Here is a 57076-nt window from a genome sequence, read left to right as displayed (position 1 = left end):
AAAAAAGAACATAAATATAGCAACGGCCAATAGAAAAAGGCTTAGGTATGCACGACTTCTATCGATACTCCATGTTTTAAAAACATCGTAAATTAAGAAAATAGCAAATGCTAAATATAAAAATTTTGAAAATTTTAAATAGTTCATTGGTTGATTTTTATTCTAGGGCAAAGATAATTAAAATATTAGCAGTACGATTTTATTTATAATACTGTTTTAATTTGAATTATATTTTAGGGAAAATATATTTAGGAATAGGGGAAAGAGTTAGGGAACTAATCTTCCATAGTGATAATACCAGTAACTTCAAGCACTTCGGCATTCTGGAATTTAGTATCAGAATCAAATCCGTTACCATTAATGATATCGGTTTTAGTTTTAAAAGTAACAGGGTTGTTGGTAAAGAGCCATTCCTTTTTTTGATCGTAAAATAGCTGATCGGACTGTAAAACATTTCCATCTTGGGTTGTTATTACAACATGACCTTGTAAGTCTATTAAATCGGTGTCGGAATAAACAATGGCATAATCTGCTACAATAGTACTTTTTTTGTTGTTGTTGTCGTACAAATACAATGTAAGCCCATCAACAAATTCATTATATGGAAAATCTCGATTAGAGTAATCGAGCATTTTTGTACTAATTAAATTAGCAGTAACACGACCAGAATCGGTGTGTTTTAAATTAATATTTTCGGCAACACCAATGGGTTCGTTTTCCGAAACTCCAATTTTTTGAACCTCTTTTAAACTGTTGTTACATGAAAAAAACATAGCCATGCAACTAAGCATGACTATGTTTAAAATATTATATGTTTTTTTCTTATTCATTAAATATTTGGTACGGTAACCGAAGCTCCAATCCAACATCCAATTTTAATGCTTTGTCCAGAACAAGAACAGTTAAAGATTTCAGCTTTTTGCGGTGCTTTTGCAGAATAGTTTGCAACAGATGCAGCAGCAGCTTTTCTTAAAGTTGGATCTACACGCGCAGCTTTTCTAGCTTCGTCTGCAGCTAACCAATATACAGCTCTTTTGTTAAAGTTTGTATCTCCACAGCTGTTTGCACTTGAAGCATACATAGCAGCAATAGATAAGTGTGGACGTCCGTTAGATGGGTTTAATTGTAAAGATTGTCTAAAATAACTTCTAGCTTGGCCATAACTTCCTCTAGCTTTTAATTTAATTCCAATTTGGTTATTCAATTTAGCTTTCTTGAAATTATCTGTTTCTAAATCAACAGCTTGTTTGTAGAATGCAATAGCTTCACTGTTTTTACCTTCTTTATCTTTTAAGATCCCTAAGTAGTATGCTGAGTTAGCCGAAGGAGAAATTTCATGATAAGCATTTACTAATTTGAAGAATAATGGATCGTCTGTACAATCTTTCTCAGACATTTTTCCTGCAGCTCTTTGTAACCAAACCGCATTGTTTTTGTTTTCTTCGAAATCTTTTTGGTATAAAGGGATTAAGTTTTCACAGTTTGCACGTGTACCTAATTTTTCATCAATACCTGAAGAAATTTGGTCGTAAGCTTTTAAGTAACTTTCGTAGTATCTTTTGTAAGATCCTTCTTTTTTAGTTAAAGCTGTTCCAGCATCTTCTTTTGTAATTAACTCGTTAAGCTTTGCAGAATAGTTTCCTACTTCATCTTCAACCTTTTCAACAACATCATCATATTTGTTAAATAAATCGGCAGCAGGTTTTTTACCAGCATCATATAAACCAACCATTAAGGAAAAATAAGTGTATAAACTTTTTGGGTTCTTAAAAGTTTCTTTGTCTGCTTTATAAGCATCATCAAAACAAATGTATAGTTCTTCGTCGGTTAAATTCAATAACTTTTTGTTATCATATTTTAACTGACAAGCTTGGGCACCGTATTCTCCAACTGGAGTTTTACTTGCAAAGTGCTCAGCACGTTGTTCCCAAAGTTTTAGTAAATCGTTAATGAAAGGTAACTTTGCAGCACCTTCCGCTTTGTCAATTTTAGCTTCTAGAATCTTTTCTCCATCAATATAAATGGCGTTATTAAATTTAGGGCATTTGTTTCTTACTGCCATCCAAGGTTCGTAAGCAGCGTCAAAATTCTTAGATTTAACATACTCATGGAAAATTGAGAGTTTAGACATGCACTCTTCATCTTGTTGTGCGAAGCCAATATTTGCCCCAACAAATAAAAGCGTTAATAATAATGTAATTTTAGTTTTCATGATATAAATTTTATGTTGTTAGTCAAATTTTCTTTTACTAAACCATCTATCGTTCAAAGATAAACTTAATTGGAAATTAACAAAATTCTCTTGTATTAAATTACTGTTAGTGGTACCGCGTTTACCAACTTCTACACCTAAATTAGCATTAGAGAAAAAACTTCCTACTGGTAATCCTAGACCAAAAGACATGCCAAACTCGTTTATCGATTCGTTTTCTATATTCAAACCTGTGTTTTCGAAGTGTAAACCTGCTCTGTAAACAACTCGGCTTAAGTAACTTGAGAACGAATTGTATTTCGGGATATAAAATCCACCAAGTTTAATTGCAGATTGATCTTCGTAGGTTGCACCATTACTATATAGTGGGTTATCGAAGTCACTTGTTTTTAAATATTCAGACTCTATACCTACAAACCACTTTCTTGGTTGGCCAATACCAACACCAAAAGTAATTTTAGATGGTAATACTAATTCTGTATCTTTTAAATCTCCTAAATCACTAGTTATTGTATTTAACGCAAACTCAGCGCCACTTGTATTTGTTGTAATTGTTGAGAAAGCACGTTGGTTTTGAGATGATAAGTTGCTTTCTGGAGTATAAGTAAGTCCAGATATAAGTTCTAACTTCTCGTTTAACATAATTCTGTAAGATGCTCCTAAATTGATGTTTAATCCGCTTAAATCTGATCTGTTGTTTTCTCTAGCTTGGTATTGTACAGGGTTTCCCTCGCTATCGTAAACGTACTCAATAGTACTGTTTTGAATATTTCCAAAGTTATATTGAAAATCGATACCAATACTTAAGCCTTCGGTAACTTGATAACCAAAACCTAAAAAAGCTTTGTTTAAACCACCCTCACCTCTAAATCGGTTCGATATTAAGTCATCATTATAAGCTTCTAATTTATACCCAACAGATGTATATGGTTGAAGTCCAAAACCAAAACCAAAATCGCCCATAGGAATAGAAATAGCTAAATAATCGAAGGTAGACGATGATGCATTGTCTTTACTCGATTCACTTTTTAATGTCGTGCTGTTGTACGTGCCACCTACAGTGAATTTTACTGGTCGGCTTTCGTTGTTTAAAATATCTAAGTTTTTGCCTGCATATGATGCCGGGTTTCTAAGGTTTACGTGTATACTGTCGTTATAGATGCTTATGCCACCCATACTTCGGTTTTCAACTGTTCCTTTAAATTTAAGGCTTCCAATACCATAAAAAGAATACGGAGATGCCGTTCCTTCTTGTCCGTAACTTTGCATTGCAGTTATTGCAATAAAAACGAGTACAAGTTTTTTTATCATTAATTTGAGTTAAATTTTAAAATATAGTAAAGTCCTTCTAAAAGGAAATTAGAGTTGGCAAATATGCTACTTTTTAATTGTTTAGACAAGAAATTAGTATCGCCACCTGTTAAAATAATTGTTAAATCTAAATATTTTTCTTTATAAGAAGCAATATTTCCGTCAATTTCATTTAAAACGCCATGAACAACACCTGAGTGTATTGATGATTTAGTTGAATCTCCAATAATAGATTCAGGCATTTCTGTATCTAGTAACGGTAAATTTGCTGTTAAATTATTCAGAGAGGCATAGCGCATGCGTAAACCAGGTGAAATAGCGCCTCCTAAATACTCATTATCTGCTGTTACAAAATCGTAAGTGATACAAGTGCCTGCGTCTATAATTAGGGTGTTTTGATTTGGAAATTGTTTGGCCGCAGCACAAACTAAAGCTATTCTGTCTACTCCTAAGGTTTTGGGTGTTTGGTATAGGTTGGTAAAAGGAAGTTCTGTTTCGCTGTTTAAAATAGTGAGGTCAACGAGTGATTTTAAAACTGTTATATCGCTTTCGGTTAGGTTGCCAACCGATGATATTATAGCTTTTTTAATATTTAAATACTTGTTTTTAAGTGTTTTAGTTTCTTTTAGAAGGTTTTCTAATTTCACAACTTGTTTACTTTTAAGGGTGTTATCCTCAAAAATAGCAAGCTTTACAAAGGAATTGCCAACATCTATTATTAAATACATAATTATAAAAAACGTAAAATTACAAAAGGAACATTAAAGAGATTCTTAATTATTCTATAATATTTAAAATTATTTTTATGTGTAAAATGAAGAACATCAGGTGAGTATAAAATATTTTAATTTTTTATCAAAATTCTTTTGGCAGAAACGAAAATAGAGTATATATTTGCAACCGCTTAACAAAGCAATGGTGCCTTAGCTCAGTTGGTAGAGCAAAGGACTGAAAATCCTTGTGTCCCTGGTTCGATTCCTGGAGGCACCACCATAAAAAAACCGATTCATTTTTGAATCGGTTTTTTTGGTTTAATAAAGTTTTGTTTTTGTTACTTAGTAAATGGTACCGCAATACGAGCAGTTCCCCAACCTAAGTGCATATGTATCGCGCCATCAACTTCTTCAAAAGCAATTGAAAAAGCATCTAATTCTTCTCCAGAAGTTACAGGTACAGATAATCTTGCTACATCATTAGCTTCGTTGTAAAAATAAGAACCCCAAACATTTAAGTCTGTACTAATTATTGCAATCCATTCTTTTTCATTAGGAATTACATAAAACGTATATGTTCCTGCTTTTATGGTAGAATCTCCTAATTTCATGTCTGTAAAAAGTGTTAATTCTGCAGCTTCATTCGCTCCAGTTCTCCATACTTTACCATTAGGTGCTAAAGTTGCTAAGTCTCTTCCTTTAAGTTGTGGACGGCTATAAATTATTTTTATTAATTTATTAGCGTCTTTATAACTTGTAGGGAATGCTGCTGCATCCATTGGACTAGCATCTAGTTTCGCAAATTTTTGGGCGTTTACACTTGTTGATACTAAAATTGCAAATACAAAGGCTAGACTTGTTAATAAGGTTGTTTTTTTCATGATTTTAATTTTAAATGTTTTTTTGTTGAACTTGATGTTCGCTTTAGATTGTAAACAGTCGTTTTAGTTTGCTAAAGTTAACAATACTATTTCAAACCTTTTTTAATTTGAATTGTAAAATAATGTATAAATGCTATTTTAATGAAAAATATGTATTTTTATATAAAATTTACAAAAATGAAACTTTTAAGTTTTGGTCGCGATTTTAAACCGGATCAACAAGTTATTCTTAGGGATTACCTAGCTATAGAACGCACACGTTTAGCTAACGAGCGTACGCTATTGTCTTACATACGATCATCTCTTTATTTACTTTTAGGGAGTCTTGCGCTATACCAAGTAAAAGAATTTCCAAACTTTAAGTATCTTACTATTATTGGCCTTATTTTTAGTGGCTTGTTTTTTATAATTGGTATTTATAGGTTTTCAATGCTTAAAAGAAGTTTAAAACGTCTGTATTATATGGCGGAAGAGAAGTAAAGCGGTCTTTAGTCTTTATAGCTTTTGGTTGTTAGTAGGTTGAACTGGGTTGTAACCTTTGTTCCTCTATTTTTTATTTTTTCAATTATTTGTAATTCTGCATCTTGGTTCTTTACTCTTAATTTCAACAAAAAAAAGCCCCAGAATAAACTGAAGCTTTTAATTTTTTATTTGAATAAGGTTTAAAGTTCTACTTACGCATCACTTTAACATTCATTTCTTCTATTTTTCTATCAGATAACAATGAAGGTGCTCCAAAAAGTAAATCTTCACTAGTTCCTGTTTTTGGAAATGCCATAACCTCTCTAATAGATGCTTTTTTCTCTAAAATCATCATTAATCGGTCTACACCCCAAGCGATTCCGCCGTGAGGTGGTGCACCATAATGAAAGGCTTTATACATGGTGCCAACGCTTTTAAGCATTTCCTCCTTGTTGTAACCCATATTTTTGTATGTAGCTTCTAATATTTCTGGTTTGTGTGCACGCACAGAGCCTCCACCAATTTCGTAACCATTCAGGATTAAATCATATTGCTGTGCAATAATACTTCCAATTTCATCTTCGTTACCATTCATGTGCTTATCGATATCGTAAATTGCAGGCATCGAGAATGGGTTGTGTGTAAAGGTCCAACGACCTTCGTCTGTTTTTTCAAACATCGGGAAATCGATAACCCAAGCAGGTCTCAATTCCTTCGGGTTGATTAAACGTAACATGCTTCCAAGTTCTTGACGTACTGCGTCTAAAGCTTTGTTGGCTGTAGCGTAATCGGCGGCAGAGAAAAATACAATATCTCCAACTTCCGCTTGTGTAGCGCTAATTATTCCGGTGGCAATATCTTCACCTAAAAACTTAATAATTGGCGATTGTAAATCGTTTTCATTTACAATAATATAGGCTAAACCACCTAAACCATGTTGTTGAGCTATACCTGTTAATTTTTCAATCTGCCCTTTAGATAAGCGTTTTTTACCTTGTTCTTCAGCAGAAACTTTAATACATTTTACAATACCACCCTCCTCAATAGGTTTGCTAAATACTTGAAAGCTGGTTTCTTTTACAATTTCCGTAATGTCTTGCAATTTTAAACCGAAACGTAAATCTGGACGGTCGCAACCGTAATAATCCATGGCTTCCTTATATGTAATTACTTCAAACGGATGTAAAATCCATTTTTTGCCATATATTTTCTTTACGATAGCATTAAACATATTGGTGTTTAAATCAATAATTTGCTGCATGCTAGCATATGCCATTTCTATATCGAGCTGTGTAAATTCTGGTTGGCGATCACCACGAGAATCTTCATCTCTAAAACAACGTGCAATTTGGAAATATTTCTCGTAACCACTAACCATCAACATTTGTTTAAACTGTTGTGGTGCTTGTGGTAATGTGTAAAATGCTCCGGCTTGTTTACGGGTTGGCACAATAAACTCACGGGCGCCTTCATCGGTACCAGCACTTAAAATTGGCGTTTCAATTTCTAGGAAATCGTCTTCGTCCAAAATATCACGCATCATTTTAATCACCTTATGGCGATTCACAATTACACGACGTACATCATCATTTCTGTGATCTAAATATTTATATTGAAAACGAACATTCTCATTTGTTTTTGTAGCGCGTTTAATTTCAAAAGGAAGCGTTTTAGATAGGTTTAAAATATCTAAATCAGTTGCTTCTAATTCTATAGTTCCTGTTTTTAAAGCCGCATTATAATCGTCTTCTTTACGTTGAACAATAGCTCCAGTTACTGTAATAACAGATTCTGGTTTAAGTTTTACAAGCTCGTCTAAATTCGCGAAAGATTCTCGGCTTAAACGGACTTGGAAAATTTGAGTACTCGAATCGCGTAAATCAATAAACATTAATTCACCGTGATCTCGCACAGAAGAAACCCATCCAGAAAAAGTAACCGTTTCTGCTATGTTTTCTTCAGATACATCTGAGATTAAATGCGTTCTGTATTCATCTTTTATAACTAAGGGGATTTCAGGGAGAATTTCCTCTTCTTTTTGTTTTACAGTTTGAACTTTGTTGGTTTCTGGTTGTTGACTCGTTGTAGCTTGTTCTGCACTAGCTCCGGAAGTTTGAACTTGTTTCAAAATTCCTTCACGAATTACTTTCCCAGAAGCACCTTTGCCAATTATAGCAATTACCTTTCCTACTAAAATACCAGCTTTACCTTGGTTTCCAGCTTTAATGTCATTGGCAACAGCTTCATTTTCTGAAATAACTTTTGCAATGGCATTTTTTATTTTTTCTTCGGAAATAGTATTGGCTTCAAAATATGTTTTGTAGTCGAATTTTGAGTCTTCTAACAAGGACTTAATAGCGTTTTGAGCTAAAACCGGTGTTACTTTTTCATTTTTAAATAAGCTAAATATTTCTATGAAATCAGCAATGTTTTCAATGCTTGTATAGTCTTCTGCTTTAATGTTGTTGGTTAATGTTTTCGCAACAAACGATGGTTCTTTGATAACGTTGTTGATAGCAACAAAGGTTTCCGAACGTAACGAATCGGCTGTGAAAAACTTAGCATCTTGAGGTAAAACACCACCTTTTATTAAAATAGATTCTACAGCAAAAGGGAGTGTGCTTAAATCAACATCAATCGATTCGACTACATTTTTGATGCTTACAAAAGGTAAATCTGGTTCCGAGATAAAACGGTAGTCTGCCTCGAATTCCTTCTTACGCATGGTTTTAGTTTGCTTTAAATCGGCATCCCACAGCACCGTAGTTTGGTCTGGTCTAAAAGCTTTATTCTCGATGTAGTAATTAAGTTGTTTTTCTACTTCTTCTTTTAAAGCATCAATCATAAACTTAAACGAGTTTAAGTTTTTAATTTCTGTTCTCGGGTTTAAGTTGTAACTCTGTTTTTTACGTAATGAAACAGAAACATCCGATTTAAACTCGCCTTTTTCAAGATTAGCTTCAGATATTTTTAAATTTTGAACAATACGCTGAATGTATTGCGCATAGGTTGAAGCATCTTCAATATGGCGAATACAAGGCTCTGTAACAATCTCAATAAGAGGAACACCTGCTTTGTTAAAATCGACTAACGAGATTTTTTTCTCATGCATCAATTTTGCTGCATCTTCCTCGATGTGAACTTGTGTTAAATTAACAGTAAACTGCGACCCGTCGTTTCTGAAACAAGACACTTGTCCGTCAGGAATAACTGGATTATGAAACTGTGTAATTTGTATGTTTTTCGGGTTATCCGGGTATTCGTAATGTTTTCTATCCCAAGAAATAACTTCGTTTTCAAATGTAGATTTTACCGCTTTACCAAAGTAAATAGCCTTTGTAATGGCTTCTTTATTAATGGATGGTAAAACACCCATTTGGCCAGTACAAACCGAACAAATATTTTGGTTAGGTGTATCTATTTCTTCGTTTGGACAAGAACAAAATAATTTTGATTTTGTGTTTAATCGTACGTGTGTTTCCAGACCGATTACTAACTCTAGTTCGTGCTTTTTAAGTAGCTCGTTTAATTGCTCTAATTCCATTATATCGTGTCTTTTAAGAAGTTAGCAAACTTCAAAACGAGTTCGTCATTATGTTTTGCTGCCGTAATTTGTAAACCTGTTGTTGTACCTTGTGGAACAGTTAGAGTAGGTAATTGCCCTAAGCTGAAACCAACTGTATAGGCATCGGATAAATACATGGCGTGCGGATCTTTTAAACTGTCGCCAATTTTAGGTGGCGTGTTTGGTGTTACTGGAGAAAGGATGATATCTACATTTTGAAAATCATCCTCAAAATTAGCCGAAATGGTATCGCGAAGTGCTAAACCTTTCAAATAAATTTCATCGGAAAACCCTTGAGATAATACTTGATTTCCACCTACAATACGACGTTTTGTTTCTTCAGAGAAGTTTTCAGAACGTGTTACCGAATAGGTTTCTTTTAGATTATCACCTTCAATTCTGTTACCATAATTTGTGCCGTCTAAACGTGATAGGTTTGAAGCGGTTTCGGCCATAGCCAAAGTATAATATGTAGATACTAAAGTTTCGGATTCAAAGAAATCCAATGCTTTAACTTCAATACCTTTTGCTTTAATTTTTTCTATCGATTGTAAAAAATCTGCTTTTACCTTCGGATCGATAGCCTTATTCTCTACAAAGTTTTTAAAGTAACCAACGGTTTTAATGCCTTCGGAATTTAAAATTTGCGCCTGAGATATTTCCGCGGAAGCGTAAGAGGTTTGATCTTTAATATCTTTACCACTCATTACGTTTAGTACAATACGAATATCTTCGATAGATTGTGCAATAGGTCCAACGCAGTCTGTAGACGATGCGTAAGCCATTAAACCATAACGAGAAATACGACCGTAACTTGGTTTTAAACCATAAACATTATTGTAACCAGCAGGTTGGCGAACCGAACCTCCTGTATCGCCACCAATAGAAAAGACGGTGTAATTTTTTGCAACATTTACTGCAGAGCCACCACTAGAACCACCACCAACTAAATCGGGATTTATAGCGTTTTTTACCGCGCCAAAAATGGTATTTTCTGAAGATGAACCATGACCAAAACTATCGCAATTTTCTTTTACCAAAGGAATAGCGCCTGCATTCAATAAATTTTGAATGGCCGTTGCCGTATATGCAGCTTTGTAGTTTTTTAACAGGTTAGAACTCGCCGTTGTTAGCGTGCCCTGAACCATATAAACATCTTTAATTCCAAAAGGAATGCCTTCTAGCAAACCAATAGTTTCACCGTTAGCAATTTTAGCATCTACTTTGGCTGCTAAATCTAGCGCCAAAGTATCTAACATGGCGTTAACCGTGTTGTGCGTATTTTGTTTTAATTGGGCTAATTTGTCTTGCACTAATGCTGTGCAAGTTATTTTTTTATCCACCAATTGCTGATGGATTTTGAGTATTTGAGAATCCATATTTATTCTTCTATCACTTTAGAGACTACTAAATATCCGTTTTTTTCCTTCGGAAAGTTTTCGATGATTATCTGTTTTTCAATTGCAGAACTTTCAATAACAACATCGTCTCTTAAATCGTTTATTGAGACCGAATTATTATGATTATTATTAAAGGTATTATTATTTGTTGGCTGTGCATTTTTAATCACATCAAATAATTTGTTGACAGCCTCGGAGGGTTGTGCACCTTTAATACTCGACAAGATGTCGACGGTCATAATTTTACTCATGTCTTAATTTTTATATTACTAAGTGAAACTTATAAGCTAGCAAAATTACGAAAGTTTTTATTGGTGCGGAAGCTTATGCATTGTAAAGTTAGAATGCCATTTTATTGGTGAAATGCCCTATGAAAATGTAGGTTATTCTCCGAATTGATGACAAATTTATATTTAAAAATGGTATTATTTAAAAATATGAAAGTGTTAATGCTTTGGAGTAAATGTTAAACCCTATAATTTATGTGATTTTACGACCCAAAAAAGATGTGTTTTATGCTGCTGCTAAACGTATTTTTCTTTTCAAAACAACAAAAACAAGAATAGATAAAATACCAAAAAGTGAAAACCCAATAAACAATGGTAAAACCGATGTTTTTACAAAAGTGCCAATATAATGTGCAATAGGTACCGCTAAAACAGTTGATAAAAAACCGTTTATTGCTGCTCCAATTCCTGCAATATGCCCAATAGGTTGCATGGCTAATGCTCTTAAATTTCCGAATAAAAAACCAACAGCAAAAAACTGTAAAGCTAAAAATGAGATGAGGGTATAAATACTTGGGTTTTGCCCCGATGAAAATAAAACCACATACAATACCGAAATAAAAGCATAAGCTAGAGTAGAGTAATATGCAATTTTCATCATGCCAAATCGCTCAACAAGTTGGCTATTTAAAAAGGTAGCAAAACCAATAGAGATCGCAAGACTGGCAAAAATATATGGAAACATTTCAGCTAAATCATATTGCTCCTGAAAAATTTGTTGTGAGGTACTTAAATACACCATAAACGAACCCGTAATAAAACCTGAAACTAGCGTAAATGCTACAGATTCTTTATATTTAAAAAACTCTTTAGCGCCATTTACAAATAGATGCGAAGAGAATTTTATACGTTTCTCTTTTGGTAAAGTTTCGGGTTGTCTCAGCCAAAACCAAATCATGATCATTAAACCAAAAATTAGGTTGAAGTAAAATATAGCTTGCCAATTAAAAAGATTTATTAAAAATTGCCCAAACATAGGAGCTATAACCGGGACTAAAATGAAAAACATCACCACAAAAGATAAAATTTTAGCCATGTAATCGCCACTAAATTCATCACGTACCATAGACGTACTTAAACTTCTTGGTGAAGACAAACCAATACCTTGCAGAATACGTCCAAAAAGCATCATTTCGTAACTTTCTGTTGTTACACAAATAATACTGGCAATAATAAAAACAATAAACCCAACGTAAACAATGGGTTTACGACCAAAACTATCTGAAATAGGTCCAAAAATAAGTTGACCAAAACCGATGCCTAAAAAAATCATGGTGATTAAAAGCTGGTTTTGGCTTGGGCTTGTAGCGCCTAGCGAAGCTCCAATCTGGGGTAAAGCCGGCAAAAGTGCATCAATCGTTAAAGCAACAATAGACATTAAGGATGCCATTAAAGCCACGAATTCAAACTTTACTTTTTTGATTTTTTCCATCGGGCAAAGGTAAAATATTATAAATCTACAGGTATTCAATTAACATTTATTAACGTTATTTTATTATCACTAAATTTGATTCGAATAATTACATATTTATGAATATAAAACCACTTTTAGATTACATAAAAAACTACGTAGATTTAACGCATAAAGAGGAAGCTTTCTTGCGGTCTAAAGTGGTTTATAGACAATATTTAAAAGGGCAATATGTAATACAGCAAGGCGATGTATGCAAACATGTTTGTTTTGTTATTTCTGGTTGTACCAAAACCTTTTATTTAGATAGAGAAGGGCAGGAGCATGTATTATCTTTTGCTATTGAAAATTGGTGGACTTCTGATATGGGAAGTTTTATTTCGCAAACACCTGCCGATTATAATACGCAATGCTTGGAGAATACTGAGGTGGTTATGTTTGTTTACGATAATTCGGAAATATTATATACAGAAATACCTAAACTAGAACGCTTTTTTAGACAAATAGTGGAGCGTGCATATACAGCTTCGCAAAAGCGAATTGTGCGCAGTTTTAGTCTTACTGCTAAAGAACGTTATGTAATCTTTAAAAAAGAATATCCTAAAATTGAAAAACGTATTCCGCAATATTTAGTAGCATCATACCTTGGTATTACTAAAGAGTTTCTTAGTAAAATTAAAAGTCAGCTTGCTCAAAAAGGCTAATAATTCTTCATTTCAAAAATTTTATAACTGCAGTACAGAAGTAAATGTTAAACTAGATTAACATCATTTAATAATCTACTTCAATGTATAGTTTTTAAAAGCTTCGCACCTTTGTGATATAATATATAAACAAGTAAATAAATTTATATCACAATGAAAAATTCAATTAAAAATATAGCACTTGTTGCTTTTGTAGCGCTTTTTACATTTTCTTTTACAACTACTGAAAAGGATAAAAAAGAGATTAAAACCGAAAGTAGTAAAGTGGTTTGGAAAGGTTATAAAGTTACAGGTTCTCACGAAGGGACTATAGATATTCAGTCTGGTGCTTTAGATTTTGATGGCGATAAATTAATTGGCGGAAACATAACTATCGATATGACAACTTTAGTGTCTACCGATTTAGAAGGCGAGTATAAAGGAAAACTTGAAGGTCATTTAAAATCTGATGATTTCTTTGGTGTTGAAATTCATAATATATCAACTATAGAATTTACAGATGTTAAAGCTTCTGGTAAAAACGCGTATGATGTTACTGGAAAATTAACCATTAAAGGAAAAACAAATTCAGTAAAATTTACAATTTCTATTTATGGAAATAAAGCAACCGCAAACTTAAAAGTAGATAGAACGAAATACGATGTAAAGTATGGTTCTGCAAGCTTTTTTGATGGTTTGAAAGATAAGGCTATTTACGATGAATTCGATTTAGTTGCCGATTTAGAGTTTTAATAGCAACCTAATTTTTAGGTAAAAGAGAAAGGCGTTCAGTAATGAACGTCTTTTTTTGTTTTTCAGCTTTCTCTTTTAGATTATGAAAAGCCTATCTTTGAAAATCTATTAAAAGAAACTTCATTTTATGTCATTTAAAAAACTAATTGAGCCATTAAAAGATACGCTTAAAACCAAAGGCATTGAAACGCCATTGCCTCTTCAAAAGAAAATTTTGTCTAGAATTAAAGGTGGTTCGAGCATGTATGTTTATGCGCCAAAAGGTTCAGGGAAAACATCGAGTATGATTATAAGTGTTATTCAGAAACTGAAAAACGCTCATGAAGATGCACCACGAGCTCTTATTTTTGTAAAAGACAAGCAAACAGCATTAGATTTAGAGCTAGAATTTAATAGTTATAAGCGAGGTACCGATTTACGTGTTTATTGTGCTTACGATGAAAAAAATATTGATGACCAACGTGATGAAATCTATTACGGTACTGATATTGTAATTGCTACTCCAAAACGATTGAATAGATTGTTCTACTTAAATTCTGTTAATTTGAATAGATTGCAAATGTGTATTGTGGACGATGCTGAGTTTTTATTTAGAAACAATAATTTAGCTGAAGTTACCAGAACGCCCGAAAGTATAGGCAAATGTCAGTATTTAGTTTTTGCTGAAAAAACGGATGCTAGATACGAGCGTTGGCAGGATACCTTTATGTATAATGCCGAAACTGTAAAAATGTAAATTTTACAACGGGATATTACCATGTTTACGTCTCGGAACGTGAACTTCTTTATTTTCTAACATAGCAAAAGCCTTAATTAATTTTCTTCGTGTGTTTTCAGGAAGAATTACTTCATCTATAAAACCACGTTCAGCTGCACGATACGGATTTGCAAATTTTTCGGCGTATTCGGCTTCTTTTTCTGCAAGTTTTTCTGAAGGATTCTCGGCATTAGAAATTTCCTTTTTAAATATAATTTCACTGGCACCCTTGGCACCCATAACAGCAATTTCGGCACCTGGCCAAGCAAAGTTTAAGTCGGCCCCAATGTGTTTGGAGTTCATAACATCGTAAGCGCCACCATAAGCTTTTCTGGTAATTACGGTTACTCGTGGCACTGTAGCTTCACTTAAGGCATATAGCAGTTTAGCGCCATTTACAATAATACCATTCCATTCTTGATCTGTGCCAGGTAGAAAACCAGGCACATCGACTAACACTAACAATGGTATATTAAAACAATCGCAAAAACGTGTAAATCTTGCTGCTTTTTTAGAACTGTTTACATCTAAAACTCCTGCAAGAAATTGTGGTTGGTTGGCAACAATACCAATGCTTTTTCCGCCTAAGCGAGCAAAACCTACAATAATATTTTCGGCATAATCTTTATGTATTTCGTAAAAAGAATCGATGTCGATAATTCCCGAAATAACCTGATGCATATCGTAAGGTTTATTTGGGTTATCGGGAACAATAGTAGCAAGCACATCTCGAACTTCATCTTGTAAATTAAAATCTAAAGGCTTTGGAGTTTCGGTATTATTTTGTGGTAGATAACTTAAAAGTGTTTTTAAATCGTCTAAACATTCAATGTCATTTGCTGAGGTTTTATGAGCAACACCCGATTTGGAGGCATGGGTTTGTGCTCCACCTAAATCTTCACTAGTTACTTCTTCATTGGTCACCGTTTTTACAACATTTGGGCCCGTAACAAACATGTAGCTCGTATTTTCTACCATTAAGGTGAAGTCCGTCATGGCCGGAGAATAGACAGCTCCGCCAGCACAAGGCCCCATAATAGCCGAAATTTGAGGAATAACTCCCGAGGCTTGTACATTTCTATAAAAAATATCGGCATAACCACCAAGCGAGCGTACACCTTCTTGAATTCGAGCGCCACCAGAATCATTTAAACCGATAATAGGAGCGCCTACTTTTACAGCCAAATCCATTATTTTACAAATCTTTTCAGCATGAGTTTCCGATAAGGCACCACCAAAAATAGTAAAATCTTGGGCGTAAATATATACCAACCTACCGTTAATAGTGCCATAGCCTGTAATAACACCATCGCCATAATACAATTGGTTTTCCATACCAAAATCTGTTGTTCGGTGCGTTACCAATGCACCAGTTTCTTCAAAAGAACCTTGGTCCATTATGTAATTTACACGTTCTCTTGCGGTTAGTTTTTTCTTGGCGTGTTGTTTATCAATGCGTTTTTGTCCGCCTCCTAAATGAGCTTCGGCAATACGTTTGTTGAGTTGGTCTACTTTTGAATCCATGGCTTTTTTGTTATTCCGAGGTTTTAATGTTGCCTACTTAATAGGTAATCGTAAAATCTTTTGGTCTTCTAAATATTGTTTAACGGCAATGAGTGCGGAAATTTTGGCTTCAGTTTCCGATTCAGCTTTAATAGCTTCCGGATTATAATGTTGTTTTACAAAATGTGTATCGAAATTTCCAGATTGAAAAGCCTCGTGGTTACAAACAAACTTTCCGAAATTTAATGTGGTTTGTACGCCTTCAACGTGATAATTATCAATAGCTTTTATCATTAATTGAATGGCTTCTTCTCGAGTATTCCCGTAGGTTATTAACTTCGCCAACATGGGGTCGTAATAAATAGGAATATCCATGCCTTGCTCAAAACCGTTGTCTACTCTAATGTTTTTACCTTTGGGTAGTTTGTAAACTTTTAAATTGCCTACGCTTGGTAGAAAATTGTTTAATGGGTCTTCGGCACAAACTCTTAACTCTAATGCGTGCCCTTTAATTTTTAAATCGTCTTGTTTTATTTGAAGTGCTTCGCCTCGTGCAATTTTTATTTGTAGTTCAACTAGATCCACTCCAGAAATAAGTTCTGTTACCGGATGCTCAACTTGTAAACGTGTATTCATTTCTAAAAAATAAAAATTTTGATTTTCATCTAATAAAAACTCAACAGTTCCTGCTCCCAAATAGTCGCAAGATTTGGCCACTTTTATAGCGGCTTCCCCCATTTTTTTACGAAGCTCTGGCGATAAAATACAAGATGGCGCTTCTTCAATAACTTTTTGATGCCGACGCTGTATGCTACATTCTCTTTCAAAAAGGTGTAAAACGTTGCCGTGACTATCGGCTATAATTTGAATTTCTATATGTCGTGGAGAACTCACATATTTCTCAATAAAAACGGAGCCATCTCCAAATGCAGATGTGGCTTCGCTTATTGCACGATTCATCTGCGATTCTAAATCGGCTTCTTGTTCCACAACGCGCATGCCTTTTCCGCCGCCTCCTGCCGATGCTTTTATTAAAATAGGAAACCCTATGTCTCTTGCAATGGTTTTTGCTTTTTCAACATCGGTTATGGCTTCGTCAATCCCCGGAACCATTGGGATGTTATAATGCTTTACGGCATCTTTTGCTGCCAATTTGCTGCCCATTATTTTAATGGCTTTCGATTTTGGTCCAATAAAAATAATGTTATTCGCTTCGCAAGCCTCTGCAAATGCGGCATTTTCACTTAAAAAACCATAACCTGGATGTATGGCATCAACATTAAGGCTTTTAGCAACTTCAATAATTTTATCGGCTCGTAAATATGATTGGTTGGATGGTGGTTCGCCAATGCAAACGGCTTGATCTGCAAATTTAACATGCGGTGCATTTCGGTCTGCTGTAGAAAATACAGCAACCGTTTTTATGCCCATTTTCTGAGCCGTTTTCATTACTCGAATGGCTATTTCTCCTCGATTTGCAATTAATATTTTCTTCATGCTTTATATTAATTATTCAAATTCAATTAATAAATAGTTTTTTTCTACGGCATCACCTTTTACAGCAGAAATCGATTTGATAATTCCATCTCGTGGTGAAGTAATTATGTTTTCCATTTTCATGGCCTCTAAAATTAATAGCGAATCGTTTTCTTTAACCTCTTGACCTGTTTTAACAAATACCTCTAAAATCAATCCAGGCATTGGCGCCTTTAATTTATTAATGTGTTTAGATGCACTATTTTCAAAGCCCATTTCGGTTATTAGTCTGTCTAAATCATCAGAAATGTTGACTCTATAAGTGGCGTTATTAACTTGTATAGTGTAAGTTTTGTTTAAGAAATTACTTTCTGAAATTTCAACTTGATACGATTTGTTATTATGAAGAATGTGTCTGTTATTTTCGGAAGTATTTATAGCATCTAGCTGGTATGCATCTTCTTTCGAAATTTCAAAAACCTGATTATTGTTCACTTTCGTGATAAACTGTTTACTCATAAAATCCAGATTAGTTTGTAGTAAATATAAGGATTTTAAGATTCAATTTAAATTTCGCATTTTGAAACGAAAGGCTATTGTCGTGAATTTTAAAAGTTGCTAGCGTAAATTAGTTTTATAACGCATTTGCTTTTTAGTTATTGAATATGTAGAGAAAGCTTTTTAGTGAAGGTTATGCTTTGTTTTTAAAATGAGAATTTTCCTGATGCTGCTGTATCGCTTTTCTAGAAAGTAAAATGCCAATAAAAAGTGAAACGAAAGCACCTATCCAAATTCCTGGAATAAAATCGATAAATAGAAAGAAATCGTAAGTACCATGGAAAATGGCGGCCAATAATAAGCCTGTTAAGTTTAAAACTATTTTATTGTTAGAGAATTTAGCTTTTCCCATAAAATAGCCCATTAGAATGCCGAAAGTTGCATGGGCCGGAATGGCCGTTATGGCGCGTAGTAGAGCCGTTTCAAACCCACTTTCAAAAACATAAACAATATTTTCTGTTGCAGCAAAGCCCATAGAAACCATTACGGCATACACAATGCCATCAAAAGGTTCATTAAACGCATGTCGGGTTTGGGCAAAATAACGCACAATAACATATTTGCTAAACTCTTCGGTTAAACCGACAACGAAAAAGGCTTTTATAAATAGTTGAAGAAGACTTGTGTGGTCGTCTAAGAGTAAAACAAAATCAAAAACGTAATACATTAACGAGGTTATAATAATGCTAATTATAGCGCCTAACAAAAAGGCAGTAAGCATGAGTTGTTTAGGCTCTTTTTCGTATTTATCTTTGATGTAAATGTAAATAATAACGAGAAAAACAGGTGCAATTGCAGAGAGAAGTAATATCATTAAAGAGTTTGTTATATTTTTTGTTGATAAATTAAATTTGCTCCTTTATTTTATCGAGTACAAATTGGTAGTATGTTTTATTAGTATCTATAAAGTGGTTGTTGTTAACGGTGTCTAAATGCAATTTAAACTGATTAAAAGAAACGAGTTTTAATGCTTCAACCTCTTCTTCTTGTGCAGTAAGCTCTGTGATGTCTACCTTTAGTTCAGCAATAAAAACATGATGAAATTCATTATCTTGAATAGCACCATCGGCATAAGCTGTTAAATGTTTGTTTATTCCAATTTTAATTAAATCGGTGGATTTTAATAATAAGCCCAGTTCTTCGTGAGTTTCACGTATTGCAGCAGTTTCTATAGATTCACCGGCGTCAATATGGCCGGCAGCCGATACATCCCATAGTAGTGGGTAAATAGCTTTTTTATGAGACCGTTGTTGTAGCAAAATTTCACCTAGGCGTGTAAATAACCAAAGATGAATGGTATTGTGAAACCAACCATTTTTATGAGCTTCAGATTTTAATGCGACCTTTCCGGTTGGTTCTCCATTTTCGGATACAATATCTATATATTCGTCCATATTCTAAGATTAAAAAAAAGCCTCATGTAAGTGAGGCTTTTGTGTTTTATATTCTAATTTAATTAGTCGAAATAACTAAATGTTTCGCCATCTTTAATGTTTAATAATGTTTCATATATCATTTTAATAACGTTTTCAACATCATCCCTATGTACCATTTCTACAGTAGTGTGCATGTATCGAAGTGGTAACGAAATTAATGCAGAAGCTACGCCACCATTACTATACGCAAAAGCATCGGTATCTGTTCCGGTAGCTCTAGAAAGCGCAGAGCGTTGAAAAGGAATGCCTTTAGTTTCTGCTGTTTCTGTTATTAAATCTCGTAATTTTTGTTGTACTGCAGGAGCGTAAGCAATTACAGGGCCACTACCAATTTGTAAGTCACCTTGTGATTTCTTCTCAATCATTGGTGTAGTAGTATCATGAGTTACATCGGTAACAATGGCTACATTGGGTTTAATGGTTTGAGTAATCATTTCGGCACCACGCAGGCCAATTTCCTCTTGTACGGCATTTGTAATATATAATCCAAAAGGTAATTCTTTTTTGTTTTCCTTTAATAAACGTGCTACTTCGGCAATCATAAAACCACCCATACGGTTATCTAATGCACGACAAACAAATTTATCACCATTTAAAATATGAAATTCATCAGGATACGTAATTACACATCCAACGTGAACTCCAAGCTTTTCAACTTCTTCTTTGGTTTTACATCCACAGTCTATAAATATATTATCTGGCTTTGGTGCTTCTTCATTTGCTTTATTACGTGTGTGTATGGCAGGCCATCCAAAAACACCTTTTACAATGCCGTTTTTAGTATGGATGTTTACAATTTTACTAGGTGCAATTTGGTGATCACTACCTCCGTTTCTAATCACGTAGATAAGTCCATCATCAGAAATATAATTAACATACCACGAAATTTCATCAGCATGTCCTTCAATAACTACTTTGTATTTTGCATCTGGATTAATTATTCCTACAGCAGAGCCGTAAGTGTCTGTAATAAATGTATCTACATAAGGTTTTAAATAATCCATCCATATTTTCTGTCCTTCCCATTCGTATCCGGTAGGAGCTGCATTATTTAAATATTTTTCAAGAAAGTCCATAGACTTTTCGTTCAGTATACTCTTCTTTGCCATTTTATTAAGTTTTGCACTAAAATAATAATATAAATAGAAAAAAAATGTTTTAAAGGGAGTAAATTATTAATTTTGACAGACTAATTATCTTGTGATATTTTGACGACATTTTTAAAATACATATTCTTCTTATTCCCGGTGTTGCTTATCGCGCAAGTTAGCGATGTAGAGCAAGATGCTACTGTGGGTAAATATTTGATAATAAAAGGCGATAGTATACCGAGAACCACAATAGATTTAGATGCTGTAATGATTTTGCATCGTCTTAAATTTGAGAATAGAGAAGCGCGTATACGGTATTTAATTTTGCGCCGAAAAACATTAAAAGTGTATCCATATGCAAAAATGGCTGCAGATCGCTTAGATTCTCTAACAAAGCATTTGGCTACACTCACCAAAAACAGGGATAAACGAAAATATACTAGGAGAATACAGAAATATATTGAAGGCGAATTTTCAGATGAATTAAAAAAAATGAGTCGCACCGAAGGGCAAATACTCGTAAAATTAATACACCGACAAACCGGAATTACTACGTTTGAATTAGTGAAAGAATTACGAAACGGTTGGCGGGCCTTTTGGTATAACACAACGGCGAGTATGTTCGATATTTCATTAAAGCGTGAGTTCGATCCTGAAAATGAAAAAGAAGATTATTTAATTGAAGATATTTTGCAACGAAGTTTTCAAAGCGGACGATTAGTGCGTCAAAAATCGGCTATTCCATTCGATTTTTATAATCTCACAGAAAAGTGGCGTAATACACCCGAAAAACCTTAAGTTATGCGAATTCAAACACCTTTTGAAGAGAAATTAAATGCTTTAACACATGGTGTTGGTGCAGTTTTGGGTGTGGCGGCTCTAGTTTTATTAGTGATTTATAATACACACAAAACACCATGGAGTTTGTTTAGTGTTATTATTTATGGCATCTCTATTATTGTTTTATTTACTGCATCAACGTTGTATCATTCGGTCACAAAAGAGAAGCAAAAACATATATTCCGTATTATAGATCATATTAGTATTTATTTACTTATCGCAGGGACTTACACGCCTGTTTGTTTAATAACGCTCGACCAAAGTTTTGGGTGGCCAATGTTTTGGGTTGTATGGGGTATTGCCCTTTTTGGGGTAGTTTTAAAAATTTTCTTTACGGGAAGATTTGAAATCTTTTCAACCTTACTCTATTTAGTAATGGGTTGGCTTATAGTTTTCGATTTTACTGCTTTGTCGGAAGGTGTAGGGAACAACGGTATTTTGTTTTTGTTCGCTGGTGGTTTGTCTTATACAACGGGTATTATTTTTTATGCCATTCAAAAAATTCCTTACAACCATGTTATTTGGCATTTGTTTGTTTTAGCGGGTGCTGTGTTTCATTTTTTAATGATTTTTAATTACGTGATATGATAGCTGTTAAAAGTGCAAAAACTCAAGCCGATTTTAAATTAGTAGAAACCTTAGCAAGCCAAATTTGGCATCAGTATTATCCTGATATTATTGGTTTAGAGCAGGTGGAATATATGTTGGCGAAATTTAATTCTGCGAAAGTGATCAAAGAACAAGTAGGTTTGGGAGCGCAGTTTTACTATTTAAGCTATAACGAAACATCGGTTGGTTATATGGCTATTAAGCCAGAAGATAATTTTCTGTTTTTAAGTAAATTGTACGTAGCAAGAGCATTTAGAGGAAAAGGTATTGGTCGAGTTGCTTTAAACTTTATAGATGAAGAAGCAAAAAAACACCGACTTTTAGGCATAAGATTAAAGGTGAATAAATACAATACAGCATCTATTGCGGCTTACGAAAAGTTAGGCTTTAAAAACGTAAAAGCATCTGTAACCGATATAGGAAACGGCTTTGTTATGGACGATTTTGAAATGGAAAAGTTGTTCTAGTGTTTAGTTGAGGCATTATCCTTCAATAACATCTTTGTACTCCTCAAAGAAGGCTTCAAATAAATTCATGTTTACATTAAAAAACTCCATAACATCGCGCCATGTGTTTTTGTTGTGGATAGATACTTTTTGTTCTAACGGTAAATAAATTCTCGAAATTTCTTTTTCATTATCTAAAAAATAAGCTTCGTTGTAAATGGCGTCTGGCAAATATTCGTCTAACAAAATAGATTTTAGAGCCACTAGTTTTTCCCAATGATTTATGCGGTGTTCTAAGTCGTCCTCAAGATCTAAAGCTATTAAAGCCGATTTATTATCAAAGTGAAATTTAAAACTTAAACCTTTTAATTTTGTGTTGTATAAAATCCACTTTCGTGGAAAAGATTTTCCGAAACTGGTCCAGAATTCTTCTCTCATTTTTCTTGATTCTTCTTTACTAAACATAAAATGAACTTTTTGTCATTTCCGCGAAGGCGGAAATCTCATTAATTTATAGCCCTAATTACAGCTTTCTACTCACCGTTAACCCATCACGAATAGGTAAAACAACGGTTTCTATTCTTGGGTCTTCCTTTAAAAGGGTGTTGTAATCTAGAACAGCTTTGGTTGATTTATCTTTTGGGTCCAGCGGTTCAATGACTTTGCCATGCCACAGCACATTATCGGAAATTATAATACCACCTAGATTTAATTTATCAATTATTAAATGAAAATAGTTTACGTAGTTAGGCTTATCGGCGTCTATAAAAATTAAATCGAAGGTTTTGTCTAAGGTTGGAATAATATCAATGGCACTTCCTAAATGTTGAAAAATTTGCTTTCCATATTCCGATTTATCGAAATATTTACGCTGAAAATCAAACAATTCTTCATTAACATCAATAGTGTGTAACTCACCATCTTTTTGTAAACCTTCCGCCAAGCATAAAGAGGCATAACCTGTAAAAGTGCCGAGTTCCAAAATGTTTTTTGGGTGTTTTAGTTTTGATATCATGCTCAAAACTCGCCCTTGATAGGGGCCACTAAGCATAATGGGCTGTAAGATTTTTTGATATGTCTCACGCGTAAGTTGTTGCAATAATGAAGGTTCGTCTTCAGAGTGGTTTACAACATAGGTGTCTAATTCTTCTGGTAAAAAGTGCATTTAGAATGTGTTCTTTTCGTAATAGATAAAAGGCAAAAGTATTACTTTTTTATAATCTTTCGGGGTCTCAAAATTAAAAGCAAATTGTGGTTATCCTAAAATGCGAGTTATTAGTTTCTGTTTAGCTAAATCATCATCACCGCAAAGCCATTGAATCACGTTGTTTTCCCAAATATCTTCGTATTCAGTTTTGGTTATAATTTTACGCTCTACGGCTAGATCTAAAATTTTTCCAGGGTATGATGATTGCTTATCACTTTCCATTTCACCTAAAGGATACGGATCGTCTAACCCCATAATAACTTGTTTAGAGCCATGGTTTCTAATCAATAATTCTAGTCCGCCAGTATCATGGACCAAAGTATCGAAGAATATGTTTTTATGTCCCACGGCTTTTCTTGGGTGGTGTTTGCCTTCGAATAAGTCGGGTCTGCCATCAAAGCCTTGAATACGTCGTCCTAAATTAATTTGAGCCAATTGTCCGCCATGCGCAAAACAAGTTCGCATATTTGGATATTTTTCTTGATAACCATTTAAGGTTAAAAAATGATATGCATCGCCACATTGAGCCAACATCCAAATAAGATGGAAACGCCAAGATGTGTTTTCTAATTTTATAAATTTTTCACCATCGTATGGGTGGATTTCTACAGCTAAATTGTATTTGTTAGCCAACTCAAAAATAGGTTCATTTTCTTCATCAAAAATACAACGCCATGTGCCAATGGTATCCATATAATGTGTTGGTAAACACAATAATTGCATGCCGTGTGTTTCTACACAACGTTCAATTTCCCAGCAGGCACTTCTAATAAAACCTGGATGCACCACAAAGCCACAAGTAAATTTACTTGGGTGTTCGCGCTGTATTCGGGCATTAAAATCGTTTTGAAAACGTAATGCTGTTTTCATTTCTTCAACACGTAAACCATTACCGTATAGTTGCGATAGATTTAAAACCACAGCATGATCTAGCTTATTGCGTTCCATCCATTCTAATTTTTCGTCTAGAAAAAAACTAGAGTCGGTTACGGGACGTTTCCAATCTTTTTGAAGCATGAATTTTCGGTCTTTATCCACCCAGAAAATGCCTTTTTCTTGCATGTAATCTGGTATTTCTTCCGGATAGGGAAGTAAGTGCGAATGGCCGTTAATTCTAAGTTTACGTTTCATGTGTTTTGATTCAGCTAAAGCGAAAAAGATAAGTATTGTTATGTGCAGATTAGGATTTAAATTTTAAAATGCACTATTCAATTTTTACTTTTTTTGGTGGTTGCATAACTTCACCACAATTTGGGCAAGTGCGTTTGTGTTGATCGTTGTAATAATTATCGAAAATTTTAGGCATGTCGGTTTCAATATTCTCTAGTGTAAAATCTTCTTCATAAAGTTTGGTTACACAATTTTCGCAAAACCAAACTAAAGCATCTTTAGTGCCTTCTGGGCGTTTGTACTCGATAACTAAACCTACAGTGTTAGCACCACGTTGTGGAGAATGTGGCACTTTTGCTGGTAATAAATAGATATCACCTTCTTTAATATGCACATCTTTTGGCGTGCCTTTATCAATAATTTTTAAAATAATATCACCTTCAATTTGATAGAAAAACTCAGGGGTTTCATTGTAGTGATAGTCTTTTCGGCTGTTTGGGCCACCAACAACCATAACAATAAAATCGGCATCTTTCCAAACCACCTTGTTACCAACGGGCGGTTTTAGTAAATGCCTGTTTTCTTCAATCCAAGCTTTAAAATTTAAAGGCGAAACTAATTTGCTCATGTTTTTATGTTTTGAATATAGAGTTTAATACCAGTTGTTAACTGGTATAAGTTTTTATAAAGTTACAATTTATAATGAATTGTATATGTTTCAAATGTTAAATATTAGTTGCTTTTCTTTACTAAAAAACAATTAGTATTTTATAAGAATGAATTTTGTGTTAAGATTTTATCGGTTTCTTGTTTTACCTTTTTTAGGATACTATTTAGGTTCTCAGATGTGTTTATGCTTTTATTTTTTAATAGGCTGAGAATGGCTTTGTCTTGTGCACGCCCTTTTAGCATAGCTTCTTGATAACCTATGTTTTCATTAAAAGTAACCATACTATATTTTGAAGAATATTCGGTTGGAAACTCCTTCTCTAAAGCCATTTCTATTTTACGTTTTTCTTGAAAAATAGGATGCGCTACATGATCTCGCATTTCTAAAAAGTTATCGAGTGCTAAATCGGCAATAGCATCGGTATCTTTTTTACGATGATTTTCGTAACGTTCAAAAACCGTTTGCCAATCGCCTTCATATTCATCTAAAACAGCGTCAAATTCTACAACATCTTCAAAAGCAGCGTTCATGCCTTGGCCGTAAAAAGGGACAATAGCGTGAGCCGCATCGCCCATTAAAAGCGTATTGCCTTTGTAATGCCATGGCGAACATTTTACGGTGCCTAATGCAGCTGTTGGATTTTCAAAAAAGTCTTGTGTTAAATTCGGCATGAGCTCTAAAGCATCTGGGAATTCTTTTTTGAAAAAGGTCTCTACCAGTTCTGGTGTTGTTAGGTTATCGAAATTATATTCGCCTTCGCTGTAACTTAAAAATAAAGTAACTGTAAAACTTCCGTCTAAATTAGGTAAAGCAATAAGCATAAAATCGCCTCTTGGCCAAATATGTAATGCGTTTTTGTGTGTTTTGTAATCGCCTGTTTTTGTTGGAAGTATGCTTAATTCTTTATAGCCATGAGAGAGGTAATCTTGCGAAAAACTAAACAGAAATTTTTTACCCAAAAAGTAGCTCTTCCTTAAAGCAGATCCAGCACCGTCGGTAGCTATTATAATGTTGGCGTTTTCTGTAAATTCGAGTTTGGTTTCGTAATCTTTAAATAACGCGGAGGTATTTTCAAAATCTACGGATTTACATTTTTTATTGAAATATATATTTACATTTTCGTGTTGTTCGGCTTCATTTAAAAGTAGGCTATTTAAGTCGCCACGAGAAATGGAGTTGATGTATTCGTGAGTTCTTCCGCTGTAATTAGATTGAAATGTGTTACCTTCTTTATCATGAATCATGCGGCCATGCATGGGAATGGATAAGGCTTGGGCTTTATCTTCTAAACCAACAAGTTTCATGGCTTTGTTGCCACGATCGGAAAACGCTAAATTAATAGAGCGACCGGCACTAATATCTACTTTTCGTAAATCGGGACGCATTTCGAAAACCGAAACGCGATATCCGCGCTGCCCCATACGTAAAGCAAGTAAACTTCCGCAAAGTCCTGCGCCTATAATAATAACGTGTTGTTGTTTACTCATTTAAAATAGTTTTTAATTTTTCAACTAATCGGTATACATCTTCGAAAGAATTGTATAATGGAACGGGAGCACAACGAATTACATCAGGCTCTCTCCAATCGCTAATTACACCAGATTCTGTGAGTTTATTATGCAATGCTTTATTCGCATTTTTCACCTGAATAGAGAGCTGGCAACCACGCTCGTCTGGGTTTGTTGGGGTTATTATTTTAATAGCATCTTCACCTAAATCATGTAGTAAAAATTCGAAGTAACCTGTTAGTTTTTTTGATTTTGCAGTGAGTTTATCTATGCCAACGTCATGAAACATATCTAGAGAAGCTTTTATTGCGGCCATAGATAAAATAGGTGGGTTGCTAAGTTGCCAACCTTCTGCTCCGGGAAGTTGATCGAATTCCCCACGCATATTAAAACGTGTTTTTTTATTGTGGCTCCACCAACCTGTAAATCGGTTTAGTTCTTTATTGTAGGCATGACGCTCATGTATAAAACAGCCTGCTAAGCTACCAGGGCCAGCGTTTAAGTATTTGTAAGTGCACCAAACAGCAAAATCGGCACCCGAATCGTGTAGGTTTAATTGAACATTTCCTGCGCCGTGAGCACAATCGAAACCAACATTACAACCATATTTATGGCCTAACGTTGCAATGCGTTTTAAATCGAAAAATTGACCGGTATAATAGTTTATGCCGCCAATCATAATTAGGGCAATTTCATCGCCTTGAGCTTCTAAAATAGCTTCTAAATCATCATAATTTAAAAGTTCTTCGCCTTCTCTAGGTTTCCAAAGTATAACGCCATCTTTATCATCATATCCATGATGGCGTAATTGAGATTCTACAGCATATTTATCTGAAGGAAAAGCATCACTTTCAATTAAAATTTTATAGCGTTTTTTTGTTGGTTTGTAAAATGAAACCATCATAAAATGAAGGTTAGCCGTAAGCGTATTCATTACAATTACCTCAATAGGTTTTGCGCCTACCACATGAGCCATGCTTTCGGATAAAAACTCATGATACGGTAACCAAGGTGTTTTAGCTTCAAAATGACCTTCTACACCTAAGTTTGCCCAGTCTTCTAGTTCTTGGTTAATATATTGTTTTGTCGCTTTTGGTTGTAGTCCAAGCGAATTTCCTGTCATGTAAATAAGTGGTTCCCCGTTTTTGTTTTTGGGTAAGTAGAATGCGTCGCGATACGATTTTAATATATCGTTTTGGTCCTGCTGTTTTGCAAATTCTAGACCTAATTTAAATTCAGACAAAAGATTATAGTTTTTCCGTTCCTAGCAAAAATAAAACAATTATATCAAATAAAAACTTAGCTTAATTCTTATTTCTCTTGTAGGAATTGTTTAACTTTAATGCGTTAACGTATAAAACAGAAGTGTTTATGTTAGGGGAAATTTGGGAATCGTATTTACAGAGGTATATCCGGTATAGCCGATTTTCAGAGCGCGAAGAACAGGAAGGTTTAGCATATTTTAGAGATAAACTTTTTATTTCTATTTTATTATTAACTTTTGTGTTAGGGTCACTGTCTTATGTACCTAGTACCTATGTTGCAGTTTCTAGAGATGAACCTATTATTGTTGTTTTAAATACATGCACTATATTGGGTTTAATATTTACGGTATTCTATCGCGGGCTTAGCTTTTATACTAGAAAAATATTGTTTTCAACTAATATATTTTTTCTATCCTTTGTTATGTTTATGGTACTTGGCCTAGAGGGAAATGGTAGTGTTTTAATTTTTGCTTTATCTATTTTAATTACACTTTTTAATGGTAGAAAGCATGGGCTTCTTGCTGTTCTTATTGTTGCCGTTTTTTATGTTATTTTGTTATTAGGTTTATATTTTGAGCTTTTTTACTTGCCCATATTCGATCAGTATGATTTTCAGCTTTTAAGTATTGTAATGGTTAATAACTTGCTTTTTAACCTATTGTTGGTTTTTTCGGTTTCATTTTTAATCAACCAGTTGCATACGGCCTTGTTAAAAGGAAATCAATTGCAAATAGAACTTCATGAAAAGCACAATAATGTTCTAGAAGCTAAAAATAGAGTGGAGAAGTCTGATAAATTAAAGTCTGCTTTTTTAGCGAATATGAGTCATGAAATTAGAACACCTATGTATGGAATTTTAGGTTGTGCTCAGTTTTTAAAAGAATATAATGAAGATGATCCGAACTATCAGGAATATATAGAGGTTATAGAGGATAGTGGCGAACAATTATTGGATATTATGACCGATATTATTAATATTTCAATAATAGAATCGGGATTAATGTTTACAAATATTAAAATGTTTAATGTGAATGACAATATAAATACTGTTTATAATGCCTTTATACCTGAAGCTGATGAGAAAGGTATTGTGTTTATTTTAAACAATACTATTGCTATTCAAGATGCTTATATTAGTTCGGATAGTGAAAAGGTTACTTCCGTATTAAAATATCTTATAAAAAATGCTATAAAATATACAGATAAGGGCACGATTGAATTATTGTGCGGCCGTAAAGATGAAAGCTTTATTGAGTTTCACTTAAAAGATACCGGTATGGGTATTCACGAAGATAATTATGAGAACATATTTGACACATTCTATCAGGTAGATGTTGAAAACGAGAATGCTTTACACGGTTCGGGCGTTGGCTTAACGATAGCGAAAGCGTATATAGAAATGCTTGGTGGTAACATATCTCTAATAAGCGAAGTAGGTGTAGGTACCTCGTTTTTGTTTACAATGAAAGTGAATTTAACCTAAAAAAACGTTTTTAGTTTATAGAAATATTAGTAAAATTTAAATTCCAATTACCATTTGGTTTTTTGTGATCTACAGCAAGTTTAAGTCCGTTAATGTCTTTATAGTTTTCAAAAGTAGTTATCATCGATGGTTCTGTTTGGTTCGCTTTTCTGAAAATCCATTCTTTAATTAAAAAGGTATCATCATAAAAAATATCGTAAGCATCACCAGGTGTATAGCCGCCATCGTTAGAATAGGTTAGCGTTATTTTGTTTAAAGCAGTTTTGCTTATTGGAGCTTCTGTTTTAACAGATTCGGAAATGGTTATGCCAGAATCCCAAACTAATTGAAACGGGATAAGTAGCCAAAATTTATCGTTAATAAAACCAGGATCTACTTTTAAGCTAATAGAATCTAATGCAGAACGGTTGTAGCTAATGGTATCTGCATTCGTGATAGATGTAATATCGTTTGTTTTAGGTTTCCAAACCCAGCGTCTTTCAAAGTGTGTACTATCTTTATCTACGTTAAAAGTAAAAGCAATTTCATTAACATTTTTCCAGTTTTCAAAACCGTGGGCATGGGCTATTTTTTCAGCAATGGTTAATGGTTTTGGTTCAGGAATAGATTTGGTATTGTCTTTACAAGACGCAATTAATAGCGTTAATAGAGTTATGTAGATATAGTTTTTCATAATTTAGATTTTTTGTAAAGATACTTTGAAGATGACAAATAACAGTAAATATTTTAAAACGAATAAGGCGACTTGGAATCAAAAAGTAAAGGTACATGCCGAAAGTGATATGTACGATATGGAAGCTTTCAAGAAAGGAAAATCTTCCTTAATGCCGTATGAGTTGGAAGCTTTGGGAGATGTAACAGGAAAGACTTTACTGCATTTGCAATGCCATTTTGGTCAAGATACCTTAAGTTGGAGTAGGTTAGGTGCTAAATGTACTGGCGTAGATTTAAGTGATGAAGGTATAAAGCTTGCAAAATCTTTAAATGAAGAATTAGAGTTAGATGCGGAGTTTCTATGTTGCAATGTCTTGGAAACATCTCAGCATATAAAAGAAAAATTCGATATAGTGTTTACCAGTTATGGTGTTATAGGTTGGTTACCAGATTTAAAACCTTGGGGGAAAATGGTAGCCGAACGCCTAAAACAAGGTGGTACATTTTTTATGGCAGAATTTCACCCGATAGTTTGGATGTTTGATTATTTAAATGAAGAACCAATAATGACATATGGCTATATGCAAGATGAGGTGATTTATGAAGAGTATGAGGGTACATATGCTAACCAAAAATCGACAATAACGAGTAAGGAATATGGATGGAATCATGGTTTAGGAGAAGTGATTTCTGCACTTGCCGAAGCCGGATTACATATCGAGTATTTAACCGAACATAATGAGAGCCCTTACAATGTATTGCCGAATTTGGCTGAAACCGATAATGGTATGTTTGTTACAAAGGACAAATTATATCCTTTAATTTTCACTTTGAAGGCGACTAAGATTTAAAAAGTAACCTTTTATTTTATATCATGCTTGTCTAAAAACTTCAAGATTAATTCTGCTATTTCTCTTGTTTTTTCTTCAGCAGCGAAATGACCTGCATCCAAAAGATGAAGTTCCGCGTTTGGCAAATCCTTTAAATACGCTTTAGCGCCATTCGCATTAAATTTTAAATCTTTTTTGCCCCAAGTAATTAATGTTTTAGGTTGATTTTGCTTTAACATGTTTTGCCATTTTGGATAACTCAATAAATTGGTGTTGTAATCCTGAAATAGTTGCACTTGTATGTCTCTGTCTTTTTTAGAATTTAGAAAAACTAAATCGTGTGTCCACGCATCCGGACTTTGTATATTCATATTTCTTTCATCTAAATCAAATAAATACTGCTTGTTAATCACAGCCTCTTTTCCGGTTAGACTGTATAAAAAAGCATATTTTGTTTTGGAGGTATCGGTTTGGGCTGTTCTAAAAAAGTTTTGTCTTTTTTCGGTTAAACCATCTAGGTAGGCGTTTGCATTTTGTACAATTAAAGCATCAATACGGTTAGGGTTTTCCATAATCATTCTATAACCTACAGGAGATCCAAAATCTTGCATATACATCACATAGTTTTCAATATGGAGTGTTTCTAAAAGCTTCTGAGTATAATTGGCTAATAAATCAAAGGTATATTTAGTTGTTTTTGGGTCTAGGTGAGAGCTATAACCCGAGCCTAAATTATCTGGCGCAATAACATAGTAGTGCGTTGATAGCATAGGAATTAAATTTCTATAGGAATGTGAAGATGATGGATAACCATGAAGTAAAACTATAACCGGATTCTTTTTATCGCCAGCAGCTCTGTAAAACAATTTTACACTATCAATTTCTGCATAGTTGTATGTGGTTGCGGGAGGTAAAAAGAAATTGTTTTTGTTATCTTCTTTAATACTGTTACATCCAAATAATGCTAGGCTTAAAATTGAAATAATTATTAAGTGTTTCATTGTTTTTGTTTTCAGGTTAAAAATTGCTGATTGAGAGATTAGACGTATTTATTTTGTATGCTTGCTCATAAAGCTCCTCATTTTTTTAATAATAGCATCGCCATCTTCTTCTAAAGCAAAATGCCCAGTATCGTAAATGTTGTAATCAATATTTGTAACATCCTTTTTAAAAGCTGTTGCACCACTTTCAGGAAAAAAGGCATCGTTTTTACCCCAAACAATTAATAAAGGCGGTTGGTTATCTCTTAAATACTGTTGCCATTTTGGATACAATTTTACATTGTTTTGGTAATCGTAAAATAAATCTAGATTTACAGCATGAGCGCCTGGTCTAGAAAGTCTTAAGTAATCTAAATTCCAGTTATCTGGGTTTACGGTCTCTATATTTCTAACGCCATGTGTGTATTGCCATTTTAAACCTTCTAAAGAAAACGCTGGTAATAACGCTGTTTCGGTAGTTTCGTTTCTGTCTTTCCAAAGTGCTCTTATGCCTTGCCAAGCATCACCTAAACCTGCTTCGTAAGCGTTTCCGTTTTGATTAATAATGGCTGTAATTCTTTCAGGGTTTGCTGTAGCAAGTCTAAAACCAACTGGAGCGCCATAATCCTGAATCATTATAGCATAAGTGTTAACGTTCTTTTTTTCAAGAAATGCGTTTATGGTTGTAGCTAGGTTATCAAAAGTATATTCGAATGTTTTTGAATCTGGAAAATCACTATTACCAAAACCAGGATAATCTGGAGCGATGAGGTGATATTCATTTGATAGCTGATTTAATACTTTTCTGTATTGATGTGATGATGCGGGAAAACCATGTAGTAAAACAATACTTGGGTTTGCAGCGTTTCCAGCCTCTCGGTAGGCTATATTTATTCCATTGACTTCAATAGATTTATAAGCTACAGTTTCATGATGAACTGAACTGTCTATTTCAACTTCTAATGTTTCAGTTCGAGTTGAGGTGCTGTCTTTGCAAGAGGCAAAAAGGAGTAGAATGGATAGTGCATAAATTATATTTTTCATAATGTATTATGTAAATGTTTATTCCATTTTAATGCTATTAATCAAATGGATTTAAATTAAAATGAAATAAAAAGCCATAGCACTTTGTGTTTTGCGAACTATGGCTTTATCATGATATGTTTTTAGTTTCTACCAGCCATAACACCACCATCGGTATCCCAAATGGCGCCTGTAACCCATGATGCTTTGTCTGAAAGTAAGAATACAATACTATTTGCTACATCTTGAGATTCTCCAAAACGTCCAATAGGGTGAAAACCATTAAAGCCAACCAATGCTTCTGCAGCAGCTTCTTTACCTCCAAAAACGTCATGATAAACAGGTGTGTTTACTAAAGCTGGAGATACGGCATTAACACGGATGTTATCTTCTGCTAATTCCATGGCTAAATGTTGTGTTAAAGAATGTAAACCAGCTTTTTGCATAGAATATGCTGTAGATGGTGTTGCTTTTACGGCTTGTTTTGCCCACATAGAGCCTACGTTTACAATAGAACCACCTTGAGTAGCTTTCATTTTTTTAGCAGCACTTTGAGTGATGAAAAAGAACCCTCTATTTAAATCTAAATAAGAGTTGTAATCTTCCATAGTATGGTCTAAAAATGGTTTTGGGCCAAAAATACCAGAAGCATTTACTAGAAAATCTAAATTTTCTAACTCTGAAATTTTAGACACTAGTGTATCTACTTCTTCTGTGTTAGAAATGTTTACGGCATGTTTAATTAAGTTTGGGGCATCTGCTACTTTGTTAATATTTCTACCTACAATATGCACAGTTGCACCACCTTCTAATAAGCTATTTGCTGTTGCGTTACCAATACCACTTGTTCCGCCAATTACTAAGGCTACTTTGTTTTCGAATTCTTTCATGTTATTTATTTTTTAAAGTCTAAAATTGAACAGACAAGTCTGTCTTTGTTTGTGTAAATTTTTTTAAGATATGATCTGCGAACACAGTTGTTTTGTTTCTTTTATTGGCCAATCTTCTTGGTGTAAATGACTTTCGCCAACAGCACCTTCGTAGAGTAAGTATATTTGTCTGGCAAGAGATTTAACTTGCGCTTCTTTTACATTTTCTAAATTGTTTGTAATAAGTTTTGATATTAAATCAATAAAACTATGCTTTTGTGATTGAATTTCTGTTCTTATAATTTCGTTGTCTTTCGGAATTTCAGAAACGGTTTTAATACACCAACAACCGTTAAAATCTTTATCTCTAAAAAAGAGTTCGAGAAAATCGAAAATAGCTAAAACTTGAGCTTTACCTTTTGGTTTCGATGTTGTAAAATCTTCTACATCTTGAATGAAACTGGTGTTTTTAAACTTAAGATACGCTAAGCAAATTTCTTCCTTAGATTTAAAATGATTGTAAAGCGTTGCTTTTGCAATACCTGCTTCTGAAATAATTTCATTGATTCCCGTGGAATTATAGCCGTTTTTATAAAATAAGAACGAAGCCGTTTCAATGATTCTATTTTTTACCTCAGAATGTTTCATAGTGCAAATATAGATAAAAAAACCAAAAAACAGACAAGTCTGTCTGTTTTTTGGTTTTAGAATATTATTTAGTCGATAAATTAATAATATCCTCTGTTTTAATTTTAGATAATTCCTTTAGTTTTCCAGCTTCAAAAAGTTCTGGAAGCTGGTCTAATGGCGTACCTACTTCAGCTTCGTAATTTGTGTAGTCTTGAAAAGTAATACCATCTACAACCCGTTTGTTGTAAGCTGCTCTAAAACGAACACCTCCATTATTAACGGAATAGTTATAAGCTAAGTAATCTATTTTTTTTGTTTCGGTATTTATCCAGTAGCGGTATTGGTCGTCAAAATCTTCTCCACCACCTTCTTGATTAAATGTTATGCCTAAAATAGCATAGTTTTTTTCTTTAATTGTTATGTGGCCTACGTACGTTTTATTTACAGAGGCATCATTTAGTTTATGTGGTAATGTGGCAAAGTAAAAAACAGAATTTATACCACCAGTTGCCTCTTTAATTTGTTTTTCGTTTAGGCTTACGGTATCTCCATTAACGGTTCTATAAAGTTTACCATTTTTAAGAACATCGGTAGTTACGTTGTTGTCCTTTTTTGAAATCTTGGTATACTCGTAATTTTGGTTATCATTTTTAAAATGATATGTATTGTCTCTAAAAATAAAGCTGTAATTGGCCGAATTATATAGATCGCCACCATGAGCCTCTATGGCTTGGTTTAAAATAACTTCTGCTTTTGAAGCGGGTTTTACAGGTGTTTTTACTTCTTCTTGAGGAGAAGGTGTTACCACCTCTTTTTTCTTATCGTTACAAGCAAAAACTGTAATACTGCATACTATTGCTAAAAGATGATGATGTATTCTCATTTTAAAGTTTTGAGTTTTACTAAAAATTTAGTCTAGATATAAAATTAATGAGAGGCTTTTAATAGCTCCTTCGGAAATTTAGCTTTAAATCTGTTTAATCTTGGTACAGATACATTTTGAATGTAAGGATTTTCAGGATGTAAACGCTCGTAATTTTGGTGGTAATCTTCGGCGATCCAAAATTTTTGGAACGGATAAACTTCGGCCGCAATTTTTACATTTAGTTTTTCGGCAAGAGCTGCTTTCTTTTTTAAGATAATTTGCTTCTGTGCTTCATTTTGATAAAAAAGAATTGAACGGTATTGAGAACCACGATCGTTTCCTTGGCCATTAACCTGAGTTACATTCTGTGATGCAAAATAAACATCGACTAAAGTTTCAAAACTAACAACTTCTGGATCGTAAATAATTTCTACGGCTTCAGCATGACCTGTTTTGCCGGTATTACTTGCTGCGTATGTGGGTTTTGTAGTGTAACCTCCAGAATAGCCAGAAATAGACTCGTCTACGCCTTTTACGCTTTCGTAAATGGCTTCTACACACCAGAAACATCCGCTTGCAAAGTAAGCGCGTGCTTTTCCGTTTTTTATAGGCACTTCTATTGGGTCTGCATTTTGCACTTCTAGCTGCTGTTGTTTGTTTTGCGCTGTATTTTGACAGCTAAAAAAGAGTGATATTGCTAGTATTGGAATAATATGTTTCATGAGATATGTTTTTTCTAATGCTTTAGACGCATAAAGTTATAAAAACTTAAAAGGAATTATATAAAAATATTTTGCCAGAAAAATTTTAAACATGGCTATAGTTGGCATTTAATATTGTTCTTGGTAAGGTGTACCGCGATAGGGATTGAAACGATAGCTTTTGGCGAGGCGTGCATCGAGCCAAAACTTTAGTGTAAAGCCCGGCCTGAAGGGATCGCTAAAAATATAGGTATAAAAAAAAAGCCTCTAGATTAACTAAAGGCTTTTTTTATGTGTTGGAAATGGATTAAAGTTTTGAAAACATTTTTTCCATTTTAGCTTTTTGCTCTTCTGCAAGTGCAGCATCTACTAATATACGTCCACTGTGCTCATCAGTAATTACTTTTTTACGAGAAGCAATTTCTACTTGTACTTGTGGTGGAATTGTAAAAAACGATCCTCCAGATGCACCTCTTTCAATTGGTACAACAGCTAAACCATTTTTCACGTTTTTGCGAATACGGTTATAAGCAGAAACCAAGCGCTCTTCGATTTGTGTTTTGTAATCTTCAGATTTTTGGAACAAAGCTTGTTCTTCTTTTTCTGTTTCACTTAAAATAGCGTCAAGCTCATTTTTCTTGTGCTTTAAGTGGTTTTGACGTTCTTTTAAACGCTCTTTAGTTTCAGAAATGACTTGTTTCTTTTGCTCGATTTGCACCTTAAATTCTCTAATGTGCTTTTCTGCCAATTCAATTTCTAATTCTTGAAACTCAACTTCTTTTGTTAAAGAGTTGAATTCACGATTATTTCTAACGTTTTTTTGTTGTTCGCTGTACTTTTTAATCAAAGATTTTGCTTCTTCCATTAAATTTTTCTTTCCAGTGATGTCGTTGTCTATAACTTCTAAACTTGAAACAAGTTTTTCTAATCTTATATTTAATCCGGCAACTTCATCTTCTAAATCACGAACTTCTAAAGGAAGTTCTCCACGAACATTTCTAATCTCGTCTATACGAGAATCTATGAGTTGTAAATCGTATAAAGCTCTTAAGCGGTCTTCAACAGTTACTTCTTTCTTTTTAGCCATACTTTAAAAATACTTAACAGGATTGGTATTTGTCTTTGATAAAATGATGGCAAAATTAGTGATTTTTTTTGTAAGATACGCTACTAAAAGGTTTTTTGTGAACTGCTCGCTTTCATAATGCCCTATATCGGACAAAAGAATGCTGTTTTCGGCCATAAAAAAGTCGTGATATTTTAAATCTGCAGTTATAAAAGCATCTGCACCAGCTGCTTTAGCATTATTAATCGCAAAGCTTCCCGAGCCTCCTAAAACGGCTACTTTTTTAATTTTTTTGTTTAAAAATGAGGAGTGACGAATGGCGCTAGTATTCATTTTTGTTTTTAAATGTTGTAAAAAATCAGTTTGGTCCATGGCTTCGGCAAATTCGCCAACCATACCCATGCCAATATTTTGATTTTTATTATCTAAAGTTGTTATTTCGTAAGCAACCTCTTCGTAAGAATGTGTTTTAAATAAGGTGTCTATTATTTTAGATTCTAAATGTTTAGCAAAAGTTACCGTGATTTTTGTTTCGTCTTCGGTGTGCGTTTTGCCTTTTTCGCCAATAGTTGGGTTAGCGTTTTCGTTACCATTATAAGTGCCATAACCTTCTACGTTAAAACTACAATGGTTGTAATTACCAATGGCACCTGCGCCTACAGCAAATAAAGCATCACGTAGTTGGTTCGCTTCGTTTTTAGGTACGTAAGTGCTGAGCTTTTTTATGGTTGCACTCTGTGGTATTAAAATGTGTTGGTTTTTAAGTTGTAATTGTTCGCAAATAATATGGTTTACACCTTGTTGCGCATTATCGAGCGCCGTGTGCATGCTGTAAATAGCAATATCATTTTTTATGGCTTTTAAAACCACGCGCTCTACATAATTTTTACCAGTTATTTTTTTTAGACCTTTAAAAATAATAGGATGGAAGCTTACAATAAGGTTGCAATTTTGCTCTATGGCTTCGTCTACAACAGCTTCTAGCGTGTCTAGTGTTACTAAAACACCCGTAAGTTTCGAGTTTTTATCTCCAACCAAAAGGCCTACGTTGTCAAAATCTTCAGCATAAGCTAATGGTGCCAGTTGCTCTAAGTGATTTATAACGTCTTGAATGATCATATTGAAATAAATTTTACATCAAAGATAAAATAATTACTTTCGTGGTGATGAAAATTTTGAGATACATATTGTTTCCGATTATGCCTTTTTATTATTTGGCAACTTGGTTACGGAACAAATTATTCGATTTGGGTATTAAAAAATCTAAATCTTATAGCACGCCTGTAATTTGTGTTGGTAATTTAAGTGTCGGTGGAACGGGGAAAACCCCCATGATTGAGCACTTAATTACAATACTTAAAAATGAATATAAAGTAGCGACTTTAAGTCGTGGTTATAAGCGGAAATCTAAAGGTTTTCAACTAGGAGATAAAAACGCTTCCGCGGAAACAATTGGTGATGAGCCTTTTCAATTTTATAATAAATTTAAAGAAGATATTTTAGTTGCTGTAGATGCCGATAGACAAAATGGTATTGAGCAGTTAATGAATTTACCGAATTCTCCAAATGTTATTTTGTTGGATGATGCGTATCAGCACCGAAAGGTGAAAGCTGGTTTTAATATTTTACTTACTACTTATGATAATCCCTATTTTAAGGATTATGTTTTGCCAACAGGAAATTTGCGTGAACCGATATCGGGAGCAAATCGAGCGCATATTATTGTTGTTACAAAATGCCCGAGTTATTTACCTGAAATAGATAAAAACATGTTTTTGGAGCGAATTAATCCTGATAAAAATCAACATGTTTTTTTTAGTAGTATAACGTATGCCAATACTTTAATCTCTGCTGAAAAAACTATAGAATTAGAAGCTTTAAAAACATTTTCTTTAGTTACCGGAATTGCAAACCCTAGGCCGTTAACTGATTTTCTTGAAAGTAAAAACTTAAAGTTTGAACATTTAAATTTTAATGATCATCATAATTTTACACCTGTAGATATTGCAGAATTGAGCAAAAAAGAATTGATAGTAACTACCGAAAAAGATTTTATGCGCCTTAAAGATTACGAGGTTTTAAAAAGCAAACTGTTTTATTTACCAATAAGCATTACTGTAGATAGGGCTTCTAAATTTAGTAGTCTTATTAAAGCATACGTAGAGGCTTAAGCGGTTGGAGATATGTTCTTTTTAGCGGCTAAAGCGTTGTAAAGTTTCTTTTCAAACTCATCTTGTTTAAACGGTTTCGGGATAATATCCGTAAATCCAGCCTCATCAAACTCATGCATTTTGTCTTCAATAGTTACCGCTGTAAGCGCAAAAATGGTTAAGTCTTTGTCAAACATTCTTATACGTTTAGTAGCCTCGATACCACTTATACCTGGCATGTGGATATCCATTAGAATAATGTTGTAATTGTTGGCTTTTATTTTTTCTACAGCATCTTCACCATTATCTGTAATTTCACAATGCAGATCCATTTTAGTTAAGATCTTTTTGGTAATCATTTGGTTAATTTTGTTGTCTTCAACTACTAATATTTTCACACTTTTTAAATCTAGTTCATCTCTATTACCTTCAAAATAATCTGCTTTTGTTTCAGCTGCTTCTTTTATCGCGCTAAACTCAATTGGGATTTCGAAATAAAAGGTAGTTCCTTTTCCTAATTCACTTTTTAGGTAAATTTGTCCTTTTAAAATTTCAATTAAACCTTTTACAATCGATAACCCTAACCCTGTACCACCATATTTTCTGTTTATTTGTATGGAGCCTTGTGAGAAGCTTTCAAACATATGATCCTGTTTTTCCTGAGTTATTCCAATACCATTGTCTTCTATTTCAAAGCGAAGCGTATAAATTTTATCGACTTGGTCTATTTTGTAAACACGAATCCATATATCACCATCTTTTGTGAATTTGATGGAGTTACCTACAAGGTTGATAAGGATTTGAGATATTTTTAATTGATCAGCAATAAAGTTTTCTGGTAAATCTTTATCGTATTCAAAATGTATATTGACATTATTGTCTTCTGCCGAATTTTTTAAGGCCAAGACAATATTGTTTATTTTTTTATTTAAGTTGAAAGGTTCTGGTTCCAAATCTACTTTATTTGCCTCAATTTTATTAATTTGGAGTATATCGTTTATAAAAGTTAATAGGTAATCTCCAGAGAATTTAAGCGACTTTAAGTGCTGTACTTGTTCTGGTTTTGGGTTTTCTTCTAGTAGCATGTTGCTTAAACCTGTAACTGCGTAAAGCGGTGTGCGCAGCTCATGGGTTACGGTAGATAAAAAGTTTGCTTTAGTTTTAGAAGCTAACTCTGCTTTTTCTTTCGCAAGAATAAGTTCTCCATTTTTTTTATGAAGCATATTGTTCGTTTTTAAACGAATATTATTGTTTTTGTAAAGCGATAATGTTAGTAATGAAAGTATTGTAATTAAGGCAACGCTTAATATTGAAATTAAAGTATTAAGGCTGTTTTCGGCTTCTTTTTTTGCAAGCTTTTTGTTAACCTGATCTAGTTCCTCACTCATATTATTTAGTAAGGGTTGGTTAACTTGTCCCTTCGCTAAATTATCTTTAAAACCTCGAATTGAGTCTGATAATTTGGTATGTAAAACTAAATAATCTCTCGATGTTTTATAATCGTTTGTAGCGTAGGAAATATCACTAAGTACCTTATATGCTAGGTTTTTACTATTAATAAAATTGTTGGCCTTTGCTATTTTAAGACCTTCTGAGCTTGCATCTAAACCATGCTTATAATCGTGCAACTTGCTGTAAACAATACCTTGGTTTACTAAAGTTTCGCTTTCGGTATTTAAAAGATCGTTTTTTCGTGCTAATGCTAGCGCTTGTTCTAATGTGGTTCTGGCCTTGTTATAGTTCTCTAGAAGCATGTATGTTTTACCTTCTAAAAGTAGTGTTTGTGCGAGTTTAGGTTCTAGCTGAGATTGCTGAAATAATGTTTTTGCAGAAATAAAATAGTCTAAAGCCTGGTTATAATCTTCCTTTTTAATAAAAACTTCACCTAAAATTTTAAATGAACGTGCTAAATTAACATCGTCTTTACTTATGCGTTGAATTTCTATAGCTTTGTTAAGAGAAATTATGGCTTTATCAGGTTGCTCTAAAATAAGTTCTAAACGCCCTTTAAAAGAATAGATAAGACCTTTACTCTGTTGGTCTTCTGTTTTTTCAGCTAATACCAAAGCATCGTCTAAACTTTTAAGAGCATCATAAGTATTGTGAGTTTCTAGTGCAGACTGAGCTTGCTTTATATAGTGATCTATATTGTTTTGAATAAGTTCAGGGTCGTTTTCTATGGTTTGTTGAGACCAACCTAAAACACTAAACAGCACCAATAGAGCGATTAAAAAGGGTTTTATTTTGAACATAAATATGTGGTTACCATCAAATATAAAATTTTACTTCGACAAAGTACATTTTTTTGCTGATAAATTACATATTAAGTCTATTATTCTTGATGAATATCCTGTTTCATTATCATACCAACCAATTATTTTTACCATGTTGCCTATAACAGATGTCATTTGTGAATCGAAGATACATGAATGTGGATTGCCTACAATATCAATAGAAACTATAGGGTCTTCAGTATATTCTAAAACACCTTTATAGTTGGTGTTAGCAGCATCTTTGAAGGCTTTATTAATTTCGTCTATAGAAACAGTACGTTTTACATTAAATGTAATATCGGTTAATGAACCATTAATAACAGGTACGCGAATACCACAACCACCAATAACGTTTGCTAGTTCTGGAAAAATTTTTGTTAAGGCTTTTGCTGCTCCCGTTGTTGTGGGCACAATGGATTGGCTTGCCGCTCGGGATCGTCGCAAATCGCGATGAGGTTGATCGTGCAAGCTTTGGTCGGTAGTATAGGAGTGTACCGTTGTTATATAAGCCTGATTAATACCACAAAGTTTATTTATAATATCAATCATGGGTGCGGCGTTATTTGTTGTACAAGACGCATTGGATATTATAGTTTCAGAGCCATCAATACTATCGCCGTTAACTCCAAGTACTATAGTTTTTATATCATCTTCTATAGGTGGTACACTTAAAATAACTTTTTTTGCACCGTTTTTTAGATGGTATTGTAATTCGGGAATTGTTTTAAATTTACCCGTAGATTCAATAACGTAATCTACATTAAATGGTTTCCAGTTAATGTGTTTTGGATGGTTTTCATTTAAAAGCGCAACCTTCTCGGCGTTAACTATAATATGGTTTTCGTCGGAAGAGACTGTACCGTTAAATCTGCCATGAACACTATCGTACTTTAGTAGATGACTAAGGGTTTTAGTATCGGCTAGGTCGTTTATGGCAACAACTTTTATATTATCGTTATTTTGAAGTAATCTAAAAACACGGCGTCCTATTCTTCCAAAGCCATTAATTGCAACATTAATCATGCTTAATTAATATGTTTTTGAGCTTTATAAGAAGATCTTACAAGCGCGCTACTTTCAACATGACGGAAACCTAATTCCAATCCAATTTCTTCGTATTCTTTAAATTGATCTGGATTTATAAACTGTTTAACAGGTAGGTGTTTTTTACTTGGCTGTAAGTATTGTCCAATAGTAACTACATCTACGTCATTCGCTTTAAGGTCGTGTAATGTTTCAATAACTTCTTCACGAGTTTCACCTAAGCCAAGCATAATACCAGATTTTGTTCTGCGTTGTCCTTGTTGTTTTAAGTATTTTAAAACTCCCATACTACGGTCGTATTTGGCTTGTATACGTACTTCACGTGTTAAGCGTCTTACGGTTTCTATGTTGTGTGATACCACTTCTGGAGCAACATCAATAATTCTATCAATATGTTGTTCTATACCCTGAAAATCTGGTATTAAAGTCTCTAAAGTTGTTTCAGGATTCATTCTTCGTACCGCTTTTACGGTTTCACTCCACATAATGCTGCCCATGTCTTTTAAATCATCACGGTCAACACTTGTTAAAACGGCATGTTTAATCTTCATGATCTTGATAGAGCGAGATACTTTTTCAGGTTCATCCCAATCTACAGTTTCAGGACGTCCCGTTTTTACGCCACAAAATCCGCAAGAACGTGTACAAACATTACCTAATATCATAAACGTAGCAGTGCCTTCTCCCCAGCATTCCCCCATGTTTGGGCAGCTACCTGAGGTGCAAATAGTATTTAGGCTGTACTTATCTACTAAACCACGTAATTCTGTGTATTTTTTTCCAGTAGGAAGCTTAACACGAAGCCACTTTGGTTTAGCTTGACGTTCTGGTAGTATATTTGAAATTGTTTCGCTATTCATATTTATAAAATGTAGAATGCAAAGATACGAAGTATTCTATAAAAAGTAGCCTTGTTTACTTATCTTGAATAATTTCTGCAAGTAGTTTTTTTGCACGCAAAAGTTTAACTTTTACATTATTCATAGGTTCGTTTAGCTGTTTCGAGATTTCTTTATAGCTTAACTCTTGAAAATAGCGGAGGTTAATAATTTCTTGATAATGGGGTTTTAACTTTTTAATATCGCGTAATAGTTTGGCTAAATGTTGCTCGGTTATAAGTATATCTTCAGGAGAGGGCGACTCGTCTAAAACTTGAAATGCTTTTTTATCGGTATTAGAAATAACTTGGGTAATCGAGTTTTTTTCCTTCCGAAGCAAATCAATATGAATGTTTTTTGAAATGGTAATTAACCAAGTTTTAAAGGTGTATTTTTCATCGAAAGTTTCAATTCTATCAAAAGCTCGAGAAAAAGTTTGGATGGTAACATCTTCCGCATCATTTTCATTCTGAATACGTTTTAACTGAAAGCCATAAACATCGTCCCAATACAAATTTAATAAGAAATTAAAGGCTTTTTGGTCGTTAGACTTTGCTCGTTTTATCGCTTCGTTTATTTCCAAAAATTAGGTTTTGAGATTAAGTTGTTTATAAATATAGCGAATTGAAAAAGAATAAGTGAAATTTCTAAAATAGGAAGTAAAAGTAAAACATCAACTTCTTTTAGTTTTTTTGATGAAAAACCTAAAATAAGGTATTGAGAGCTTAATCGAAGCAAAAATAAACCTAGAGCTATGTGCCAGCTATACATGGTGATTGAAAGAGTGATAGCTAACAACCAAAATGAAACATTAGATAAATAGAACAAGCCCAATAATATTTTATGTTTCGTTTTGTATAATTGCGCTGTTGAAACATGACGCCTTTTTTGTTTATACCAAGCTTTATAACTAGATTTAGGAACAGAAGTAGTAAAACTGTTGTTAGAGAAACTAATGGCTGTGTTTTTAGAATTTGCTACTTGATTTATAAATAAATCGTCATCACCAGAGCGTATTTTTATATGCTGAATAAACCCGTTGGCATTAAAAAATTCTGCTTTTGTATACGCTAAATTTCGGCCAACACCCATGTAAGGCAAACCAATTTTTGCAAAAGAAAAATATTGAACAGCGGTCATAACCGTTTCAAAACGGATAAGTTTATTTAAAAATGAATATTTTACCTTAGAGTAGCCACCGTAACCTAAAACAATAGATTTTTTATCGTTGAAGTGAGCACTCATGTCTTTTATCCAATATTTAGAAACTGGTTTACAATCGGCATCGGTAAATAAAAGGTAATCGTGTTTAGAGGCTTTAATACCTAGTGTTAATGCGTATTTTTTATTTCCCCAAAAGGCTTCAATATTTTTTACATTAACAATCTTTATATTGTTATGTGTTTTTGAGAATTCTTCAATAACATCTAAGGTTTCATCATGAGATCCATCATTAATTAAAACAATTTCAAATTCAGGATAGTCTTGCTCTATTATTGAAGGAATAAAAGTTTTTAAATTTTGAGCTTCGTTTTTAGCACAAACAATAACCGAAACCGGAATTTTTTTAGAAGATGGTTTTTTTTGTTTCAGAAAAGCAAAACTTCCGAAAATAAAAAGATAATAAACCACTTGAATAAAGACTACAGCAGTAAATGCGTAGAGTAACAAATCAAGTATAACCATTAAATTTTAAGAATGTTGAGGTTCGCTACAATCGGCATACTGGTCTGGCGTTTTTCCGCAAAAACCACAAGCTTCACCTTCTTTATTAAGCATTGGGTTTTGGCTCGCACAAGTTCCGGCAAATTTACCGTCTTTTTTTGCCCATAATTTAATGGCAATTCCCGCAATACCAAGTCCTAACAATACAACAGTTATTAGTAAAAGTTTCATAATAAAAATGAGATTTTAATTTTAAAATAAGTCGAAATTGGTTTAGTAAAATTACAAAAACACAGCTTTTTCAACCTTGTAACAAAATAGTTTACAAAGATATGATTTTAACCTTTAAAAACGGAAGTGATAATTAACGAATTGTGACTTAACGAAAAATATAGTGTCTAAAATGTGAGTAAACAGCTGTTTATGTTTTATTAACGAATTAAAATATTAATTATGAAGAAATTATTTGCAGAGTTTTTTGGAACATTTTGGCTGGTTTTTGGAGGTTGCGGTAGTGCTATTTTTGCAGCGGCTTATCCAGAATTAGGAATTGGCTTTGCTGGGGTTGCTTTAGCATTTGGATTAACAGTGTTAACTATGGCTTATGCGGTTGGACATATTTCTGGAGGGCATTTTAATCCAGCTGTTTCTATTGGTCTTTGGGCTGGCGGAAAGTTTGAGGCCAAAAATTTAATAGGTTACGTTGTTTCGCAATTAATAGGGGCTGTTGCTGCGGCTGGAGCTTTATACTTAATAGTTAGTAATAAAGCAGGTTTTGAAACTGTAGGAGGTTTTGCAGCTAATGGTTATGGTAATTTATCTCCAGATGGTTATTCTATGGTTGCTGCGTTAATAGCAGAGTTTTTATTAACAATGTTTTTCCTTTTAATTATTTTAGGAAGTACAAACTCTAGAGCACCAAAAGGTTTTGCTCCAATAGCTATTGGTTTAGGTTTAACCTTAATTCATTTAATAAGTATTCCAATTACAAATACATCTGTAAATCCTGCACGTTCTACTAGCCAGGCCTTATTTGCTGGCGCAGAGTTCACTGGACAACTTTGGTTGTTTTGGGTAGCTCCAATTGCGGGTGCTATTGTTGCTGGATTTATACATAAAGCATTATTCGATAAAGAATAAACAAGAATAAGCCCGATTAGCAATTCGTGTAGAGTTGTATAAGAAGTTTATTAATAGCAAGAAAGCCTCATTTATTTATAAATGAGGCTTTTAATTTTAGTTTAGTTTACGTGTTGCTAAAGCAGGTACTTAATGTAAAGTAATTTCGGCAACAGAGTTTTCAACAGAGGCAACAGTGTTACCACCTTTTGGCTCTATAGTTATATTTAAAGCTAATGCATTTTCTGCATAAGGTAAATTCATTAATTTACGATCTGTTTCATTGAGAATACCTAAGCTTACCATTTCGCCTTGTAAGTCTGCCCAAATTTGGTAGCATTGCTCTTCGGGTAATTTTGGTAAAGATACTACATCAATCATAGATGTTTTTTCCTTAGGGTTAATGTAGGCTACTGTTTTTAAGTCTTTAGCACGCTCATTACCAGAAATGATATACTTTTCTGTTTCTGGGTTGTTAAGTTTTAAAAGTTGCCTCATTACATTATCAAGCATTATATTGTTTTTCTCGATATCACCTCTTAGGTCAAATATTTCATCCACAACCACCTGGTTTTCTTTAGAAAGCTTTAGATTTTGATTGTAAAACGAGTACGAGGTTCCTGCAAAAACAAAAGCTATAAGACTAGCTGCAATGGTGTACTTGTACCATGCTTTGTATTTCTTTTTAGCGTTTAAATTTACTACCGGTTTCTCGTCTAGTTCGTCTAAAATATTGTCTAAAATAAATTTAGGCGCTTCTACAGCATTTGTTTTTGTAACAATTTCTAAGTTATGTTGCAAGCTGTTGTAGGCATTCTGTACATCTGGGTATTTTGAAATAAAAGACTCCACTTTTTCTGTTTCTACAGAAGTTGTGTCACCAATTAGATATTTTTCTAATAGGCCAGAATTTAAAAAAAGGGTTATTTTTTCATTCATGACGTTAATAATTTTAAGGATTGTAGATTTTTTTCAATTCTCGTAATCCAATTTTTAATCTCGATTTTATAGTACCTAGCGGAATGTCAAGTTCTTCGCTAGCTTCTTGCTGGGTCATGCCTTCAAAAAAGAGGGCGTTTATTACAATTTGATACTTTTCTTCTAAAGTACTTAGATGTTTTTGAATATCTAAAACATCGTCATTTAGTTGGTTCGTAGTTATTTTATATACGGTTGAAGTTTCTATCTGGACTTCTTTGTTTGTTTTATTTTTTAAGGATCTTACTTTGTCTATAGCCGTATTGTATGCTATACGATACAGCCATGTAAATAGTTTGGCTTTGCTAGAATCGTACTTTTTAGCATAGCGCCAAATTTTAACAAACGTTTCTTGTAGAACATCTTGAGCCGTATCTTCGTCACTAATAATTTTCTGTATTACGCCGTATAGAGAGTCCGCATAATTCTCATACAATAGTGTAATAGCTTTTTTATCACCACGTTCTAATAAATAAACTATGTCTTTTTCTATAGCTGAAATCAATATAAAGTTGGTTTAATGATATGCAAATATACCAAAGTTAGGATTGTCTTTTAATTATAAGATGTTTACTTCGGCTTCAATTGAAATATTAAAAAGTCGTTTCACCGTTTTTTGGATGAGTTTTGAGAGTTTAAAAATATCCGAGCCTTTTGCTTCTCCATAGTTTACTAAAACCAAAGCTTGCTTTTTATGAACGCCATAATTGCCAAATTGTTTTCCTTTGAAGCCCGATTTTTCAATTAACCAACCTGCAGGAACTTTAACTTCGTGGTCTGATATTGGATAGCTAGGTGCGTTCGGGAAGTTTTTTAGTAATTGGTTAAACTCTAATTTAGATATTACAGGGTTTTTAAAAAAACTACCACTATTACCAATTTCTTTAGGATCTGGTAATTTACTTTGGCGTATAGCAATTACGGCTTTGGAAATATCTTGAATAGTTGGTTGTTTAATACCGTTATTTTCAAGCTCATTAGCAATTGTACCGTAATTAAAGTTTAGTGCGTGGTTTGTTTTCGACAGCTTAAAGCATACACTAGTAATAATGTATTTTCCTTTGTTTTCTTGTTTGAAGGTGGAGTTGCGATAGCCAAAATTACAGTCTTCCTTTGTGAAACTTTCAAAGTTTAGAGTTTTTAAATTTATGGCTTCACAAGATTCAAAAGTATCTTTTATTTCAACACCATAAGCACCAATGTTTTGTATAGGTGTGGTGCCAACATTTCCCGGTATTAGCGAAAGGTTTTCAAGACCTCCAAAATTATGTGATAAGCACCACAATACAAACTCATGCCAGTTTTCGCCGGCTTGTGCTTTTACGATGGCGGTATTATTATCTTCAGAAATTATTTCAATTCCTTTTAGATTAATATGAAGAGCCAAACCTTCATAATCCTTGGTAAGTAACAAGTTGCTACCACCGCCTAATATAAGCTTGTTTGGGTGGTTTTCTAAAGCTAAAACAGCTTTTAAATCACTAATAGATGATACCGAAGTGAAATGTTTTGCAACGGCATTAATTCCAAACGTATTATATGGTTTTAAGGATATATTATTCAATATTTGCACTGGCACTAATCTTTATAAACTTTTAAAGCTTGTTTTAAAATGTGTACAGCTTTTATTAGGCTTTCCTTTTTAAGTACGTAAGCAATACGTATTTGGTTTAAACCAACTCCTGGAGTAGAGTAAAAACCAGCTGCGGGAGCTACCATAACGGTTTCTCCATCAACATCAAAAGATTCTAATAGCCATTTAGCAAAGTGATCGGAATCTTTTACCGGTAATTCAACAATACAATAAAATGCGCCTTTAGGTTTTGCTACTTTAAGGCCTTCAATTTTTTGTAATTCGTTAATTAAAGTGTTTCTTCTTCCAACATATTCTTCAATAACATCATCAAAATAACTTTGTGGTGTTTCTAAAGCGGCTTCGCTTGCAATTTGAGCATAAGTGGGAGGACTCAGTCTTGCTTGAGCAAATTTTAAAACCGTATGCATAACAGCTTTGTTTTTGGAAACTAAACAGCCCACACGAGCGCCACACATACTATATCTTTTAGATACCGAATCGACTATTATAGCATGTTCATCTACACCTTTTTCTTGTAAAACAGAATAGTGAGTATGGCCATCATAAACAAATTCCCTGTAAACCTCGTCGGCAATTAGGTACAAGTCGTGTTCTATTACAATACTTGCGAGTTTGTTAATTTCCTCTTTAGAGTATAAGTAACCTGTAGGGTTACCTGGGTTGCAAATTAATATCGCTTTGGTTTTTGGGGTAATTAATTTTTCGAAAGCAGCTATAGTCGGTAACGCAAAATTATTATCAATCGAGCAAACGGCAGGTACCACTTTTACACCACTAGCTATAGAAAAAGCATTGTAGTTAGCATAAAATGGTTCTGGAATAATGACTTCATCTCCAGGATTCATAACACTACTAAATAAAAACTGTAAAGCCTCACTCGCTCCTGTAGTTACTACAATGTCGTCTAGCGTTACATTAATTTGATGTTTGGCATAATAGCCGGCAAGTTTTTCTCTGTAGGTATCCGAACCTTGTGACCTAGAATATTCAATAGTTTTTAAGGTATTGTTTTTAACGGCTTCTAGGGCGACATCGGGAGTTTTAATATCTGGTTGTCCAATATTTAAATGGTAGATTGTTTTTCCTTTTTTAATTGCAGCTTCTGCATAAGGAACTAACTTACGGATTGGAGACTCAGGCATTAACAGCCCTTTTTTAGATATTGTTGGCATTTATATGTGTTTACTTGCAAAGTTGCAAAAATAATCCTAGATATTTTTTAAAACAAGGCTTTAATACGGGACTTATGATAATGTTTAGTAAATTGTTAGATATTAGTTTTTATTCTATATGAAAAAGGTGTTTTATGTTATGATTTTTTATGTTTTGAGTAGCAGTGTTTGCTATTCTCAAGGCAAATTTATTGTAAACAGTAAAAAAGGTGCCGATAAAATAAAATTTAACCTCATTAATAACTTAATAATTATTCCCGTTGAAATTAACGGAGTGACCTTATCTTTTTTGCTTGATACAGGCGTAAGTAAGCCTATTGTTTTTAATTTTTTAAACATATCGGATTCTTTAAAGATAAAAAAAACAGAAAAGATAATGTTAAGAGGTTTAGGTGAAGGAGAGCCTATGCTAGCTTTAAGGTCTAAGAATAATATTTTTAGAATTGGTGATGCTATCAATATTAATCAAGATTTATATGCCATATTAGATTCTAGTTTAAACTTTAGCCATAAACTCGGGGTGCCTATACATGGTATTATTGGCTACGATTTGTTTAAAGATTTAGTTGTAGAAATTAATTACACTAGGCGCTTTTTAAGGCTTATTAATCAACAGGACTATAAGCGTAAGTCTTGTAGCGCTTGCGTGAATCTAAACCTAGAGTTTTATAATAATAAGCCTTACATAAATGGTGAAGTTAATATCGATAATAACCATATTCTTGTAAAAATGCTTATAGATTCTGGTGGTAGTGATGCGCTTTGGTTGTTTGAGAATCAATCCATTGGGATTACTTCTAATCGTCCATTTTTTCAAGATTTTTTAGGTCATGGCTTAAGTGGTAGTGTTTATGGAAAGCGGTCTAAAATAGAAGCATTTCGTTTAAATAAATTCATAATTAAAAAACCTAACGTAGCATTTCCTGATACAACTTCAATCGGTCATGCATTAAACCACAAGGAGCGTCATGGTAGTGTTTCTGGAAATATTTTGAAACGCTTTAACATTGTTTTCAATTATCGGGAAGCAATAATAAACCTTAAACGAAACAAGTTTTTTAATGCACCCTTTAGGTATAATAAAAGTGGAATAGAACTGGGGCATAATGGTGTACGGCTGGTAAAAGATGATACAGGTTTTATATCAACAACAGGTAAAAATAAAAGTAGACTACCGGACGATAATACTAAAATTGTTTATAGTCCAACTTATAAACTCAAACTAAAGCCTGCTTATGTAATATTGGAGTTGCGCAAAGATTCGCCCGCGTATAGTGCAGGGTTACAAATAGGCGATACTATTTTAAGTGTAAATAATAAGCCAGCACATCAATTTGCTTTACAAGATTTAATGGCGCTATTTTATGATGAACACGGTAAACGCATTAAGTTAAAAATTGAAAGAGATGATACCATTCTATCTTATAGTTTTAAATTAGTAAATATGCTTAAATAAAAAAAGGCTTAAAATCTCAAGATTTTAAGCCTTTTTTAAAATTATAATAATGCTTATTGAGCAACAATACTCTTGTCTTTTTTCTGTAAAACACCTTCGGCATCTGTAGCGTTTACAACTAAACCTTTAATTTTTAAAGCAACTGTTGGTGTATCTGCATTAGAAATTACAGTAATTGTTTTTCTAATAGGGTTAACACGGTTTGTGTCATACTTTACTTCAATTACACCTGTTTTTCCTGGCATAATTGGAGCGTCTGGTTTTTTTGGAATAGTACAACCACAACTTGATGATACTTTAGATACAATCAGAGGTTCGTTTCCCGTATTAGTAAACTCGAATTCGCGAACACCGTTCGATCCTTTTTCAATAGTACCATAATCGATAGTATCCGATTTAAACTCAATTTTAGCCTGTGCATTTACCGAAAAGCTTACTAGTCCGATAAATAAAATTGTAATAATTTGTTTCATGATTTTGTTATTTAATATTATATAGGTTACAATTATCATTCCAAAATTTAGAATGTTTTATTGTTAATAATTCTAAAATCAAGTCAAACATACTCACTTTTTCCATCATCTGCAAAAATAATGGATGTATTACATGTTTATTAACATATTTAACTTGTGCAAAAGTACGTACGTCTTTTAATTCAAACCATTTAAAATGGTAAAGCATATTTGACTTAAATGTTTTTTCAATACGGCTTATTGCTTTCACAGAAAAAGAAATATAAGTACTTTTGCAATTCAATATTCAAAAACTATTCCAAAGTATGCAAATTCCATCAAAATATGATGCAAGTCAGGTAGAAAGTAAGTGGTATGATTACTGGATGAAAAATAATTATTTTCATTCAACACCAGATCATAGAGAACCTTACACCATTGTAATTCCGCCACCAAACGTTACTGGCGTCTTGCATATGGGGCATATGCTAAATAATACTATTCAAGATGTTCTAATACGTCGTGCGCGTTTATTGGGTAAAAATGCTTGCTGGGTTCCTGGAACCGATCATGCATCTATTGCTACAGAAGCAAAAGTTGTTGCTAAGTTAAAGGAGCAGGGTATTGATAAAAACGATTTAACAAGAGAAGAGTTTTTAGAACACGCTTGGGAATGGACGCATGAATATGGTGGCGTAATTCTAGAGCAGTTAAAAAAACTGGGTTGTTCTTGCGATTGGGATAGAACAAAATTTACTATGGACGACGATATGTCGGAAGCTGTAATAAAAGTTTTTATTGATTTACATGAAAAAGGACTTATCTATCGTGGTTACCGTATGGTGAATTGGGATCCTGAGGCTAAAACAACACTTTCTGATGAAGAGGTTATTCATGAAGAGCGTCAAGGAAATTTATATTATATCAATTATAAAATAGAAGGTAGTGATGATGTGTTAACCATTGCAACTACAAGGCCTGAAACTATTTTTGGAGATTCAGCAATTTGTATTAATCCTAACGATGAGCGCTTTGTTCACTTGCGTGGAAAAAAAGCAATCGTTCCAATAAGTGGTAGAGTAATTCCTATTATTGAAGATGAGTATGTGGATCTAGAATTTGGTACCGGTTGTTTAAAAGTAACGCCTGCACACGATGAAAATGATAAGGTTTTAGGAGATAAGCACAATTTAGAGGTTATTGATATTTTTAATGAAGATGCTTCTTTAAACAGTTTTGGTTTACAATTTGAAGGTCAAGATCGTTTTGTAGCAAGAAAATCAGTATCAAAAGAATTGGAAGCTTTAGGTGTTTTAGTAAAAACAGAAACGCACATTAACAAAGTAGGTACTTCTGAAAGAACAAAAGCCGTTATAGAACCACGCTTAAGTGATCAATGGTTTCTTAAAATGGAAGAATTAGTAAAACCAGCCATTGAAGCCGTTTTAGGCGAAAATGCTGAGGTGAAATTATTTCCAAAGAAATTTGAAAATACATACCGCCACTGGATGGAAAATATTCGTGACTGGAATATTTCTCGTCAGTTACTTTGGGGACAACAAATTCCAGCCTATTTCTATGGTGATGGAAAAGAAGATTTTGTAGTTGCCGAAAATATAGAATCTGCACTAGAAAAAACTCAAGAAATAACAGGTAATGCTACTTTAACAACAGCAGATTTACGTCAGGATACCGACGCATTAGATACTTGGTTTTCATCTTGGTTATGGCCAATGTCTGTATTTGATGGTATAAGAAATCCAGAAAACGAAGAAATAAAATATTACTACCCAACCAATGATTTGGTTACTGGTCCAGATATTTTATTCTTTTGGGTAGCTAGAATGATAATTGCTGGTTACGAGTATAAAGATGAAAAACCATTTAACAACGTATACTTAACAGGTTTAGTTCGTGATAAGCAACGCCGAAAAATGAGTAAAAGTTTAGGGAACTCTCCTGATGCTTTAAAACTTATTGAGCAATATAGTGCCGATGGAGTTCGTGTGGGGCTTTTATTAAGTTCGGCAGCCGGAAATGATTTAATGTTTGATGAAACACTTTGCCAACAGGGTAAAGGTTTTGGAAATAAAATATGGAATGCTTTCAATTTAACTAACCTTTGGGAAATAAGTGATAGTATTGTGCAGCCAAGCTCTAGTAAAATTGCTTTAGAATGGTATGAAGCTAAATTTCATGCAGCTTTAGTAGAAATCGAAGATCATTTTAGTAAATACCGTTTAAGCGATGCTTTAATGGCTATTTATAAATTAATTTACGATGATTTCTGTGGATGGCTGTTAGAGATTGTGAAACCAGCTTACCAACAACCAATTGATGCAATTACTTACAAAAAGGTGATGGCTAGTTTTGAAGATAATTTAAAAATATTACATCCATTTATGCCGTTTCTAACGGAGGATATTTGGCAGTATATTTCTGAAAGGGCTCCGGAAGATGCTTTAATTGTTGCAAAATGGCCAGAAGCCAAACCTATAAACGAGCAATTAATTTCTAAGTTTGAATTTGCTTCAGAAGTTATTTCGGGAATTAGAACCATTAGAAAAGAAAAAAATATAGCTTTTAAAGACGCTATTGGTTTTTCTGTAATTAATAATGAAGATATCGATACTACCTTTGATGAGGTTATCTCAAAACTAGGTAATTTAGAGACTTTAGAGTATGTTAAAGAACCTGTAGAAGGCGCATTAACTTTTAGGGTAAAATCTAACGAGTATTTTATACCTATGGATGGCGCTATTGATGTAGAGGCCGAAATTAAAAAGCTTACCGAAGAATTAAGTTATACTGAAGGTTTCCTTAAATCTGTGCAGAAAAAGCTTTCTAACGAGCGTTTTGTAGCCGGAGCACCAGAACAAGTTGTGGCTTCAGAAAAGAAAAAAGAAGCCGATGCTTTAGCTAAAATTGAAACTTTAAAAGCGAGTTTAGCGAGTTTAGCATAACGGTTAGAAATTATAAATATATTTAAAAAAAAGGATGTTTTGATTAATTCAAAACATCCTTTTTAATTTTAGTAATCGTAAGTTATGCTTTTTTTAAGTTGAATATATATCTATGCCTAGATATCCCTCCTTACAGCTTAAAATAGCTTAAAAAAGATTTTGTAAAGTAAAGTAATAAATGAAAATCGCTATGAAATTCTTGTTAATTAAACCAGTATGCTCCATGTAACACCTGCTGTGTTGGTGAATTCTATGTAGATGTTTAGCCGTTATCAGCTAGAAAAAAATAACCGAATACTACTCGCGATATAAAAAATAATTATCTACAAGTTCAATGTACGTTTCCATAGCTTCACTTTCGCTTATATTCTTCACCTGAAATAAAGCATTTGTTTTAAAAGCATTTATAATAGGCTTTTTGCTTTTTGGTCGGCTATAGTCGTTAGTAGCTTTTTTGTAATAGGCGTATAACTTCAAAAGCGTATCGGCAGGAAAAGGCTCTGTGTGAGCATTTACCCGATTTACGGCGTCTTCAAATTTTATTTCTAGTTCTTTACTAATCATTAACTTCTGCTATAATGCTTTCGCCACCGCGAACTTTTTGATTAAGTTCTACTTTTATTTTAGTGTCTAATGGTAAGAATAAATCGACTCTTGAACCAAATTTGATAAAACCTGAGTCTGCACCTTGTGTGGCTTTGTCATCTACTTTAGCATAGTTTACAATACGCTTTGCCAATGCGCCTGCTATTTGTCGGTACAATACTTGCCCGTAAGTTTCATTTTCTACAACTACGGTTGTGCGCTCGTTTTCTTCACTTGCTTTTGGGTGCCATGCAACCAAAAATTTGCCAGGATGATATTTACTAAAAATAACATTTCCAGCAATAGGATAACGCGTAACGTGCACATTTATTGGAGACATAAATACGCTAACTTGCAGACGTTTTTCGTTAAAAAATTCTTTTTCAAAAACTTCTTCTATTACTACAACTTTGCCATCTACAGGAGATACTACGGTTTTTGCGTTTGCCGCTGTTAAGCGTTTTGGGTTTCTAAAAAATTGAAGTATTATTATTAAAAAAGCCAATACAATAAGCATTAGCGAAATTCTAAGCCATGAGATATCTATAAAATTATCAATTAATAAAAACATGGCCACGACTAAAACAAGCGTGATTACTATAATTTTATTTCCTTCTTTATGAAACATAGTGCAAAATTCTTAAAAACAAATATATAAATGGTGCTGCAAATATAATACTATCTAATCGATCTAGTAGACCTCCATGGCCAGGCATTATAGTTCCGCTATCTTTTACTTGAGCCTGACGCTTAAATTTAGATTCTATTAAATCGCCTAAAGTACCTGTTACGCTTATTATTATGCTCAATATAAGCCAATATGTCGAGTTTAAAGTATTTGTACAACTTGCTATAAAAAAACTTGCTATACACGCGAAAAATAAGCCACCTAAAAAACCTTCGACTGTTTTTTTAGGTGAAATTTTTTCAAAAAGCTTCTGTTTTCCGAAGTTTTTACCAACCAAATAGGCAAATGTATCGTTTACCCAAACGAGAATAAAAGCGCCTAATAATATATTAGGGTTATAGTTTTCGAAATAATGAGCAATTAAAAATAAGAATGAAAACCCACTTGTTATATAGAAAGTGGTTAGCAAATAGCGTTTTGAGCTAAAAAGCGGTATTGTTTTTCTTGAAAATAAATCTCTTATTAAAAAAAGTAGAACAAAAACGGTGAGCACGATAAAGATTCTAATAAATTCATTAACCGCTATAAGTTCAATTTTAAAATGTTTAACATATGCTATTAATCCATAAATTAAGATAAAGATGAAATATGGAATTTTGCTTTTAAACTGAATCAATTTCAAGAATTCATTCATGCTGATTAAACCAAAAACAAACAAAAGTACCGTAATAGATTGCTCAAACCATAAGCAGGTTATAAGTATTACAACGTAAAGCAAGCCTGAAAAGGATCGGGTAAGGGTTTCTTTCATGTGCTTTTAATTATGGTTTTTTATAAAGACACACGTAATATACATAACAG

57 protein-coding genes, 1 tRNA gene and 2 pseudogenes (1 of these 60 running past the window's edge) are annotated in these 57076 nt (G+C 33.5%); 14 read left to right on the top strand and 46 right to left on the bottom strand.

Annotation, left to right across the window (positions count from 1 at the left end; genetic code table 11):
• The 5 genes from ACJJV4_RS01090 to ACJJV4_RS01070 form a co-directional block, all read right to left on the bottom strand.
• Positions 1-147 carry the 5' portion of a hypothetical protein gene (locus tag ACJJV4_RS01090; RefSeq protein WP_405291238.1) on the bottom strand. 39 nt of this gene lie to the left of the window's left edge, so only the first 147 of its 186 coding nucleotides appear in the window; its start codon is at positions 145-147; the stop codon falls past the left edge of the window.
• A gap of 128 nt (positions 148-275) precedes the next feature.
• A complete protein-coding gene (lptC, locus tag ACJJV4_RS01085; protein ID WP_405291236.1) occupies positions 276-830 on the bottom strand; it encodes an LPS export ABC transporter periplasmic protein LptC in 555 nt (184 codons plus the stop codon).
• The gene (locus ACJJV4_RS01080) at positions 830-2212 is read right to left on the bottom strand and encodes a hypothetical protein (RefSeq protein ID WP_405291234.1); all 1383 of its coding nucleotides are present in this window, start codon (positions 2210-2212) and stop codon (positions 830-832) included. The genes lptC and ACJJV4_RS01080 overlap by 1 nt, the downstream gene beginning before the upstream one ends.
• An 18-nt stretch (positions 2213-2230) precedes the next feature.
• A complete protein-coding gene (locus ACJJV4_RS01075; protein WP_405291232.1) occupies positions 2231-3523 on the bottom strand; it encodes a hypothetical protein in 1293 nt (430 codons plus the stop codon).
• Complete coding sequence (locus ACJJV4_RS01070) at positions 3523-4251, bottom strand: type III pantothenate kinase (protein WP_405291230.1); 729 nt, start codon at positions 4249-4251, stop codon at positions 3523-3525. The genes ACJJV4_RS01075 and ACJJV4_RS01070 overlap by 1 nt, the downstream gene beginning before the upstream one ends.
• Before the next feature lie 189 nt (positions 4252-4440).
• On the opposite strand from ACJJV4_RS01070, the gene ACJJV4_RS01065 reads away from it, so the two are divergent.
• A tRNA-Phe gene (locus ACJJV4_RS01065) sits at positions 4441-4516 on the top strand.
• Positions 4517-4574: 58 nt separating this feature from the next.
• Here the strand turns inward: ACJJV4_RS01065 and ACJJV4_RS01060 are convergent.
• Positions 4575-5117, bottom strand: coding sequence for a DUF2911 domain-containing protein (locus tag ACJJV4_RS01060; protein ID WP_405291228.1), 543 nt, complete (start codon positions 5115-5117; stop codon positions 4575-4577).
• A gap of 177 nt (positions 5118-5294) precedes the next feature.
• On the opposite strand from ACJJV4_RS01060, the gene ACJJV4_RS01055 reads away from it, so the two are divergent.
• Positions 5295-5597, top strand: a complete 303-nt coding sequence (locus ACJJV4_RS01055) for a DUF202 domain-containing protein (RefSeq protein ID WP_405291226.1) — start codon at positions 5295-5297, stop codon at positions 5595-5597.
• 190 nt (positions 5598-5787) lie between these two features.
• Here the strand turns inward: ACJJV4_RS01055 and aspS are convergent.
• The 5 genes and pseudogenes from aspS to ACJJV4_RS01030 all read right to left on the bottom strand — a co-directional run.
• Positions 5788-7617, bottom strand: a pseudogene (gene aspS / locus ACJJV4_RS01050) (aspartate--tRNA ligase); the annotation flags it as partial.
• 135 nt (positions 7618-7752) lie between these two features.
• Positions 7753-9123, bottom strand: a pseudogene (gene gatB, locus ACJJV4_RS01045) (Asp-tRNA(Asn)/Glu-tRNA(Gln) amidotransferase subunit GatB); the annotation flags it as partial.
• Complete coding sequence (locus ACJJV4_RS01040; RefSeq protein WP_405291224.1) at positions 9123-10523, bottom strand: amidase family protein; 1401 nt, start codon at positions 10521-10523, stop codon at positions 9123-9125. The gene ACJJV4_RS01040 and the pseudogene gatB, both read right to left, overlap by 1 nt.
• A 2-nt stretch (positions 10524-10525) precedes the next feature.
• Entirely contained in the window at positions 10526-10795 is a 270-nt protein-coding gene (locus tag ACJJV4_RS01035) for a hypothetical protein (RefSeq protein ID WP_174564437.1), read from the bottom strand.
• Between the two features lie 262 nt (positions 10796-11057).
• A complete protein-coding gene (locus ACJJV4_RS01030; RefSeq protein WP_405291221.1) occupies positions 11058-12263 on the bottom strand; it encodes a multidrug effflux MFS transporter in 1206 nt (401 codons plus the stop codon).
• A gap of 98 nt (positions 12264-12361) precedes the next feature.
• On the opposite strand from ACJJV4_RS01030, the gene ACJJV4_RS01025 reads away from it, so the two are divergent.
• From ACJJV4_RS01025 to ACJJV4_RS01015, 3 genes are all read left to right on the top strand, one after another.
• Positions 12362-12946, top strand: a complete 585-nt coding sequence (locus tag ACJJV4_RS01025; RefSeq protein WP_405291219.1) for a Crp/Fnr family transcriptional regulator — start codon at positions 12362-12364, stop codon at positions 12944-12946.
• Positions 12947-13099: 153 nt separating this feature from the next.
• Complete coding sequence (locus tag ACJJV4_RS01020; RefSeq protein ID WP_405291217.1) at positions 13100-13678, top strand: YceI family protein; 579 nt, start codon at positions 13100-13102, stop codon at positions 13676-13678.
• 127 nt (positions 13679-13805) lie between these two features.
• Positions 13806-14414: a DEAD/DEAH box helicase gene (locus ACJJV4_RS01015; protein ID WP_405291215.1), complete on the top strand. Its 609-nt coding sequence runs from the start codon at positions 13806-13808 to the stop codon at positions 14412-14414.
• A gap of 3 nt (positions 14415-14417) precedes the next feature.
• On the opposite strand, the gene ACJJV4_RS01010 is transcribed toward ACJJV4_RS01015, so the two are convergent.
• The 6 genes from ACJJV4_RS01010 to ACJJV4_RS00985 form a co-directional block, all read right to left on the bottom strand.
• Positions 14418-15959 carry an acyl-CoA carboxylase subunit beta gene (locus ACJJV4_RS01010; protein ID WP_405291213.1) on the bottom strand — a complete coding sequence of 514 codons (1542 nt, stop codon included), beginning with the start codon at positions 15957-15959 and terminating at the stop codon, positions 14418-14420.
• 33 nt (positions 15960-15992) lie between these two features.
• Positions 15993-17435 carry an acetyl-CoA carboxylase biotin carboxylase subunit gene (gene accC, locus ACJJV4_RS01005; RefSeq protein WP_405291211.1) on the bottom strand — a complete coding sequence of 481 codons (1443 nt, stop codon included), beginning with the start codon at positions 17433-17435 and terminating at the stop codon, positions 15993-15995.
• Between the two features lie 12 nt (positions 17436-17447).
• A complete protein-coding gene (locus ACJJV4_RS01000) occupies positions 17448-17933 on the bottom strand; it encodes an acetyl-CoA carboxylase biotin carboxyl carrier protein subunit (protein ID WP_405291209.1) in 486 nt (161 codons plus the stop codon).
• 172 nt (positions 17934-18105) lie between these two features.
• Positions 18106-18786 carry a PrsW family intramembrane metalloprotease gene (locus tag ACJJV4_RS00995; protein WP_405291207.1) on the bottom strand — a complete coding sequence of 227 codons (681 nt, stop codon included), beginning with the start codon at positions 18784-18786 and terminating at the stop codon, positions 18106-18108.
• Between the two features lie 31 nt (positions 18787-18817).
• Positions 18818-19366 (bottom strand): NUDIX domain-containing protein, encoded by a 549-nt coding sequence (locus ACJJV4_RS00990; protein WP_405291205.1) that lies wholly within the window; start codon positions 19364-19366, stop codon positions 18818-18820.
• Between the two features lie 62 nt (positions 19367-19428).
• Positions 19429-20517 carry a M42 family metallopeptidase gene (locus tag ACJJV4_RS00985; RefSeq protein ID WP_405291203.1) on the bottom strand — a complete coding sequence of 363 codons (1089 nt, stop codon included), beginning with the start codon at positions 20515-20517 and terminating at the stop codon, positions 19429-19431.
• A gap of 96 nt (positions 20518-20613) precedes the next feature.
• Here ACJJV4_RS00985 and ACJJV4_RS00980 point away from each other — a divergent pair, with 96 nt between their 5' ends.
• Genes ACJJV4_RS00980 through ACJJV4_RS00970 form a run of 3 tightly spaced genes read left to right on the top strand, consistent with a single transcriptional unit; the run spans position 20614 to position 22415 of the window.
• The gene (locus ACJJV4_RS00980) at positions 20614-21297 is read left to right on the top strand and encodes a DUF4294 domain-containing protein (protein ID WP_405291272.1); all 684 of its coding nucleotides are present in this window, start codon (positions 20614-20616) and stop codon (positions 21295-21297) included.
• Positions 21298-21300: 3 nt separating this feature from the next.
• Positions 21301-21927, top strand: a complete 627-nt coding sequence (locus ACJJV4_RS00975; protein ID WP_405291201.1) for a hemolysin III family protein — start codon at positions 21301-21303, stop codon at positions 21925-21927.
• Positions 21924-22415 (top strand): GNAT family N-acetyltransferase, encoded by a 492-nt coding sequence (locus ACJJV4_RS00970; RefSeq protein ID WP_405291199.1) that lies wholly within the window; start codon positions 21924-21926, stop codon positions 22413-22415. The genes ACJJV4_RS00975 and ACJJV4_RS00970 overlap by 4 nt, the downstream gene beginning before the upstream one ends.
• Before the next feature lie 15 nt (positions 22416-22430).
• Here the strand turns inward: ACJJV4_RS00970 and ACJJV4_RS00965 are convergent, their stop codons facing one another.
• The 6 genes from ACJJV4_RS00965 to kynU all read right to left on the bottom strand — a co-directional run bounded on the left by ACJJV4_RS00965 (position 22431) and on the right by kynU (position 28132).
• Complete coding sequence (locus ACJJV4_RS00965; protein WP_405291197.1) at positions 22431-22859, bottom strand: DUF4268 domain-containing protein; 429 nt, start codon at positions 22857-22859, stop codon at positions 22431-22433.
• A 58-nt stretch (positions 22860-22917) separates the two neighbouring features.
• Entirely contained in the window at positions 22918-23559 is a 642-nt protein-coding gene (locus tag ACJJV4_RS00960; RefSeq protein ID WP_405291195.1) for an O-methyltransferase, read from the bottom strand.
• 90 nt (positions 23560-23649) lie between these two features.
• Positions 23650-24732, bottom strand: a complete 1083-nt coding sequence (locus tag ACJJV4_RS00955) for an amidohydrolase family protein (RefSeq protein ID WP_405291193.1) — start codon at positions 24730-24732, stop codon at positions 23650-23652.
• Positions 24733-24805: 73 nt separating this feature from the next.
• A complete protein-coding gene (locus ACJJV4_RS00950) occupies positions 24806-25339 on the bottom strand; it encodes a 3-hydroxyanthranilate 3,4-dioxygenase (protein WP_304406520.1) in 534 nt (177 codons plus the stop codon).
• A gap of 140 nt (positions 25340-25479) precedes the next feature.
• The gene (locus tag ACJJV4_RS00945) at positions 25480-26868 is read right to left on the bottom strand and encodes an FAD-dependent oxidoreductase (RefSeq protein WP_405291191.1); all 1389 of its coding nucleotides are present in this window, start codon (positions 26866-26868) and stop codon (positions 25480-25482) included.
• Positions 26861-28132 (bottom strand): kynureninase, encoded by a 1272-nt coding sequence (kynU, locus tag ACJJV4_RS00940; protein WP_405291189.1) that lies wholly within the window; start codon positions 28130-28132, stop codon positions 26861-26863. Before kynU ends, ACJJV4_RS00945 begins: the two co-directional genes overlap by 8 nt.
• Positions 28133-28260: 128 nt before the next feature.
• On the opposite strand from kynU, the gene ACJJV4_RS00935 reads away from it, so the two are divergent.
• A complete protein-coding gene (locus ACJJV4_RS00935) occupies positions 28261-29637 on the top strand; it encodes a sensor histidine kinase (protein WP_405291187.1) in 1377 nt (458 codons plus the stop codon).
• Positions 29638-29647: 10 nt separating this feature from the next.
• Here the strand turns inward: ACJJV4_RS00935 and ACJJV4_RS00930 are convergent, their stop codons facing one another.
• Entirely contained in the window at positions 29648-30310 is a 663-nt protein-coding gene (locus ACJJV4_RS00930) for a hypothetical protein (protein WP_405291185.1), read from the bottom strand.
• 31 nt (positions 30311-30341) lie between these two features.
• Here ACJJV4_RS00930 and ACJJV4_RS00925 point away from each other — a divergent pair, with 31 nt between their 5' ends.
• The gene (locus ACJJV4_RS00925) at positions 30342-31142 is read left to right on the top strand and encodes a class I SAM-dependent methyltransferase (RefSeq protein ID WP_405291183.1); all 801 of its coding nucleotides are present in this window, start codon (positions 30342-30344) and stop codon (positions 31140-31142) included.
• An 11-nt stretch (positions 31143-31153) separates the two neighbouring features.
• Here the strand turns inward: ACJJV4_RS00925 and ACJJV4_RS00920 are convergent, their stop codons facing one another.
• The 8 genes from ACJJV4_RS00920 to ACJJV4_RS00885 all read right to left on the bottom strand — a co-directional run bounded on the left by ACJJV4_RS00920 (position 31154) and on the right by ACJJV4_RS00885 (position 38374).
• Entirely contained in the window at positions 31154-32122 is a 969-nt protein-coding gene (locus tag ACJJV4_RS00920) for an alpha/beta fold hydrolase (RefSeq protein ID WP_405291181.1), read from the bottom strand.
• A 48-nt stretch (positions 32123-32170) separates the two neighbouring features.
• Complete coding sequence (locus ACJJV4_RS00915; RefSeq protein ID WP_405291179.1) at positions 32171-33145, bottom strand: alpha/beta fold hydrolase; 975 nt, start codon at positions 33143-33145, stop codon at positions 32171-32173.
• 122 nt (positions 33146-33267) lie between these two features.
• Positions 33268-34014, bottom strand: a complete 747-nt coding sequence (locus tag ACJJV4_RS00910) for an SDR family NAD(P)-dependent oxidoreductase (RefSeq protein WP_405291177.1) — start codon at positions 34012-34014, stop codon at positions 33268-33270.
• A gap of 63 nt (positions 34015-34077) precedes the next feature.
• Positions 34078-34641, bottom strand: a complete 564-nt coding sequence (locus ACJJV4_RS00905) for a TetR/AcrR family transcriptional regulator (protein WP_158847413.1) — start codon at positions 34639-34641, stop codon at positions 34078-34080.
• A 64-nt stretch (positions 34642-34705) separates the two neighbouring features.
• Positions 34706-35506, bottom strand: a complete 801-nt coding sequence (locus tag ACJJV4_RS00900; protein WP_405291174.1) for a DUF6503 family protein — start codon at positions 35504-35506, stop codon at positions 34706-34708.
• 44 nt (positions 35507-35550) lie between these two features.
• On the bottom strand, positions 35551-36210 hold the full coding sequence (gene msrA / locus ACJJV4_RS00895) for a peptide-methionine (S)-S-oxide reductase MsrA (protein ID WP_405291172.1): 660 nt from the start codon (positions 36208-36210) through the stop codon (positions 35551-35553).
• A gap of 286 nt (positions 36211-36496) precedes the next feature.
• Positions 36497-37276 carry a zinc ribbon domain-containing protein gene (locus ACJJV4_RS00890; protein ID WP_405291170.1) on the bottom strand — a complete coding sequence of 260 codons (780 nt, stop codon included), beginning with the start codon at positions 37274-37276 and terminating at the stop codon, positions 36497-36499.
• 3 nt (positions 37277-37279) lie between these two features.
• On the bottom strand, positions 37280-38374 hold the full coding sequence (locus ACJJV4_RS00885; protein ID WP_405291168.1) for a Nif3-like dinuclear metal center hexameric protein: 1095 nt from the start codon (positions 38372-38374) through the stop codon (positions 37280-37282).
• A gap of 47 nt (positions 38375-38421) precedes the next feature.
• Between ACJJV4_RS00885 and lpxK the strand changes: the two genes are divergently transcribed.
• Positions 38422-39426, top strand: a complete 1005-nt coding sequence (lpxK, locus tag ACJJV4_RS00880; protein ID WP_405291166.1) for a tetraacyldisaccharide 4'-kinase — start codon at positions 38422-38424, stop codon at positions 39424-39426.
• Here lpxK and ACJJV4_RS00875 read toward each other — a convergent pair.
• The 6 genes from ACJJV4_RS00875 to ACJJV4_RS00850 are packed head-to-tail and all read right to left on the bottom strand — an operon-like array spanning position 39423 to position 45496.
• Positions 39423-41657, bottom strand: a complete 2235-nt coding sequence (locus ACJJV4_RS00875) for an ATP-binding protein (protein WP_405291164.1) — start codon at positions 41655-41657, stop codon at positions 39423-39425. The genes lpxK and ACJJV4_RS00875 overlap by 4 nt on opposite strands.
• A gap of 30 nt (positions 41658-41687) precedes the next feature.
• Entirely contained in the window at positions 41688-42701 is a 1014-nt protein-coding gene (gene gap / locus ACJJV4_RS00870) for a type I glyceraldehyde-3-phosphate dehydrogenase (RefSeq protein WP_405291162.1), read from the bottom strand.
• Between the two features lie 2 nt (positions 42702-42703).
• On the bottom strand, positions 42704-43582 hold the full coding sequence (lipA, locus tag ACJJV4_RS00865) for a lipoyl synthase (protein ID WP_042505717.1): 879 nt from the start codon (positions 43580-43582) through the stop codon (positions 42704-42706).
• Between the two features lie 55 nt (positions 43583-43637).
• Positions 43638-44183 (bottom strand): RNA polymerase sigma factor, encoded by a 546-nt coding sequence (locus ACJJV4_RS00860; RefSeq protein ID WP_405291159.1) that lies wholly within the window; start codon positions 44181-44183, stop codon positions 43638-43640.
• On the bottom strand, positions 44174-45286 hold the full coding sequence (locus ACJJV4_RS00855) for a glycosyltransferase (protein WP_405291157.1): 1113 nt from the start codon (positions 45284-45286) through the stop codon (positions 44174-44176). The genes ACJJV4_RS00860 and ACJJV4_RS00855 overlap by 10 nt, the downstream gene beginning before the upstream one ends.
• A gap of 6 nt (positions 45287-45292) precedes the next feature.
• Complete coding sequence (locus ACJJV4_RS00850) at positions 45293-45496, bottom strand: membrane or secreted protein (protein WP_405291155.1); 204 nt, start codon at positions 45494-45496, stop codon at positions 45293-45295.
• 222 nt (positions 45497-45718) lie between these two features.
• On the opposite strand from ACJJV4_RS00850, the gene aqpZ reads away from it, so the two are divergent.
• Positions 45719-46405 carry an aquaporin Z gene (gene aqpZ, locus ACJJV4_RS00845; protein WP_405291153.1) on the top strand — a complete coding sequence of 229 codons (687 nt, stop codon included), beginning with the start codon at positions 45719-45721 and terminating at the stop codon, positions 46403-46405.
• 129 nt (positions 46406-46534) lie between these two features.
• Here the strand turns inward: aqpZ and ACJJV4_RS00840 are convergent, their stop codons facing one another.
• From ACJJV4_RS00840 to ACJJV4_RS00825, 4 genes are read right to left on the bottom strand one after another with little or no spacing between them, the layout of a single operon-like run.
• Positions 46535-47323 carry an anti-sigma factor domain-containing protein gene (locus ACJJV4_RS00840; protein WP_405291151.1) on the bottom strand — a complete coding sequence of 263 codons (789 nt, stop codon included), beginning with the start codon at positions 47321-47323 and terminating at the stop codon, positions 46535-46537.
• Between the two features lie 13 nt (positions 47324-47336).
• Positions 47337-47867, bottom strand: coding sequence for an RNA polymerase sigma factor (locus ACJJV4_RS00835; RefSeq protein WP_405291149.1), 531 nt, complete (start codon positions 47865-47867; stop codon positions 47337-47339).
• 54 nt (positions 47868-47921) lie between these two features.
• Positions 47922-48935, bottom strand: a complete 1014-nt coding sequence (gene murB, locus ACJJV4_RS00830) for a UDP-N-acetylmuramate dehydrogenase (protein ID WP_405291270.1) — start codon at positions 48933-48935, stop codon at positions 47922-47924.
• Positions 48936-48940: 5 nt separating this feature from the next.
• On the bottom strand, positions 48941-50131 hold the full coding sequence (locus ACJJV4_RS00825; protein ID WP_405291147.1) for a pyridoxal phosphate-dependent aminotransferase: 1191 nt from the start codon (positions 50129-50131) through the stop codon (positions 48941-48943).
• Positions 50132-50270: 139 nt separating this feature from the next.
• Between ACJJV4_RS00825 and ACJJV4_RS00820 the strand changes: the two genes are divergently transcribed.
• Positions 50271-51587 carry an aspartyl protease family protein gene (locus tag ACJJV4_RS00820; RefSeq protein WP_405291145.1) on the top strand — a complete coding sequence of 439 codons (1317 nt, stop codon included), beginning with the start codon at positions 50271-50273 and terminating at the stop codon, positions 51585-51587.
• A 53-nt stretch (positions 51588-51640) separates the two neighbouring features.
• Here the strand turns inward: ACJJV4_RS00820 and ACJJV4_RS00815 are convergent, their stop codons facing one another.
• On the bottom strand, positions 51641-52060 hold the full coding sequence (locus tag ACJJV4_RS00815; protein WP_405291143.1) for a DUF1573 domain-containing protein: 420 nt from the start codon (positions 52058-52060) through the stop codon (positions 51641-51643).
• 305 nt (positions 52061-52365) lie between these two features.
• Here ACJJV4_RS00815 and ACJJV4_RS00810 point away from each other — a divergent pair, with 305 nt between their 5' ends.
• Entirely contained in the window at positions 52366-55002 is a 2637-nt protein-coding gene (locus tag ACJJV4_RS00810) for a valine--tRNA ligase (protein ID WP_405291141.1), read from the top strand.
• Between the two features lie 297 nt (positions 55003-55299).
• On the opposite strand, the gene ACJJV4_RS00805 is transcribed toward ACJJV4_RS00810, so the two are convergent.
• Genes ACJJV4_RS00805 through ACJJV4_RS00795 form a run of 3 tightly spaced genes read right to left on the bottom strand, consistent with a single transcriptional unit; the run spans position 55300 to position 57026 of the window.
• Positions 55300-55566 carry an acyl-CoA-binding protein gene (locus ACJJV4_RS00805; RefSeq protein ID WP_304406484.1) on the bottom strand — a complete coding sequence of 89 codons (267 nt, stop codon included), beginning with the start codon at positions 55564-55566 and terminating at the stop codon, positions 55300-55302.
• Positions 55559-56215 carry a phosphatidylserine decarboxylase family protein gene (locus tag ACJJV4_RS00800; protein WP_304406482.1) on the bottom strand — a complete coding sequence of 219 codons (657 nt, stop codon included), beginning with the start codon at positions 56213-56215 and terminating at the stop codon, positions 55559-55561. The genes ACJJV4_RS00805 and ACJJV4_RS00800 overlap by 8 nt, the downstream gene beginning before the upstream one ends.
• Positions 56205-57026: a phosphatidate cytidylyltransferase gene (locus tag ACJJV4_RS00795; protein WP_405291138.1), complete on the bottom strand. Its 822-nt coding sequence runs from the start codon at positions 57024-57026 to the stop codon at positions 56205-56207. Before ACJJV4_RS00795 ends, ACJJV4_RS00800 begins: the two co-directional genes overlap by 11 nt.
• Positions 57027-57076 lie beyond the last annotated feature (50 nt).

The sequence above is a fragment of the Algibacter sp. Ld11 genome, from assembly GCF_045066735.1.
Lineage (GTDB): Bacteria > Bacteroidota > Bacteroidia > Flavobacteriales > Flavobacteriaceae > Algibacter.
The sequence above is the reverse complement of the archived record's forward strand: the minus strand, read 5'-3'. Positions and strand labels throughout refer to the sequence as shown.

Bases quoted from the DNA above. Each gene is read 5' to 3' on its own strand.
- lptC (WP_405291236.1), bottom strand. From the start codon at position 830: ATGAATAAGAAAAAAACATATAATATTTTAAACATAGTCATGCTTAGT.
- ACJJV4_RS01080 (WP_405291234.1), bottom strand. From the start codon at position 2,212: ATGAAAACTAAAATTACATTATTATTAACGCTTTTATTTGTTGGGGCA.
- ACJJV4_RS01075 (WP_405291232.1), bottom strand. From the start codon at position 3,523: ATGATAAAAAAACTTGTACTCGTTTTTATTGCAATAACTGCAATGCAA.
- ACJJV4_RS01070 (WP_405291230.1), bottom strand. From the start codon at position 4,251: ATGTATTTAATAATAGATGTTGGCAATTCCTTTGTAAAGCTTGCTATT.
- ACJJV4_RS01060 (WP_405291228.1), bottom strand. From the start codon at position 5,117: ATGAAAAAAACAACCTTATTAACAAGTCTAGCCTTTGTATTTGCAATT.
- ACJJV4_RS01055 (WP_405291226.1), top strand. From the start codon at position 5,295: ATGAAACTTTTAAGTTTTGGTCGCGATTTTAAACCGGATCAACAAGTT.
- ACJJV4_RS01040 (WP_405291224.1), bottom strand. From the start codon at position 10,523: ATGGATTCTCAAATACTCAAAATCCATCAGCAATTGGTGGATAAAAAA.
- ACJJV4_RS01035 (WP_174564437.1), bottom strand. From the start codon at position 10,795: ATGAGTAAAATTATGACCGTCGACATCTTGTCGAGTATTAAAGGTGCA.
- ACJJV4_RS01030 (WP_405291221.1), bottom strand. From the start codon at position 12,263: ATGGAAAAAATCAAAAAAGTAAAGTTTGAATTCGTGGCTTTAATGGCA.
- ACJJV4_RS01025 (WP_405291219.1), top strand. From the start codon at position 12,362: ATGAATATAAAACCACTTTTAGATTACATAAAAAACTACGTAGATTTA.
- ACJJV4_RS01020 (WP_405291217.1), top strand. From the start codon at position 13,100: ATGAAAAATTCAATTAAAAATATAGCACTTGTTGCTTTTGTAGCGCTT.
- ACJJV4_RS01015 (WP_405291215.1), top strand. From the start codon at position 13,806: ATGTCATTTAAAAAACTAATTGAGCCATTAAAAGATACGCTTAAAACC.
- ACJJV4_RS01010 (WP_405291213.1), bottom strand. From the start codon at position 15,959: ATGGATTCAAAAGTAGACCAACTCAACAAACGTATTGCCGAAGCTCAT.
- accC (WP_405291211.1), bottom strand. From the start codon at position 17,435: ATGAAGAAAATATTAATTGCAAATCGAGGAGAAATAGCCATTCGAGTA.
- ACJJV4_RS01000 (WP_405291209.1), bottom strand. From the start codon at position 17,933: ATGAGTAAACAGTTTATCACGAAAGTGAACAATAATCAGGTTTTTGAA.
- ACJJV4_RS00995 (WP_405291207.1), bottom strand. From the start codon at position 18,786: ATGATATTACTTCTCTCTGCAATTGCACCTGTTTTTCTCGTTATTATT.
- ACJJV4_RS00990 (WP_405291205.1), bottom strand. From the start codon at position 19,366: ATGGACGAATATATAGATATTGTATCCGAAAATGGAGAACCAACCGGA.
- ACJJV4_RS00985 (WP_405291203.1), bottom strand. From the start codon at position 20,517: ATGGCAAAGAAGAGTATACTGAACGAAAAGTCTATGGACTTTCTTGAA.
- ACJJV4_RS00975 (WP_405291201.1), top strand. From the start codon at position 21,301: ATGCGAATTCAAACACCTTTTGAAGAGAAATTAAATGCTTTAACACAT.
- ACJJV4_RS00970 (WP_405291199.1), top strand. From the start codon at position 21,924: ATGATAGCTGTTAAAAGTGCAAAAACTCAAGCCGATTTTAAATTAGTA.
- ACJJV4_RS00965 (WP_405291197.1), bottom strand. From the start codon at position 22,859: ATGTTTAGTAAAGAAGAATCAAGAAAAATGAGAGAAGAATTCTGGACC.
- ACJJV4_RS00960 (WP_405291195.1), bottom strand. From the start codon at position 23,559: ATGCACTTTTTACCAGAAGAATTAGACACCTATGTTGTAAACCACTCT.
- ACJJV4_RS00955 (WP_405291193.1), bottom strand. From the start codon at position 24,732: ATGAAACGTAAACTTAGAATTAACGGCCATTCGCACTTACTTCCCTAT.
- ACJJV4_RS00950 (WP_304406520.1), bottom strand. From the start codon at position 25,339: ATGAGCAAATTAGTTTCGCCTTTAAATTTTAAAGCTTGGATTGAAGAA.
- ACJJV4_RS00945 (WP_405291191.1), bottom strand. From the start codon at position 26,868: ATGAGTAAACAACAACACGTTATTATTATAGGCGCAGGACTTTGCGGA.
- ACJJV4_RS00935 (WP_405291187.1), top strand. From the start codon at position 28,261: ATGTTAGGGGAAATTTGGGAATCGTATTTACAGAGGTATATCCGGTAT.
- ACJJV4_RS00930 (WP_405291185.1), bottom strand. From the start codon at position 30,310: ATGAAAAACTATATCTACATAACTCTATTAACGCTATTAATTGCGTCT.
- ACJJV4_RS00925 (WP_405291183.1), top strand. From the start codon at position 30,342: ATGACAAATAACAGTAAATATTTTAAAACGAATAAGGCGACTTGGAAT.
- ACJJV4_RS00920 (WP_405291181.1), bottom strand. From the start codon at position 32,122: ATGAAACACTTAATAATTATTTCAATTTTAAGCCTAGCATTATTTGGA.
- ACJJV4_RS00915 (WP_405291179.1), bottom strand. From the start codon at position 33,145: ATGAAAAATATAATTTATGCACTATCCATTCTACTCCTTTTTGCCTCT.
- ACJJV4_RS00910 (WP_405291177.1), bottom strand. From the start codon at position 34,014: ATGAAAGAATTCGAAAACAAAGTAGCCTTAGTAATTGGCGGAACAAGT.
- ACJJV4_RS00905 (WP_158847413.1), bottom strand. From the start codon at position 34,641: ATGAAACATTCTGAGGTAAAAAATAGAATCATTGAAACGGCTTCGTTC.
- ACJJV4_RS00900 (WP_405291174.1), bottom strand. From the start codon at position 35,506: ATGAGAATACATCATCATCTTTTAGCAATAGTATGCAGTATTACAGTT.
- msrA (WP_405291172.1), bottom strand. From the start codon at position 36,210: ATGAAACATATTATTCCAATACTAGCAATATCACTCTTTTTTAGCTGT.
- ACJJV4_RS00890 (WP_405291170.1), bottom strand. From the start codon at position 37,276: ATGGCTAAAAAGAAAGAAGTAACTGTTGAAGACCGCTTAAGAGCTTTA.
- ACJJV4_RS00885 (WP_405291168.1), bottom strand. From the start codon at position 38,374: ATGATCATTCAAGACGTTATAAATCACTTAGAGCAACTGGCACCATTA.
- lpxK (WP_405291166.1), top strand. From the start codon at position 38,422: ATGAAAATTTTGAGATACATATTGTTTCCGATTATGCCTTTTTATTAT.
- ACJJV4_RS00875 (WP_405291164.1), bottom strand. From the start codon at position 41,657: ATGTTCAAAATAAAACCCTTTTTAATCGCTCTATTGGTGCTGTTTAGT.
- gap (WP_405291162.1), bottom strand. From the start codon at position 42,701: ATGATTAATGTTGCAATTAATGGCTTTGGAAGAATAGGACGCCGTGTT.
- lipA (WP_042505717.1), bottom strand. From the start codon at position 43,582: ATGAATAGCGAAACAATTTCAAATATACTACCAGAACGTCAAGCTAAA.
- ACJJV4_RS00855 (WP_405291157.1), bottom strand. From the start codon at position 45,286: ATGGTTATACTTGATTTGTTACTCTACGCATTTACTGCTGTAGTCTTT.
- ACJJV4_RS00850 (WP_405291155.1), bottom strand. From the start codon at position 45,496: ATGAAACTTTTACTAATAACTGTTGTATTGTTAGGACTTGGTATTGCG.
- aqpZ (WP_405291153.1), top strand. From the start codon at position 45,719: ATGAAGAAATTATTTGCAGAGTTTTTTGGAACATTTTGGCTGGTTTTT.
- ACJJV4_RS00840 (WP_405291151.1), bottom strand. From the start codon at position 47,323: ATGAATGAAAAAATAACCCTTTTTTTAAATTCTGGCCTATTAGAAAAA.
- ACJJV4_RS00825 (WP_405291147.1), bottom strand. From the start codon at position 50,131: ATGCCAACAATATCTAAAAAAGGGCTGTTAATGCCTGAGTCTCCAATC.
- ACJJV4_RS00820 (WP_405291145.1), top strand. From the start codon at position 50,271: ATGATTTTTTATGTTTTGAGTAGCAGTGTTTGCTATTCTCAAGGCAAA.
- ACJJV4_RS00815 (WP_405291143.1), bottom strand. From the start codon at position 52,060: ATGAAACAAATTATTACAATTTTATTTATCGGACTAGTAAGCTTTTCG.
- ACJJV4_RS00810 (WP_405291141.1), top strand. From the start codon at position 52,366: ATGCAAATTCCATCAAAATATGATGCAAGTCAGGTAGAAAGTAAGTGG.
- ACJJV4_RS00805 (WP_304406484.1), bottom strand. From the start codon at position 55,566: ATGATTAGTAAAGAACTAGAAATAAAATTTGAAGACGCCGTAAATCGG.
- ACJJV4_RS00800 (WP_304406482.1), bottom strand. From the start codon at position 56,215: ATGTTTCATAAAGAAGGAAATAAAATTATAGTAATCACGCTTGTTTTA.
- ACJJV4_RS00795 (WP_405291138.1), bottom strand. From the start codon at position 57,026: ATGAAAGAAACCCTTACCCGATCCTTTTCAGGCTTGCTTTACGTTGTA.